The 57,543-nt window shown below is 64.5% G+C and carries 45 protein-coding genes and 8 tRNA genes (2 of these 53 running past the window's edge); 29 read left to right on the forward strand and 24 right to left on the reverse strand.

Annotation, left to right across the window (positions count from 1 at the left end):
• The 3 genes from Q5923_RS04370 to Q5923_RS04380 all read right to left on the reverse strand — a co-directional run.
• A protein-coding gene (locus Q5923_RS04370; RefSeq protein ID WP_009278273.1) for a hypothetical protein crosses the window boundary here: on the reverse strand, window positions 1-46 show its start. The gene continues 410 nt to the left of window position 1, outside the view; 46 of the gene's 456 nt are visible here — the first part of the coding sequence; its start codon is at window positions 44-46; the stop codon falls past the left edge of the window.
• Window positions 47-180: 134 nt separating this feature from the next.
• Window positions 181-256 (reverse strand) — tRNA-Ala (locus Q5923_RS04375).
• A gap of 84 nt (window positions 257-340) precedes the next feature.
• A tRNA-Ile gene (locus Q5923_RS04380) sits at window positions 341-417 on the reverse strand.
• Window positions 418-567: 150 nt separating this feature from the next.
• Between Q5923_RS04380 and Q5923_RS04385 the strand changes: the two genes are divergently transcribed.
• The gene (locus Q5923_RS04385) at window positions 568-1,065 is read left to right on the forward strand and encodes a bifunctional nuclease family protein (RefSeq protein WP_303132451.1); all 498 of its coding nucleotides are present in this window, start codon (window positions 568-570) and stop codon (window positions 1,063-1,065) included.
• A 106-nt stretch (window positions 1,066-1,171) separates the two neighbouring features.
• Here the strand turns inward: Q5923_RS04385 and gyrA are convergent, their stop codons facing one another.
• The 7 genes from gyrA to Q5923_RS04420 all read right to left on the reverse strand — a co-directional run bounded on the left by gyrA (window position 1,172) and on the right by Q5923_RS04420 (window position 11,700).
• Complete coding sequence (gyrA, locus tag Q5923_RS04390; RefSeq protein WP_303132390.1) at window positions 1,172-3,952, reverse strand: DNA gyrase subunit A; 2,781 nt, start codon at window positions 3,950-3,952, stop codon at window positions 1,172-1,174.
• A 15-nt stretch (window positions 3,953-3,967) separates the two neighbouring features.
• The gene (gyrB, locus tag Q5923_RS04395) at window positions 3,968-5,962 is read right to left on the reverse strand and encodes a DNA topoisomerase (ATP-hydrolyzing) subunit B (RefSeq protein ID WP_303132391.1); all 1,995 of its coding nucleotides are present in this window, start codon (window positions 5,960-5,962) and stop codon (window positions 3,968-3,970) included.
• 154 nt (window positions 5,963-6,116) lie between these two features.
• Complete coding sequence (locus Q5923_RS04400) at window positions 6,117-6,656, reverse strand: hypothetical protein (RefSeq protein ID WP_009278277.1); 540 nt, start codon at window positions 6,654-6,656, stop codon at window positions 6,117-6,119.
• A complete protein-coding gene (locus Q5923_RS04405; RefSeq protein ID WP_303132392.1) occupies window positions 6,646-7,740 on the reverse strand; it encodes a DNA replication/repair protein RecF in 1,095 nt (364 codons plus the stop codon). Before Q5923_RS04405 ends, Q5923_RS04400 begins: the two co-directional genes overlap by 11 nt.
• 3 nt (window positions 7,741-7,743) lie before the next feature.
• The gene (dnaN, locus tag Q5923_RS04410; protein WP_303132393.1) at window positions 7,744-8,847 is read right to left on the reverse strand and encodes a DNA polymerase III subunit beta; all 1,104 of its coding nucleotides are present in this window, start codon (window positions 8,845-8,847) and stop codon (window positions 7,744-7,746) included.
• Window positions 8,848-9,084: 237 nt separating this feature from the next.
• On the reverse strand, window positions 9,085-10,602 hold the full coding sequence (locus Q5923_RS04415) for a chromosomal replication initiator protein DnaA (RefSeq protein ID WP_303132394.1): 1,518 nt from the start codon (window positions 10,600-10,602) through the stop codon (window positions 9,085-9,087).
• Between the two features lie 84 nt (window positions 10,603-10,686).
• Complete coding sequence (locus Q5923_RS04420; RefSeq protein ID WP_009278281.1) at window positions 10,687-11,700, reverse strand: ATP-binding protein; 1,014 nt, start codon at window positions 11,698-11,700, stop codon at window positions 10,687-10,689.
• Window positions 11,701-12,079: 379 nt separating this feature from the next.
• Between Q5923_RS04420 and rpmH the strand changes: the two genes are divergently transcribed.
• From rpmH to Q5923_RS04460, 8 genes are all read left to right on the forward strand, one after another.
• Window positions 12,080-12,214: a 50S ribosomal protein L34 gene (rpmH, locus tag Q5923_RS04425; RefSeq protein ID WP_009278282.1), complete on the forward strand. Its 135-nt coding sequence runs from the start codon at window positions 12,080-12,082 to the stop codon at window positions 12,212-12,214.
• 7 nt (window positions 12,215-12,221) lie between these two features.
• Window positions 12,222-12,542 (forward strand): ribonuclease P protein component, encoded by a 321-nt coding sequence (gene rnpA / locus Q5923_RS04430; RefSeq protein WP_040656704.1) that lies wholly within the window; start codon window positions 12,222-12,224, stop codon window positions 12,540-12,542.
• Between the two features lies 1 nt (window position 12,543).
• Window positions 12,544-12,786, forward strand: coding sequence for a membrane protein insertion efficiency factor YidD (gene yidD, locus Q5923_RS04435; protein WP_050796709.1), 243 nt, complete (start codon window positions 12,544-12,546; stop codon window positions 12,784-12,786).
• Window positions 12,787-12,805: 19 nt separating this feature from the next.
• Complete coding sequence (locus Q5923_RS04440) at window positions 12,806-13,564, forward strand: YidC/Oxa1 family membrane protein insertase (RefSeq protein WP_009278284.1); 759 nt, start codon at window positions 12,806-12,808, stop codon at window positions 13,562-13,564.
• 54 nt (window positions 13,565-13,618) lie between these two features.
• Entirely contained in the window at window positions 13,619-14,206 is a 588-nt protein-coding gene (locus Q5923_RS04445) for a R3H domain-containing nucleic acid-binding protein (RefSeq protein WP_303132399.1), read from the forward strand.
• A 111-nt stretch (window positions 14,207-14,317) separates the two neighbouring features.
• Window positions 14,318-15,049, forward strand: coding sequence for a 16S rRNA (guanine(527)-N(7))-methyltransferase RsmG (gene rsmG, locus Q5923_RS04450; RefSeq protein WP_009278286.1), 732 nt, complete (start codon window positions 14,318-14,320; stop codon window positions 15,047-15,049).
• 131 nt (window positions 15,050-15,180) lie between these two features.
• Window positions 15,181-15,981, forward strand: a complete 801-nt coding sequence (locus Q5923_RS04455; protein WP_009278287.1) for a ParA family protein — start codon at window positions 15,181-15,183, stop codon at window positions 15,979-15,981.
• Window positions 15,974-16,843: a ParB/RepB/Spo0J family partition protein gene (locus tag Q5923_RS04460; protein WP_009278288.1), complete on the forward strand. Its 870-nt coding sequence runs from the start codon at window positions 15,974-15,976 to the stop codon at window positions 16,841-16,843. The genes Q5923_RS04455 and Q5923_RS04460 overlap by 8 nt, the downstream gene beginning before the upstream one ends.
• A 313-nt stretch (window positions 16,844-17,156) precedes the next feature.
• On the opposite strand, the gene rlmN is transcribed toward Q5923_RS04460, so the two are convergent.
• Window positions 17,157-18,224, reverse strand: coding sequence for a 23S rRNA (adenine(2503)-C(2))-methyltransferase RlmN (rlmN, locus tag Q5923_RS04465; protein ID WP_009278289.1), 1,068 nt, complete (start codon window positions 18,222-18,224; stop codon window positions 17,157-17,159).
• A gap of 113 nt (window positions 18,225-18,337) precedes the next feature.
• Here rlmN and Q5923_RS04470 point away from each other — a divergent pair, with 113 nt between their 5' ends.
• Together Q5923_RS04470 and Q5923_RS04475 are read left to right on the forward strand one after the other, a co-directional pair.
• On the forward strand, window positions 18,338-19,303 hold the full coding sequence (locus Q5923_RS04470) for a D-alanine--D-alanine ligase (protein ID WP_009278290.1): 966 nt from the start codon (window positions 18,338-18,340) through the stop codon (window positions 19,301-19,303).
• Window positions 19,304-19,320: 17 nt separating this feature from the next.
• Complete coding sequence (locus Q5923_RS04475; protein WP_303132404.1) at window positions 19,321-22,266, forward strand: helicase C-terminal domain-containing protein; 2,946 nt, start codon at window positions 19,321-19,323, stop codon at window positions 22,264-22,266.
• Window positions 22,267-22,271: 5 nt separating this feature from the next.
• On the opposite strand, the gene Q5923_RS04480 is transcribed toward Q5923_RS04475, so the two are convergent.
• Complete coding sequence (locus Q5923_RS04480) at window positions 22,272-23,225, reverse strand: YafY family protein (protein ID WP_303132405.1); 954 nt, start codon at window positions 23,223-23,225, stop codon at window positions 22,272-22,274.
• Window positions 23,218-24,195: a YafY family protein gene (locus Q5923_RS04485; RefSeq protein WP_009278293.1), complete on the reverse strand. Its 978-nt coding sequence runs from the start codon at window positions 24,193-24,195 to the stop codon at window positions 23,218-23,220. Before Q5923_RS04485 ends, Q5923_RS04480 begins: the two co-directional genes overlap by 8 nt.
• Window positions 24,196-24,363: 168 nt before the next feature.
• Here Q5923_RS04485 and Q5923_RS04490 point away from each other — a divergent pair, with 168 nt between their 5' ends.
• The 13 genes from Q5923_RS04490 to Q5923_RS04550 all read left to right on the forward strand — a co-directional run bounded on the left by Q5923_RS04490 (window position 24,364) and on the right by Q5923_RS04550 (window position 41,279).
• Entirely contained in the window at window positions 24,364-28,767 is a 4,404-nt protein-coding gene (locus Q5923_RS04490; RefSeq protein WP_303132407.1) for a M28 family peptidase, read from the forward strand.
• A 432-nt stretch (window positions 28,768-29,199) separates the two neighbouring features.
• Window positions 29,200-29,274 (forward strand) — tRNA-Gly (locus Q5923_RS04495).
• Between the two features lie 49 nt (window positions 29,275-29,323).
• Window positions 29,324-30,607: an aminopeptidase gene (locus Q5923_RS04500; RefSeq protein ID WP_303132409.1), complete on the forward strand. Its 1,284-nt coding sequence runs from the start codon at window positions 29,324-29,326 to the stop codon at window positions 30,605-30,607.
• A gap of 51 nt (window positions 30,608-30,658) precedes the next feature.
• Window positions 30,659-30,734: transfer RNA gene (locus tag Q5923_RS04505), tRNA-Lys, on the forward strand.
• A 558-nt stretch (window positions 30,735-31,292) separates the two neighbouring features.
• The gene (locus Q5923_RS04510; RefSeq protein WP_303132411.1) at window positions 31,293-32,606 is read left to right on the forward strand and encodes an argininosuccinate synthase; all 1,314 of its coding nucleotides are present in this window, start codon (window positions 31,293-31,295) and stop codon (window positions 32,604-32,606) included.
• A gap of 134 nt (window positions 32,607-32,740) precedes the next feature.
• Window positions 32,741-34,138: an argininosuccinate lyase gene (gene argH, locus Q5923_RS04515; protein WP_303132413.1), complete on the forward strand. Its 1,398-nt coding sequence runs from the start codon at window positions 32,741-32,743 to the stop codon at window positions 34,136-34,138.
• A gap of 127 nt (window positions 34,139-34,265) precedes the next feature.
• Window positions 34,266-35,612, forward strand: coding sequence for an adenylosuccinate lyase (gene purB / locus Q5923_RS04520; protein ID WP_303132415.1), 1,347 nt, complete (start codon window positions 34,266-34,268; stop codon window positions 35,610-35,612).
• Between the two features lie 64 nt (window positions 35,613-35,676).
• Window positions 35,677-36,882 carry a hypothetical protein gene (locus tag Q5923_RS04525; RefSeq protein ID WP_040656707.1) on the forward strand — a complete coding sequence of 402 codons (1,206 nt, stop codon included), beginning with the start codon at window positions 35,677-35,679 and terminating at the stop codon, window positions 36,880-36,882.
• 114 nt (window positions 36,883-36,996) lie between these two features.
• Complete coding sequence (locus tag Q5923_RS04530) at window positions 36,997-37,722, forward strand: response regulator transcription factor (protein WP_009278301.1); 726 nt, start codon at window positions 36,997-36,999, stop codon at window positions 37,720-37,722.
• 12 nt (window positions 37,723-37,734) lie between these two features.
• Window positions 37,735-39,273 (forward strand): HAMP domain-containing sensor histidine kinase, encoded by a 1,539-nt coding sequence (locus tag Q5923_RS04535; RefSeq protein WP_009278302.1) that lies wholly within the window; start codon window positions 37,735-37,737, stop codon window positions 39,271-39,273.
• Between the two features lie 137 nt (window positions 39,274-39,410).
• On the forward strand, window positions 39,411-40,307 hold the full coding sequence (locus tag Q5923_RS04540; RefSeq protein ID WP_303132419.1) for a phosphoribosylaminoimidazolesuccinocarboxamide synthase: 897 nt from the start codon (window positions 39,411-39,413) through the stop codon (window positions 40,305-40,307).
• Window positions 40,294-40,962, forward strand: a complete 669-nt coding sequence (locus Q5923_RS04545; RefSeq protein WP_303132421.1) for a hypothetical protein — start codon at window positions 40,294-40,296, stop codon at window positions 40,960-40,962. The genes Q5923_RS04540 and Q5923_RS04545 overlap by 14 nt, the downstream gene beginning before the upstream one ends.
• Window positions 40,963-41,203: 241 nt before the next feature.
• Window positions 41,204-41,279, forward strand: a tRNA-Arg gene (locus tag Q5923_RS04550).
• A 147-nt stretch (window positions 41,280-41,426) separates the two neighbouring features.
• Here the strand turns inward: Q5923_RS04550 and pknB are convergent.
• The 6 genes from pknB to Q5923_RS04580 form a co-directional block, all read right to left on the reverse strand.
• Window positions 41,427-43,406 (reverse strand): Stk1 family PASTA domain-containing Ser/Thr kinase, encoded by a 1,980-nt coding sequence (pknB, locus tag Q5923_RS04555; RefSeq protein ID WP_303132422.1) that lies wholly within the window; start codon window positions 43,404-43,406, stop codon window positions 41,427-41,429.
• A gap of 89 nt (window positions 43,407-43,495) precedes the next feature.
• Window positions 43,496-46,348 carry an FtsW/RodA/SpoVE family cell cycle protein gene (locus Q5923_RS04560; protein WP_303132424.1) on the reverse strand — a complete coding sequence of 951 codons (2,853 nt, stop codon included), beginning with the start codon at window positions 46,346-46,348 and terminating at the stop codon, window positions 43,496-43,498.
• A 1-nt stretch (window position 46,349) separates the two neighbouring features.
• Entirely contained in the window at window positions 46,350-47,666 is a 1,317-nt protein-coding gene (locus Q5923_RS04565) for a Stp1/IreP family PP2C-type Ser/Thr phosphatase (protein WP_303132426.1), read from the reverse strand.
• On the reverse strand, window positions 47,663-48,076 hold the full coding sequence (locus Q5923_RS04570; protein WP_009278308.1) for an FHA domain-containing protein: 414 nt from the start codon (window positions 48,074-48,076) through the stop codon (window positions 47,663-47,665). Before Q5923_RS04570 ends, Q5923_RS04565 begins: the two co-directional genes overlap by 4 nt.
• Window positions 48,073-49,155, reverse strand: a complete 1,083-nt coding sequence (locus Q5923_RS04575) for a DUF3662 and FHA domain-containing protein (protein ID WP_303132429.1) — start codon at window positions 49,153-49,155, stop codon at window positions 48,073-48,075. Before Q5923_RS04575 ends, Q5923_RS04570 begins: the two co-directional genes overlap by 4 nt.
• Window positions 49,142-50,935: a serine/threonine-protein kinase gene (locus tag Q5923_RS04580; protein ID WP_009278310.1), complete on the reverse strand. Its 1,794-nt coding sequence runs from the start codon at window positions 50,933-50,935 to the stop codon at window positions 49,142-49,144. The genes Q5923_RS04575 and Q5923_RS04580 overlap by 14 nt, the downstream gene beginning before the upstream one ends.
• Before the next feature lie 153 nt (window positions 50,936-51,088).
• On the opposite strand from Q5923_RS04580, the gene Q5923_RS04585 reads away from it, so the two are divergent.
• Window positions 51,089-51,175 (forward strand) — tRNA-Leu (locus Q5923_RS04585).
• A gap of 135 nt (window positions 51,176-51,310) precedes the next feature.
• Here the strand turns inward: Q5923_RS04585 and Q5923_RS04590 are convergent.
• A complete protein-coding gene (locus Q5923_RS04590) occupies window positions 51,311-51,529 on the reverse strand; it encodes a DUF6724 family protein (protein WP_009278311.1) in 219 nt (72 codons plus the stop codon).
• Window positions 51,530-51,682: 153 nt separating this feature from the next.
• On the opposite strand from Q5923_RS04590, the gene serS reads away from it, so the two are divergent.
• Together serS and Q5923_RS04600 are read left to right on the forward strand one after the other, a co-directional pair.
• A complete protein-coding gene (serS, locus tag Q5923_RS04595) occupies window positions 51,683-52,969 on the forward strand; it encodes a serine--tRNA ligase (RefSeq protein WP_303132431.1) in 1,287 nt (428 codons plus the stop codon).
• Between the two features lie 191 nt (window positions 52,970-53,160).
• A complete protein-coding gene (locus Q5923_RS04600; RefSeq protein ID WP_009278313.1) occupies window positions 53,161-53,487 on the forward strand; it encodes a hypothetical protein in 327 nt (108 codons plus the stop codon).
• 93 nt (window positions 53,488-53,580) lie between these two features.
• Here Q5923_RS04600 and Q5923_RS04605 read toward each other — a convergent pair.
• From Q5923_RS04605 to gluQRS, 3 genes are all read right to left on the reverse strand, one after another.
• Window positions 53,581-53,657 (reverse strand) — tRNA-Arg (locus Q5923_RS04605).
• A 181-nt stretch (window positions 53,658-53,838) separates the two neighbouring features.
• Window positions 53,839-53,930 (reverse strand) — tRNA-Ser (locus Q5923_RS04610).
• Between the two features lie 166 nt (window positions 53,931-54,096).
• Window positions 54,097-55,077 carry a tRNA glutamyl-Q(34) synthetase GluQRS gene (gene gluQRS / locus Q5923_RS04615; protein ID WP_303132433.1) on the reverse strand — a complete coding sequence of 327 codons (981 nt, stop codon included), beginning with the start codon at window positions 55,075-55,077 and terminating at the stop codon, window positions 54,097-54,099.
• Between the two features lie 438 nt (window positions 55,078-55,515).
• Here gluQRS and arcC point away from each other — a divergent pair, with 438 nt between their 5' ends.
• Entirely contained in the window at window positions 55,516-56,478 is a 963-nt protein-coding gene (gene arcC / locus Q5923_RS04620) for a carbamate kinase (protein WP_303132435.1), read from the forward strand.
• Between the two features lie 102 nt (window positions 56,479-56,580).
• Here the strand turns inward: arcC and Q5923_RS04625 are convergent, their stop codons facing one another.
• Window positions 56,581-57,216 (reverse strand): hypothetical protein, encoded by a 636-nt coding sequence (locus tag Q5923_RS04625; protein WP_303132437.1) that lies wholly within the window; start codon window positions 57,214-57,216, stop codon window positions 56,581-56,583.
• 102 nt (window positions 57,217-57,318) lie between these two features.
• Here Q5923_RS04625 and Q5923_RS04630 point away from each other — a divergent pair, with 102 nt between their 5' ends.
• Window positions 57,319-57,543 carry the start of a hypothetical protein gene (locus Q5923_RS04630; protein ID WP_009278317.1) on the forward strand. The gene runs 447 nt beyond the window's last position, so 225 of the gene's 672 nt are visible here — the first part of the coding sequence; the start codon lies at window positions 57,319-57,321; its stop codon lies off the right edge, out of view.

A 57,543-nucleotide genomic window follows, 5' to 3' on the forward strand; every position in this document is an offset into this window, starting at 1 on the left:
CGAGCTCCGACGAAACCCCGTCGTGCCTGCACTCGTCTGCTGCCATGGAGAAGGTCCTTCCGCTCGCGTCAGTGTCCCGTCGATGGTAGCGCAAGCCCGAGCTGTCCTGCCAAGGGGGCAGGGACCAGGCATTGTTCCGAGAATAAAAAAGCCAGGGACGAGTCCCTGGCCGGAGTTGCATGGTGGAGACGATGGGGTTCGAACCCACGACCTCAGGCTTGCAAAGCCCGCGCTCTCCCAGCTGAGCTACGTCCCCGTGTTGCGCGGCGGCCTGCCCCATCTAGAGTAATAAACGCCCCAGCGGCGACTCGGCTGCGCTGGGGCGTTTATTTTCAAGAAATGGTGGGCCCGACAAGGTTCGAACTTGTGACCTCCCGGTTATCAGCCGGACGCTCTGACCAACTGAGCTACGGGCCCAACGCAAGAAGAAATAATACCTGCTGCCCGATGGCCGGTCAACAAAAAAGTTTGGTCTTTGCGATTTCCCTCACATTTGGGGAGAGGCGCCGGCGTCTGGGTACCATAGCTACACAAACAGGTACGAGGAAGTGCGACGACGTGAAGAGAATGGACATACAGACGATCGTGGTGGGCGGCGGACCCGTCACCTCGCTCATAGTCCTCAAGACCAGGACCGCGGGCAGGGACGAGGAGCCCATACAACTTCCCATACAGGTCGGTCCCATAGAGGCGACCGCCATAAGCATGGGCATCGGTGACGAGCACCAGGGGCGCCCCCTCACCCACGACGTAATGGCGCGCACCATCCGCGAGCTTGGGGCCACGCTCGACGCGGTAGAGATCGTGGACGTCCATGGCACCACCTTCTACGCCAACCTGCTCCTCACCGCCCCCAACGGCAGCCATGTCGAGGTGGATGCCCGCCCCTCGGACGCCATCGCGCTCGCGGTGCGGATGGACGTGCCACTCTTCGCGGACGAGCACGTGCTCGAGGCTGCGGCGCTGCCCGACTTCCAGGGAGTCAGGCGAGAGGAGGAAGAGCAGGAGATGGAGCGCTTCCACGACTTCGTCGAGTCCATCTCGCCTGAGGACTTCGACTCGTAGGCCCAACGCTCTCCTGACTCGGAGCGTCGCGCCAGGAACTTGGCTCGAATAGGGAGGGACCCCGGGGCATTTGCCCGGGGTCCCCATTTACCTCATGTCGGAGGGCCTACTCGTCATCGTCCTCGATCAAGGACTCGTCGAGCTCCTCCTCGCCGCCGATGTCGATGGGATCCTCGTCGTCGGCGTCCCGGGCCCCTGCGGCGCCAAGGTCGAGCATACCCTGGTTGACGTTGGCCTTGGGCGCCTTCTTCTTGCGGGCGATCATGCGTGCCACGGCGCTCACGCGGTCGGACTCGCCGATGTTCATTATCTTCACGCCCTGGGTCGACCGGCCCAGCAGGCTGATGTCAGAGGTCTTCACGCGAATGACCACGCCTTCCTCGGACACCATCATGAGCTCGTGCTGCGGGCCGACCACGCGGCAGGCCACGAGGTTGCCCTTCTTGGAGGTCATGGCGATGGTGAAGACGCCCTGCCCGCCGCGCTTGTGCTCGGGGTACTCGGATACGGGCGTGCGCTTGCCGTAGCCCTTCTCGGTCACCACGAGCAGGTCGCCCTTGCCATTGGAAATCTCCATGCCCAGCATGCGGGCGTCATCCCTCAGGGTGATGCCCCTCACGCCCGAGGTGTCGCGGCCGGTCGGACGGACCTCCCCCTCGTCGAAGCGAATTGCCTTGCCGGCGTCGGTGCAGAGGATGACGTTCTCTCCCTGCTTCACGCGGCGCACGTTGACCAGCTCGTCATCCTTCTTAAGGTTGATGGCGATGATACCGTCACGGCGACTCTTGTCGTAGTCGCTCATGGCCGTCTTCTTGACCATGCCCTTGGAGGTGGCGAAGAGCAGGTACTCGTCCTCGGGGAACTCGCGCGTCGTGATGACGGCGGCGGCCCTTTCGCCCTCGGCAAGCGGTATCACGTTTATCAGCGCCGAGCCGCGCGCGTGACGCGAGCCGATGGGCAGCTCGTGGACCTTGACGCGGTAGACCTTGCCCTTGTTGGTGAAGAAGAGCACGTAGTCGTGGGTGGATGCCACAAAGAGGTCCTCGACGAAGTCGTTGTCCTTGAGTGAGAGACCCTGGATGCCCTTGCCGCCCCTCTTCTGGGAGCGATAGGTCGAGACGGGGAGGCGCTTGACGTAGCCGGAGTGGGTCACCGTGATGACCATGTCCTCCTCAGCAATGAGGTCCTCGACGTCGAGGGTGACGGGTGCGTCAGAGATGGTGGTGCGCCTCTTGTCGGCGTACTTCTCGCGGATCTCGCCCATCTCGGTCTTGATGACGCCAAGGATCTTCCGCTCGTCCGCCAGGAGCTCCTCGTAGTAGGCGATCGCCCGGCGCAGGCCGTCCAGCTCCTCCTGAATCTTGTCGCGCTCGAGGCCGGTGAGGCGCCGCAGGCGCATCTCGAGGATGGCGGTCGTCTGCTCCTTGGTGAAGCCGAAGCGCGCGATCATGCGCTCTGAGGCCTCGGTGTCGGTGCGGCTGGAGCGGATGATGCTGATGACCTCGTCGATGTTGTCGAGCGCGATGAGCAGGCCCTCGAGGATGTGGGCGCGGGCCTGCGCCTTGGCCAGGTCGAAGCGGGTCCTCCTCGTGACCACCTCCACCTGGTGGTCGATGTAGCACTGGAGCATCTCCTTGAGCGAGAGGAGCTTGGGCACGCCGTTGACGAGGGCGAGGTCGATGATGCCAAAGGAGGTCTGGAGCGAGGAGTACTTGTAGAGGTTATTGAGAACGACCTCGGGGATGACGCCCTGCTTGAGCTCGATGACGAGGCGCAGCCCCTTGCGGTTGGACTCGTCGCGCATGTCGGAGATGCCCTCGATGCGCTTGTCGTTCACCAGCTGGGCGATCTTCTCCTGAAGCGTGCCCTTGTTGACGCCGTAGGGGAACTCGGTGAACACCAGCTTGTTGCGGCCACCCTTGGTGGACTCTACGTGGGCCTTGGCGCGAACGGTGAGGATGCCCCTGCCCGTCTCGTACGCCTGCCTGATGCCCTCGGACCCCATGATCACCGCGCCGGTGGGGAAGTCGGGACCCGGCATGACCCTCATGAGGTCGTCCGTCGTGGCGTCGGGATTGTCGATGAGCAGGCAGGTCGCGTCGATGGCCTCGCCTAGGTTATGGGGCGGGATGTTGGTCGCCATGCCGACCGCAATGCCCTGCGAGCCATTGACCAGCAGGTTGGGGAAACGGGCGGGAAGCACACTTGGCTCCTGCAGGGACTCGTCGTAGTTGGGGTTCCAATCGACGGTGTCTTTGTTGAGGTCGCGCAGCAGCTCCATGGCGGGGCGGCCCAGGCGGGACTCGGTGTATCGCATGGCGGCCGCGGAGTCTCCGTCGATGTTGCCGAAGTTCCCGTGCCCGTCGACGAGGGTGACGCGCATGGAGAACCACTGGGCGAGGCGGACCATGGCATCGTAGACGGCGGAGTCGCCGTGCGGGTGGTACTTGCCGATGACTTCGCCGACGGTCCAGGCCGACTTCTTGTGGGGCTTGTTGGGGAAGATGCCTGCCTCGTTCATGGCGTAGAGGATGCGCCGGTGGACGGGCTTCAGGCCGTCCCTGACGTCAGGGAGGGCGCGGGCCGTGATGACCGACATGGAGTACTCGATGAAGGACTGCTCCATCTCGTGTCCGAACTCGTGCATCTGGAGTCTGCCGCCATGGATGTCCACGGAGTCGCCGTCGGGACGGTTGTCCGCCGCGAGCTCGAGCTCCTCGTCCGCGTCGTCCTCGGCGCCGTCGTCCATGCCCGCCTCGTCCTCGGCGTCGGGGTCATAGACGGGAACGTCGGACTCGTCGCGCTCCGCGCGACTCAGCAGCTCTCGGAGGTCGTCCGGCAGCATGCCGTCCTGGCCCTCCCGGGGGGTGTCGTTGTCTTCTGCCACTTGCTGTCCCTTCGCTTAGATGTCGAGGAAGCGCGCATCCTTGGCGTGGCGCTCGATGTAGTCCTTGCGGTACTCGACCTGCGAGCCCATCAGCCTGGACACGGCCAGTTCCGCCTTGGCCGCGTCCTCGATGGTGATGCGCTGCAGAATGCGGCTCTTGGGGTCCATGGTGGTGTCCGCGAGCTGCTGGGGATCCATCTCGCCCAGGCCCTTGTAGCGCTGGACGCTGTACTTGCGCTGCTTGCCCTCTCCGTCGCGCGGGACGTACTCCTCGATCGCCTGGGCGAGGAGGGTCTCCTCGGCGGTGCGGCCGTCGGGATAGACGTAGTGGATCCTCTTGCCCACCTTCACGCCGAAGATCGGGGGGCAGGCGCTGTAGACGTAGCCTGCGTCGATGAGGGGTCGCATGTACTTGTAGAAGAAGGTCATGAGCAGGATGCGGATGTGCGCGCCGTCGACGTCGGCATCCGTCATGATGATGATCTTGTGGTAGCGGGCCTTGGATATGTCGAAGTCCCCGCCGTCTCCCATGGAGGTCGTGACTCCCGTCCCGATGGCGGTGATCAGCGCCTGGATGGTCTCGGACGAGAAGGCCCTGTGGTCGCCCACGCGCTCCACGTTGAGGATCTTGCCGCGCAGGGGGAGGATGGCCTGGATGTCGCGGCGGCGACCATCCTTGGCCGACCCGCCTGCGGAGTCGCCCTCCACGATGAAGAGCTCAGTCATCGAGGCGTCGCGCACGGAGCAGTCCGCGAGCTTGCCAGGAAGCGCGGCGCTCTCGAGCAGGCCCTTGCGCCGCGTCGCCTGGCGGGCCTTCTGCGCCGCGAGGCGGCCCTTGGCCGCCTGGGACGCCTTCTTGAACATCTCCTTGGCCTGGTTGGGGTGCTCCTCGAGATACTCGGAGAGACCCTGCGAGACGATCTTGTTGGTCAGGCCGCGCATGTACGAACTGCCCAGCTTGGCCTTGGTCTGGCCCTCGAACTGCGGGTCGGGGAGCTTGACCGATATGACCGCCGTGAGGCCCTCGCGGATGTCGTCGCCCGTGAGGTTGCTGTCCTTCTCCTTGAGGAGGTTGTGGCTGCGGGCGTAGTCGTTCATCGTCTTGGTGAGCGCCGTGCGGAAGCCCTCGAGGTGCATGCCCCCCTCGTCGGTGTAGATGTCGTTGGCAAAGGTCATCACGGTCTCCGAGTAGCCCGCGTTCCACTGCATGGAGACCTCTACCTCGCCGCGCTTGTCGACGGGCACGCCCTCCTCGGAGCTGCCCTCGATGTAGATGGGCTTGGAGCAGCCGGGCAGGATCGTCTTGCCCTCGTTGAGGAACTTGACGAAGTCCACGATGCCGCCGGAGTAGCAGAACTCGTCCGTGCGGGGCGTGAGCTCGCGCTCGTCGACGAGGGCGATCTTGAGGTTCTTGTTGAGGAAGGCCGTCTCCTGCAGGCGGTTGCGCAGCACCTCGTAGTCGAAGACGGTCGTCTCGAAGATTTCCTCGTCGGGCCAGAAGGTGATGGTGGTGCCGGTCGCCTTGGAGCTGCCGACCCGCTTCATCTTGCTGGTCACCTTGCCGCGCGAGAACTCCATCTCCCAGATGCCGCCGTCGCGCTTCACCTGGGCCACGAGCCGCTTCGAGAGGGCATTGACGACGGAGATGCCCACGCCGTGGAGCCCGCCGGACACCTTGTAGGCGGAGTTGTCGAACTTTCCGCCTGCGTGGAGGATGGTGAGCACCACCTCGAGGGTGGGAATCTTCTTCTGCGGGTGCTTCTCGACGGGGATGCCGCGGCCGTTGTCCTCGACCGTCACCGACCCGTCGGCGTGGACGGTCACCTTGATCCTGCTGCAGTAGCCTGCCATGGCCTCGTCGACCGAGTTGTCGACGATCTCCCACACGAGGTGGTGGAGACCCGCAGAGCTCGTCGTGCCGATGTACATTCCAGGGCGCTTGCGGACGGGGTCGAGGCCCTCGAGGACCTTGATCTCGTTTCCGCCGTAGTTGTTCTCGTTCTTGGCCACGTGGTTCCTCTCTCACTCAGCGTGGTTGGTCCATGGTGCATGGGACCTTACGATTCTAGGCCACATATCCTCTCAAAATGGAGGAATTGTATTGGTACCAATGAAAAAACACCGGTCAGAATATCCATGAAACCGTCTCTGACGGCTTATGGACCTATTTTTTGGCGTCGGCACCAGATTCTCTTGCCTTGAGCGTATCACGCCTAAGGGAGAGTTCCATGGCCCGTGAGGCGTTCTGCCGAAGCCCGTCGGGGAGGTCTGAGGTAAGTCGCTCGACCCTGTCTCTCTCCGCCTCACCCAACGGCGGGAGGTCCATCGGGCGCCTCTTGCCGCTTGGCCGCGCTTCATGCGGGGCCGCCTCGATGCGCGGACGGCGGGTCAGGCGGAACTCTATGCCCGACAGCTCGAGCCCGGCGTTGGCGAGGCGCGCAAGATAGACGTCCCTGCTCGCGCTGAAGTCGGTGAGGCGGCTCGAGGAATCGACGTAGACCCCAAGGACGGGCGGGAGCGCCGGGGTGCGCCCCTTGCGGAGGAAGACTCCTGTCGTGTGGCGGCGCTCCGTGTCGCCGTTGGCTCGATACCAGATGGCCGCAGCCCTCTGGTTAGCGCTCAGTCGGCCTCCGAAGCCGCCCGAGAGGAAGCTCCCCAAAAAGCTTCCCAGGCTCTCCGGGCCCCCTCCCCCCCTATTCGCCAATGTGGACCACCTCCGCGTCCGCCAGCAGCTCCTCGGGAAAGTAGCCCAGGTTCGTCGTGGTGACCACGGTCTGCATCCCCTCCTCGACGAAGCGCGTCATGGCGCCCCTGCGGTCGGCGTCGAGCTCGCTCATGACGTCGTCCAGGAGGAGCAGGGGAAGCTGCCCCACGACCTCGCGGGCAAGGTCGACCTCCGCCATCTTCCAGGCGAGGACGATCGTGCGCTGCTGCCCCTGCGAGGCAAAGCTCCGCGCGTCGCGGCCCTCCACCCTGAAGGCTAGGTCGTCCCTCTGGGGCCCCACGAGCGTCTGCTGGCGCCTGAGCTCGTCTCCCCTGATCTTTGACAGACGGGCGAGAAAGGCGTCGCACACCTCCTCGCGGGAGAGTCCGGCGAGGTCTATGCCCAACGAGGACTCGTAGGAGCAGGACAGGCGCTCGCCGGCCGCTAGCTGTCCGTACACCTCGACGACGCGCGGGCGGAGCCTCTCGAACAGCCTCTCGCGGGCGACGAGGAGGGCCGAGCCGCCGAGCGCCAGCGAGCTGTCCCAGGCGTCGAGGAGCGAGAGGTCTGGATAGGGTTCCTTGAGGAGCCGGTTTCGCTGGTCGACCGCACGGCCGTAGGCCTGCAGGAGACGGGAGTAGCCAGGTGCGGCCTGCCGTCCGAAGTCGTCTATCTCATCTCTGCGATACGAGGCCCCCCTCTTCACGAACGAGAGGTCGTCCGGGCAGAAGAGCACCGACATGAGGGTCTGGGGCAGGTCCTGCGGGGCGCAGGCCTTCCCGTTGCGCCTCCAATGGCGCCGCGGCGGATCCGAGGTCGCCGTGCACTCGAGGTCGACGACGCGACCGTCCCCCTCGAGGCGCAGGCGCGCCCGGCCCTTGCTGGCACCTTCGCGGACCAGCTGTCCCGACCTGGGACGCCGGAAGGAGTAGCCTGCGGTCAACAGTTGCAGTGCCTCGACGGTGTTGGTCTTGCCCATGGCGTTGCGTCCCACGAGCACCGTGAGGCCCTGGCCGAGGCCCAGGTCCTGCTCGGGGAAGTTCCTCCAGTCCGTGAGGCTGAGGCTGCGGGCCAGGAGTCCCACCAGCTACATCCTCACGGGCATGAGGAGATACAGGTAGTTGATCTTCGAGTAGGACTTGAAGATGCCCGGCTGCATGGCGCTCTGGAGCTCGAGCGTGATGCTGTCCTGCCCCGTGGCGGCGTTGACGCAGTCGAAGACGTAGTGGTAGTTGAGGGCGATTGCCATGCCCTCTCCCTCGACCTCGACGGGAAGGAGCTCGGTGGACTCCCCTTGGTCGGGGGAGGAGGCGCTGAGCTTCAAGACCTTGCCGTCGGCGTCTATGTCAAAGCGCACGGAGGGGTTTGCCAGGGCGATGACGGACACGCGCTTGAGGGCGGCCGCGAACTGGGGGACGTCGATCCTCACGGAGGTCGTGCAGCTGGGGGGCAGGAGCTGGCGGTAGTTCGGGAAGGTCCCGTCTATCTTGCGCGAGACGTAGGTCGTGTTGCCAAACGAGAAGACCACCTGGCTGTCGGTGATGCCCACCATGACCTCCTCGGTCATCGAGGGCAGGGTCAGGACGTCGTGGAAGGTGTTGCCCGGGACTATGGCCACGAAGGCCTCGTCGACCGAAGAGGTCTCGGTGTTGGAGTCGCACACCGCGAGGCGGTAGGAGTCCGTCGCCACCAGCCTGATGGTGTTCTCCTCGACCGAGAGGAGGATGCCCGAGAGGATGGGCCGCGAGCTGTCCTTCGAGGTCACCTTGTAGACCTTGTCGACCATCTGGGAGAGGAGACCGCTCGGGAGCTCGATGGATCGGTCAGGGGAGAGGTCGGGGAACTCGGGGAAGTCCCCCGCCTCGAGGGTGTTGAGGCGGAACTTGCTCTTCTCGCATAAGATGAGCACGGTGTGTCCGGCGCCATCGAAACTCACGGCGCTGTCGGGGAGGGTCTTCACGATGTTTGAGAGGATCTTGCCCGAGAGCACCGTGGCACCGGCCTCCTCCACGTTCGCCTGTATCTTGTGACGGATGGAGATGGTGAGGTTGGTGGTCTGGAACTCGAGCACGCCCTCCTCGGCCTTGATGTAGACGCCCGAGAGGATGGGGAGCGTCGAGTTGGAGGCCATGCCCTTAGAGACGACCGCGAGGGCACCTGCCAGTGCCGACTGACTCACCGAGAACTTCATGAGCGACCCCTTCTATGGCTATTAGTACTTTTTTCTTATTAAGAGACAGTAGTAATAATAGAGCCTGTCGAAATGTTCAATACTTCTTAAACCTGCTGGTAGAGACTATCGTCTCAAATGTTCTGCCAGAGGCTGCCGCTCAACAATCCAAACAATCGGCCGACGTGTGGAAAACTCCTTCTACAGCTTTTGGGACTTATCCACATGAAACCGACGACCTTTCTTCCACTTTTTCCACTACCCTCCGTCGCAGATGCCGTCGTGGAGGGTCTGGATGCGGTCGAGGAAGAGGCGGTCCTCCTTCTTCGTGCGGTCGACCCACGCGATGCTGTGCTTGACCGTCGCATGGCTCCGCCCGCCGAAGCGCTTCCCTATGTCGGCGAGGGTGTTGTCCGTCAGCTCCCTGGTCATCCAGATGGCCACGTGTCGTGGCTCCATGAGTTCCTTGTTGCGCTTCGAGCCTATGAGGTCGCTGTGGGCCACGTCGTAGTAGCTCTCCACGGCCTTCTGGATCTGCTCGACGGTGACGACCCTCTGGCCCGTGGGCCACTTTGCCGCCGCGAGGCGCGCGATGTCCTCTCGCGTGAGCGCCTCCCCCTTCCTCTCCTTGCGGAAGGCATAGAGAAGACAGGTGTGGACGAAGCCCTCGATGATTCGGATGTTGGTCCCCGCGCGCTCGGCCATGTACTTGCGCATGTCCTCGGGGATGTTCCCTCCGAGGTCCGGCACGTGCTCGACGGCGGCGTCCTGCCGCATGCGCTCGTAGAAGGTGTTGATGAGGCTGAGCTTGAGCTCGTAGTCGGGCACCTGGACGCTTACAGTGACGCCGGAGTCCATGCGGCTCGTCTCGCGCTCGTCGAACTTGCTGTCGCCCATGCCAAGCTGGGAGGGCGAGCGGTCCGCGGCGCAGACTATCTGCTTGCCGCGGTCCATGAGCGCGTTGAAGGTCTCGAAGAAGAACTTGATGGTGCCCGCAGCGGTCATCATGTTCTGGACGTCGTCGATGATGAGCACGTCCACGCCCTGATAGCGCTCGGTGAGCGCGCTTCGCGCGTCGAGCTTGTCGTCGTTCCAGCCTATGCGGTACTCCTCTATGAATTCGCCTGCCGTGCGGTAGATGCAGAGGCGAGAGGGGTCGTTCCTCACTATGTAGTTCTGTATCGCCCTCAGGAGGTGAGTCTTTCCCAGGCCGCTCTTCCCGTAGACGAAGAGCGGGTTGTAGCTCTTGTTCTCGCCGTTCGCGACCTGCTTTGCGGCCTCGTAGGCGAGCATGTTCTCCTCGCCGGCGACGAAGCGGTCGAAGGTGAGCTTAGAGTCGAGGACGCTGGTGTCGTTCTGGAAGCTGTTGTTCCTCCGCCGCCCTTGCGACCTCTGGGCCTTCTGCCAACCTTCGTCCTGTCCCTGCGCGGCGACGGGCTCCCCCGAAGAGCCGGCAAGTCCGCTCAGCTCGTCGGGAGTCACGGTCGCGTTCGTCTGGATGGCGGCGGGCGCGCTCTCCTGCAGGAGTTCGACCACCAGGCTCACGTGCTGGAACGCCGCCTGCTCGAGGCATTCCTCAATGAGTGGGGTCTGCTGGACGATCTTCCTCTGTGCGAATCCCATGCTCGTCGCGATGTGCAGCTCGCTTCCGTCAAAGGCGGTCGCGTCACAGCTCCTGAGCATGGCGAGCGCCGCCGGTGCCACGCTCTTGGACGCCAGGAGCCCCAGCACGTCGTGCCAGAGTACCTTCGCGTCCGACTCTTGTACGGGATCCATGCCTCACCACTCGTCTTCGGGGATGAATGTTGAAAAGTGCACCCCATTATATGATGAAAACTCCCGAAGACGTCTGCCTCGGTCCTATATGCCCGCCGCTATCGCCCTTCCCGCCTCCGTGAGGCCCCTCTTCTGTCCGCCAACCCTCTTTGACACGAGGCCCGCCTCCTCAAGCGCCTTGAGCTCCCTCGTCCAGGTGGGTTGCGAGTTGCCAAAGCTGTTCTTGAGTTCGGTGGGCCCCACCAGTTCGTGGACCTGCAGGTACTGGAGGATGACGCGGCCCCTTTGGGAGATGTTGAGCCCTCCTACCAGCGTGCCTCCGCCCTGGGGAGGGACGACCGGCGTTCCCTGTGTCGCAATTCCCGTCTGTGCCGTGGGAGCCATGGGCTGCGCCATCGATTGCCATGCTGGTTGGACGTACCCCGGTACGGGCATGTAGCCCGCCTGTTGTTGTGCTGGTTGGTAGGCATAGGGGTATGCGAATGCCATGGGGGGCTGTGCCTGGGCGGCGACGGGAGACAACGGTTGGAGCGGCATCCCCTGACCCATCTCTTGCTCCTCCCCGCGCTCGAGCATGGAGATGGTGACCACGGTGCCGCCCTTGATGTTGTCCTCGATGCTCAGATAGCCGCCTCGGTCCTCCATATACTGCTGGGCGTAGGGCAGGCCCGACCCAACCCCCCTTATGTACCGCTTCATCTCCTCCGTGGCAGAGCTGGTGCCGTATTCCAGGGCACGTCCCTTCTCGGCTATGCCCGGCCCCTGGTCAGAGAAGCGAATCGTCTCTCCACCGTCGAGTATCGACACCGTGGGCTGCGCGAAGTAGGCGTGCACGTAGTTCTCGACGACCTCGCGTATGACCATGAAGGGGATGCCGCCACCCTGCTCCTTGCAGAGTCGTGCCACGGTGGCGGTTATCTCCTCGAGGTAGGTGCGCACGTCAGAGGGCTCCACCACCACGACCCTCGGCGCGGCCGCCGCGTCGTCGTAGACGGCGATTCGCGCCGGGAACCTCACGACGAGCTCGTCCGCTCCCCCTCTTTGGTCGTCCTGTTCGCTTCCCTCGTTCTGCACGAAGGGATAGAACGGGTGAGACATGCGCGCTTCCTCGCTTTTCGACATTCATTCATCCAAGGATGAAAACATTCACGAATGAATTTCAACAAATGAAAGTTTTCAACAGGAGATGAAATGTTGTAGATAACTGCGTATTAGTAAAATCATGTGCTGAAAAATAATAGCAGCTAGAGGTGAACTATTCGGCAATTTTTACTGTAGTCTGGATGATTTCATACGTCTCCTGGTGACTTGTGCGTCGAACGAGACGCATGCCCATCCAATTACTCGGTCGTAAAAGCGTAAAATGGGTGAATTGTTCGCCCCATAGAGCCAAAATTGACTTTTGTTGGGGCGGACCCCTACAATCTTATGGCTTGACGCTATAGGTTCGTTTATATGCTCCCAGGAGGATTCAGACATGAAGCGCACGTATCAGCCCAACAAGAGGAAGCGCGCCAAGACCCACGGCTTCCGCGCTCGTATGGCCACCAAGGGCGGCCGCGCGGTTCTCTCTCGCCGTCGCGCCAAGGGCCGCAAGCAGCTCACCGTCTAGAATTCCGATGAAGACCATCAAATCCAAGAGGGATTTTGAGAGGGTCTTCTCTGGCGGGAAGCGGGTCAACCATAGACTCGTTCGCATGGCAGTGCTCGAGGATGGCGAAGGCGGCTTGGGAAGAGTCGCCTTCGTTGCACCTAAGCGCTTGGGCTGTGCGGTCTATAGGAACAGATGCAAGAGGGTCTTGAGGGAGGGTGCACGCAGAGGTGGTCTCCCCTTGGCTGGTTACGACGTCATTCTCTTTGCCACGGGTCGTACCCACCAGAGCAGCCCGGCGGAGGTGGGAGAGGCCATTGCCTCGCTTCTCGTCCGCGTTGGTGACTAGGATGCCTGCCGTGCGCACAGGGGCGAGGGGTCTCGTCGCGGACATGCTCCTTGCCATCGTGAGGGGCTACCGGCACTACGTCTCTCCCCTCTTCTCCCCCCATTGCATCTACTCCCCCACCTGCTCGGAATATGCCATCCAGGCGATCGAGCGCTATGGCGCGGCACGGGGCGGCCTCCTTGCCGTCCGTCGCATCCTGCGTTGCCATCCCTTTCACAAGGGCGGGTTCGATCCCGTTCCCTAGTCACTAGCCCGGAGGAACCATGTGGGATTGGTTTATTAGCTTTCTGACGAACGTCCTTGCCAGCCTCGCTCGTCTCACGGGCGACTGGGGCGTGGCCGTCATCATCCTCACCTTCATCATGCGCCTCATCGTCATGCCCCTCATGACCCGCTCAACTGCCTCGAGCGCGCGCATGCAGGCCCTTCAGCCCAAGATGAAGGAGATTCAGGACCGTTATGCGAACGATCCCGAACGCCAGGCCCAGGAGATGCAGCGCTTCTACTCCGAGAACAAGTTCAATCCCCTTGGTGGCTGCCTTCCGGTGCTGATTCAGATGCCGGTCTTCTTTGCGCTCTTCACCGTCGCCCGCAACGTGCCCGCCGAGGCGCACTTCCTCAACATCATGCCCTCGCTCTCCCAGTCCGCCTCCGGCGCCCTTGCGGCAGGGGGTCTGGCAGGGGCGCTCATCTACATCATCCTCGACATCGCCTTCGGCATCCTGACCTTCGTTCCCCTGGTCATGAACCTCAAGAACACCGGTGAGGACCAGCGCCAGCAGACCCTGATCATGGGGGTCATGATGGCCATCATGATGCTCTGGTTTGGCTGGTCCGTGCCCGGTGCGGTACTGCTCTACTACGACACGTCCGCAATCTGGCAGGTAGTCCAGCAGAAGGTCGTCACCCAGCGCGTCATGGACCGCGTGAAGGCCGAGACCGAGGCCAAAATGGCCAACCAGCCCGTCCAGGTCGACGTAGTCCGCAAGGAGCGCAAGCCCCGTCCCCACAAGAAGGGCTAGCCTCCCTTGTCTCATTGATTACTTTTTTCTGCCCTAGGAAGATGGAGGTTTGACATGGAGGAAGAGGAGAAGCTCACCCTTGAGCCCAGGCCTTCCGATTCCGCGGATGTCGAAGCCGCGAATGACCGCTTCTCTGCCGTGAGGGAGCGCTTTGAGTCTGGTGTCGAGCTAGAGGACGCGGATGTGGACCTCATCGCAGACACCGCCGTCGGCTACCTCAAGAGCCTGCTCGCCTTCTTTGGCGAGACCTCGCCCGTCATTGACGAGTACGACGGCGACGAGGGGGAGCTCATTCTTGACGTGAGCGGTGGTGACCTTGCGGTTCTTATCGGTCGTCACGGCCGCACCCTTGATGCGCTTCAGATGGTACTTTCTTCTTTTATGAGTAATGAACTTAAGTTCCACTACCCGGTAGTAGTGGACATCGAGGGATACAAGACTCGCCGTCGAGAGAAGATAATGTCCCTCGCCCGTTCCGCTGCAGCACGTGCCAAGCGCCAGCACGGACAGGTGAGCCTTGCTCCCATGAATGCCTATGAACGGCGTCTCGTCCACCTCGCCCTTGTCGATGACGTCGAGGTCAGCACTCATTCTGAGGGCGAAGACCCTGATCGAAGGGTTGTCATCACTTTCGTGCGCTGATTGCTTAAGGCTGTCCATGTCGGATAATTTGGGGGAGAGGTTGAAGCCTCTCCCCCATTGTTTTGACCAAAGTTCTTGTCTGAGAAACTTTTGTCAGAAAGGCCAAACTACATGAGTCCCATTGCGGATCCGACCCAAGATCTCATCACTCTTGCCCTTTCCTATGGCATTCAGCTCAACGAGCAGCAGGCAAGTCTATTGTTGCAGCACTTGCATCTGCTGCAGGAGAAGAACAAACAAATCAACCTCACGAGAATTGTTAGCACCAAGGACGGACTATTGCGTCATATCTTGGACTCGCTTCTATTTCTGCTGCCTCTTGATTCACATGGTATTGCTAAGAATGACCTCTACGTTGATTTGGGTACAGGTGGAGGCTACCCTGGCATCCCTCTTTCCATCATGCTCCCCTGCCGCAGCATCCTTGTGGACTCGGTCGTCAAGAAGTCGAAGGCGGTCGATGAATTTCTTCTTGAGCTTGGGTTGTCAGATCGCGTGCATACGAGTTCACTTCGTGCTGAAGAGCTTGCTAAGGAGATTCCAGCTGCTGCGAGTCTGGTCTCAGCCCGGGCGCTTGCCCAGCTCTCCGTTTTGATTGAGTACTCTTCTCCCCTACTGAAGGTAGGTGGCCTTCTCATATCTTCAAAGGGCCGAATTGAGTCAGATGAAGTCAATCATGCACTTCATGTCGCACCACTTTGCGGAATGAAGCTTGTTTCACGTGAAACATGCGAACTACCCCTCGATCAGGGTCATAGGGAGATTTTTACGTTCGAAAAAATTGGGAAGGCAAAGTTGAACCTGCCAAGACATATTGGTATGGCTAAGAATAAGCCGTTGTAATGAGAGGAACGTTTCACGTGAAACAAAAGAACTGAATGATAGGGGACTTGTTTCACGTGAAACAAGTCCCCTATCATGAATGAAGCCTTTGAGACACGAAGCAAAAACAGACGGGCTATGAGGGAGGATTTGTGGGATTCAAGGATATAAAGAGGGCCTTTCCAGATAGAGAAGCAAAGGTACTAGCAATAATCAACCAAAAAGGTGGGGTTGGTAAGTCGACCACTGCCGTGAATCTTGCCGCAGCCCTAGGTGAACAAAAAAAGAAAGTCCTGATAGTAGACTTTGATCCTCAAGGGAATACCTCATCTGGCTTCGGGATTGAGAAAGAAGAGCTGGAACACGACATTTACGATGCACTGTTGCATGACTATCCCATCGAGGAACTTATAGAAGACACAATAGAGCCTCATGTCTTCGTAATACCAGCCACGATACAGCTTGCAGGTGCAGAGATAGAATTAGTCTCGGTTATGTCGCGAGAAACGATATTGAAGAGCGTACTCGAGGGAATCAAAGACGAGTTCGACTACGTCTTCATTGACTGTCCCCCGTCGTTGGGGCTTCTTACGATCAATGCGCTGGTTGCGGCAAATGCACTGCTCATCCCCATACAATGCGAGTTCTATGCCTTGGAGGGCGTGACTAAGCTCCTTGAATCGATGAAGATGGTCAAAGCGCGCTTGAATCCTGGATTGGATGTCTTTGGCGTAGTAATGACAATGTACGATGCTAGGACAACTCTTTCAAAACAGGTTGTAGAGGAAGTTCGTAAGTACTTCGGGAACAAGGTATTCAAAAGCATCATCCCTAGAAGCGTGAAGCTTTCGGAAGCGCCGTCACATGGCCTTCCGATAAATATGTATGCGCGCGTAAGCAAGGGTTCTCTCGCCTACATGAAGCTTGCAAGGGAGGTCGTGCGTCGTGGCTAGAAAAGGTGGGCTCGGAAAGGGCCTCGAGTCACTCATGGGTGGTGCCGATGCGGAAGTGAGCGCAATCACACTGTCATCAACACTGCCGCTTAGTCAAATAAAGCCTAACAAGGGCCAGCCGAGAAAGAAGTTCGATCAGCAGTCACTTGAGGATCTCTCTGATTCAATCAAGAAAAACGGGGTCCTACAACCCATCCTTGTGAGGAAAAAGGGTGCAAACTACGAGATAGTGGCAGGGGAGAGGCGCTACCAAGCTGCGAAGCTCGCTGGTCTCGAAGAGATTCCAGTAAGCATTCGAGAGATTAGTGACGATGAGGTCTTCCAACTGGCACTCATCGAAAACTTACAGCGTTCCGATCTTGATCCCATTGAGGAGGCCCTGGGATACAGGAAGCTCATCAAAGACAACGGCTTTACGCAGGAACAGCTCGGAAAGATACTTTCCAAGTCTCGCTCGGCCATCGCCAACTCGCTTCGCCTGCTTGACCTACCCCAGGAAGTCCAGGACATGATGGCGGACGGAAAGCTCACCGCTGGGCATGCAAGGGCGATTCTTGCCGTGGCAGGCGAAGAGGGGAAGCTCAAGCTGGCGCAGAAGGTGTTAGAGCAAGGACTGAGCGTCAGACAGACAGAAAACCTTGCCCCATTGTTTTCTGGCAACAATGAGACGGGGGAGAAGCCTAGGAGAGAGCCGGTGCCCCAGTCGTTCAAGCGGGCCCAACGACAGCTTCGTCTTGCATTGGATACCAACGTCAAGGTGAAGAGGGTTAGGAACAAGAACAAGGTAGAGATAGAGTTTGCGGATGAAGAGGAACTTGCGCAGCTCGTCGATAGGCTGAGCGGCGGAATGGAAGCATTGTAATGACCCATCTGAGAAGAACCATTGCAGCAGTGGTAGTCCTATCTGGCACGAGTCTCCTCTCATTTCACCTCCTGCTCAACGAGGAGGCACGGAGGTCGGTCAGGGACATGACCGAAACAGTGATGAACTCAGCTCGTCAAGTATCTGGGCTTATGGAGCGAGTCACGGGAATGGTCATGGAGGAGGAAGCACCGACCCAAGACGTAGAACAAGAATGGATACGTCTGGGCCTATAGGTCTCTTTTGACATAAGCCGATGCCCCGTACTAGAACATTTGTTCTAGTACGGGGCATCGCGTCTTGGAAGGACGAATCAAGCCATGCGGTCGATGCTTTGCTTGAGCTGCCCGCAGGCGGCATCGATGTCTGCGCCGCGCGAGTTCCTAATGGTTGCCTCTACGCCCACGGAGTTGAGCCTACGGACGAACTCCTGCGCGCGAGCGTCGGATGTCGGGCGGAACTTGCTGCCCTTCACCTCGTTGAGTTTGATCAGGTTCACGTGGGTCAGGTTGTCCCGACAGAAGTCACAGAGGGAGGCAAGCTCCTCCTCGCTGTCGTTGACACCCTTGATGAGTGCATATTCGTAGGTGGGCCTGCGCCCCGTCTTGTCCACGTATTCGCCCATGATGTCATAGAGGTGGAGCAGGGAGTACTTGCGCACGCCTGGCATGAGCATGTCTCGTGTGCGCTGCACGGCGGAGTGGAGGGATACGGCAAGGGTGAACTGCTCGGGTTCGTTTGCGAAGCGCTTGATCATGGGAATGACGCCACAGGTGGAAACGGTGAGGTGTCGAGCGCCGATTCCCGCACCCTCGGGTGAGTTGAGCCTGCGCAGCGCGGCGAGCGTCGCGTCATAGTTCATAAGAGGTTCGCCCTGTCCCATGAGGACGACGTTCGTCACGCGCGTTCCGAAGTCGTCACGTACGTGCATGACCTGTTCATATATTTCTCCTGCCGTGAGAGAGCGCGTGAGGCCGGCAGCCCCTGTCGCACAGAAGGCGCATCCCATGGCACAGCCCGCCTGCGAGGAGGCACAGACCGCGAGGCGATCCCTGTTGGGCATGCCCACGCACTCGACCGAAACCCTATCAGGAAAGCGCAGGAGGTACTTCCGACTGCCGTCAGCGGAGACCTGGCGCGCGACCTCCTCGACCCCGCCAAGGCTACAGCGCTCGGCAAGTTGTGCCCTAAGGGACTTTGGGAGGTTCGACATCTGCTCGAAGGAGCTGACGTTCTTCTCCCATATCCACTCCTCGATCTGCTTGGCGCGGAACTTTGGCTGCCCGAGCTCTTCCAGAAGGGAGAGGAGCTGTCCGTGGGACAGGCTGTGGAGGTCGACTCCGGGCCTTGTCCCACCAGCCGCGTTGTTGTCGTCTTGCATGTTTTGGACCCCTCAAACTGTCTGGATGCGAGGCTGGAGTATCCTCGTCATCTAGGTGTTTTTCCTGCAAGAAGAGTCTAGCGCACGGCGCTCGCGCCCTAAGGAGTCCAGGAATGTCGAAGACCGACGTTACACAAAGCAAGCTCGTGGTCCTTGCGGGCGGATGGTCCGACGAGAGGGAGGTCTCTCTCGAATCGGGCAAGGCTTGTGCGAAGGCGCTTGCCGAGGCGGGCTTCTCTGACGTCACCCTCTTGGACGTCGCCGCGCCAGATTTCGTTGGGGCGCTCGTCTCGGGGGGATACGACGTGGCCTTCGTTGCCATGCACGGACGTTACGGCGAGGACGGCTGCATTCAGGGGATGCTTGAGGTCCTGCACCTGCCTTACACCTTCTCTGGCGTGCTCGCATCAGCCATGGGAACGGAGAAGGAGGTTGCCAAGGCAATCTATCGCCAGGCGCAGATACCCGTTCCCGAGGGGGTGGACCTCCCTGGCGACGTCGCCCTCACAGACAAGCAGGCAGAGGAGCTCGTAGCCAATCTCGGGCTTCCCGTCTTCGTGAAGCCCGCCGCCAACGGGTCGAGCTACGGCATCACCAAGGTCACCTCCGCGCGCCAGCTCGCCCGCGCCGTGGCCCGGGCAGGGGAGGGAGGATGCCGCGTCCTCGTCGAATCCTGCGTAGAGGGGACGGAGATCACGGTTCCCGTCGTGGGAAACGAGGAGCCCGAGGCCCTGCCTGTGGTGGAGATTGTGACCAACGCGGAGTTCTATGACCTCAAGGTAAAGTACGAGCCATCCGAGCTCCACCACGTCATTCCCGCCCGCATCCCAGAGGAAAGCTACGCGAGGGCCCAGGAGCTGGCCATCCGCGCGCACCGGGCCCTGGGCTGCAGGGGCGCCTCGAGGAGCGACTTCATCGTCCGCGCCGACGGCATCCCCGTCATCCTCGAGACCAACACCATCCCCGGCATGACGGAGATGAGCCTGCTTCCCGATTCCGCGCGTCACGCGGGAATAAGCTTCCCGGATCTTTGCAAGCGCTTCGTGGAGCTTGCCCTCGAGGGCAACGACCAGGACTAGGGAGTGACGGGAGCAGCATGAGCGGGATGGGACCCCTGGCGTCGCCCGTCGACGAGATTCTCCTGCCGGGCACTCCGGAAGAGGTTGCCGAGCGCTATCGCAGTCTTGAGCGCCGTGCCACAAAGACCTCGTTCGACCTCCTCGAGGAGGACATAGTCGTCCTTGACACCGAGACGACGGGCCTCTCGTTCAAGGGCTGCGAGCTCATCGAGGTGGCCGCCGCCCGCCTGAGCGGACGCGAGGTGGTGGAACGCTTCCACAGCTTCGTGCATCCCCATCGACCCATCCCATCCGAGATATCGGCGCTCACGGGGATATCGAACGCCGACGTGGCCCTCGCGCCCGAGGCGCCCGATGTCATTGGCAGGCTCGCGGACTTCGTCGGTGGAGTCCCCGTGCTTGCGCACAACGCGACATTCGACAGGACCTTCGTGGAGTCCGTGCCCGGCGGTAAGGACGTGAGTGATAGTTGGATAGATACGCTAGCGCTCTCACGCATCGCGCTGCCGCGCCTCTCGACCCATCGCCTCGCCGACATGGCGCACGCCTTTGGCTGTGATGCGGTCACGCATCGCGCCATGGCGGACGTTGACGCGCTGTGTGGAATGTGGCGCGTCATACTCCTGGGACTCAGTGACTTGGGGCCCGGCCTTCTGGGTCGTCTCGCTGACATGCACCCCGAGGTGGACTGGCCCTTCCGACCCGTCATCGGCCACCTCTCCCAGGAGCAGGGCCAGGCGACCTTCTCGCTGAGGCAGGCCAGGAGGGACCTGCTTGCCGGCGAGCGTCCAGCCATGAGGGCGGAAGCGCCGGATGGGGGAGAGGAGCCCGTCTCCCCCTCGCCGGAGGAGGTGACGGCGCAGTTCAGGCGCGACGGCCTGGTCGAGCGCATGTACCCGTCCTTCGAGTGGCGACAGGAGCAGGAGCAGATGGCCCTGGAGGTCAGGGATGCCCTCGCAAGCTCCTCGCACCGCTCTATCGAGGCGGGCACCGGGGTGGGGAAGTCCATGGCCTACCTGCTTCCCGAGCTCATGTTCGCACAGAGGAACGGGCTGACCGTGGGGGTCGCCACGAAGTCCAACGCCCTCACTGACCAGCTCATATCCCAGGAGCTTCCCGCCCTCGCGCGGGTTCTCCCAGATGGGCTCAGTTTTACGAGCCTCAAGGGCTACGACCACTATCCCTGTCTCCACAGGCTCGAGACCTCGACCTACGCCGAGCTGCCCCTCTCGCTCGTGGACGGCATGGGAAAGTCGCCACGGACGACGCAATCCGAGATGCTCACGGCAATCGCGGTGAGCTACGCGTTCTGCCTGCAGTCCCCCCAGGGCGACCTCGACGCGTTGGGCATCCGCTGGCGCTACGTTCCACGGCAGATGCTCTCCACCACGGCCAACGAGTGCCTGAGGAACCGCTGTCCCTTCTATCCCAACGAGTGCCTGGTCCACGGCGCCCGCAAGAGGGCGAGCCAAAGCGACGTCGTGGTCACGAACCACTCCCTCCTGCTCCGGGATATCGACCTCGATGGACAGATTCTGCCCCCCATCAGCCATTGGGTGGTGGACGAGGCACACGGCTTCGAGGGCGAGGCCCGCCGCCAATGGGCGCGTGAGTTCTCGGGCGACCTGGTGAGGCGCGGCTTCGAGCAGCTGGGGAGCAGAAAGACCGGCACCCTCCACAACCTCATGGTCCAGGTTTCGGGTCTTGCCGAGGCTACCCTCTACCAGCGTCTTCTCACCAAGCTGTCCGCGTCGTCCGCCCGCGCCTCCGTGTCCTGCGTGGACTTCCTCCTGGCCTTGCATGGGCTTGCCGGTCAGGCAGAGGGGTCGGGCGACTATGACCGCGTGAACGTCTGGATTGACGCGAGGCTGCGGGAGAGCGACGAGTGGGGGTCGCTGAAGCAGGTGGGCGACGTCTGCCTGAGACGCCTCGAGGAGGCGGAGAAGGACGCGCGAGAGGCGGTTGAGACCCTCTCCGAGGTCGACGCTCCTCTGGCAGGCGACCTCAGGGCATCGACGAGCTTCCTGGGGCAGCTGGGGGAGTCCCTCTCGCTCGTCTTGGACGGGAGCGACCAGAGCTACTTCTACTCAGCAGAGCTCGCCCGCCGCAAGCGGGACATGCCATCAGAGCGCCTCGTGGCGGAGAAGCTCGAGGTCGGACCCGACCTGGCCGAGAGATGGCTGTCGCAGATGCAAAGCGTCGTGTTCACGTCGGCCACCATGGCCGTCGGAAAGAGCTTTGAGCACTTCGACCATTCCGTGGGGCTCGATGCCCTAGGGCCTGACGCCCATCGTGACCTCCGCCTCGACTCGAGCTTTGACTACGAGGACAACATGTCGGTCGTGGTGTGCAAGGACATGCCCCAGCCCAACGACCCACGCTATCGCGAGGCCTTGTCCCAGCTCCTCGTGGACGTCCACACGGCCATGGGCGGCTCGGTGCTCACCCTCTTCACCAACAGGCGTGACATGGAGCTCGTCTACCAGCAGGTGCTTCCCCGCATGCATGAGCGGGGACTTGAGCTGATCATGCAGGAGCGTGGCGCGTCACCGCGCAGGCTTCGCGACCAGTTCCTCGCCGACCGCTCCCGCTCCCTCTTCGCCCTGAGGTCCTTCTGGGAGGGATTCGACGCGGCAGGGGACACCCTCCGTTGCGTCGTCATACCCAAGCTGCCCTTCGCCAGTCCCAAGGACCCTTTGGTGAGGGAGAGGGAGCTTCGCGAGGACCGCTCCTGGTGGCGCCATTCCCTCCCCGAGGCGGTCATCTCGGTCAAGCAGGCGGCAGGGCGACTCATCAGAAGCTCGAGCGACACCGGCGTCCTCGTGCTCGCCGACTCACGCCTGGTCAGCAAGCGCTATGGGCGCCAGTTCACGAACTCCCTGCCCAAGCAGCCACCCTGCGAGCTCGAGTGCGGGAACGTGGGGAAGTACATCAGGATGTGGCGGGCGGGCCACGAGTCGTAGGGAGCTCACGCCCGGCCCGTTTTTGTCGCGGCGGCGTGTAGAGCCCGCGCGGCCTCCCTCACCCTGGCCCTGAGGTCCTCGTCGCGTATCACCACGGAGCTTCCGCAGGCTGCGAGCCTGAGGGGCAGCCAGTCTCCTGCGTAGAGGGGGAGGGTCACGGAGGTCCTGCCCTCCGACTCTCCCGTCACTCGCATGCCATGCCAGGAGAAGAGCTCAAGGAGGCCCTGGTCGAGGAAGTCCACGGCAACCTCGTGCACGACCTCATGGCCCTGCTGCCCCATGGTCACCGCCCCTTTGTGCTCCCCCGTCGCGAACGGCCTGGGGTCGGCCATTCGGTCCAGGCGGAAGGTCCTCTGGGCCTGTATCTCGAGGTCCAGCGCCTCGAGATACCATGCCCCCTCCTCGGTCCTGAGCGTCTGGGGGATGACGCGCCTTTTCCTTGGTTCGGCATCGGCGGCGCCGCGATACCAAAAGCCCAGGCCATGACCATCGGCTATGGCTTGGGCGCAGAGGTCGAGGACGCTCGGCCTGCCGCTGACGTCCGGCCCCTGTGGCCGCCCTTCCGCGCCCGTTTCGCCGGTGGGAGAGAGGTAGGGAAGGACTCCCTGGTAGATTGGGTCATCCTGCGACATCCCCAGTCGTTCGAGCGCCGCCCGCATCGCCTCGGACTCGGAAGGGGTGAGCTTGAGCGGGTGCCCCTTGCGCTCGCTGTCGAATGCCAGGACGAGCTGGTCGTCGTCACCGAGGCCAATGGGGAGACCCATGCCCTCCTCGTCGTGGGCGGTGAGGGCGAGCTCCAGGAGCAGGCGCGCGTGCCGGGTGCTGCAGCCGAGTCGCGCGGCGACCGTGGATAGCGAGAGTGACCTACCCTGGGCCGAGAGGCTGCCCAGGAGCGCGGCCAGCTCGCGTGCCTCCTCGAGCCCGCCCCTCCTGCCTCGCCTGGAAGCCCCGCTAGGCATCGCACGCCTCCTCCACGACCCTGTCCCAGTGGTCGGTGACCTCCCGCGGCCCGACGGGCATCAGGCGATGCGCCACGCACCAGCGGGCGCACGCCTCGGGGTCGGAGTATCCGACCTCCCAGCATCGCCCCCCGCGCCCATCGACGTGCCTGCCGCGTCGGTCGAGCTCCGCGGCCACCTCCCCCTCTGTGCAACCCAGGTCTTGAATCGTGACCGTGCCGACCTCGGGCCCGATCTGGAAGGGGAGGCGCAGGTAGTCACCCACGCAGAAATCCGGGGGTATGCGGTAGGAACTGCCCGACACGACCCTCGCGGAGAGGAAGCGGTCCAGGCGGTAGACTCGGGGCTCCCTCCAGCTTCCGTCATCGCGGAGCTCCGAGGCGACGAAATAGCTCTGCCTCCTCAGGCCGAAGCTCCCATAGAGGCGCAGCCTCCTCTCCCTTGGCTCTTGGCCCCTTGCTTGGTAGGTGACCACCGCCTCCCGTCTCCCAGACAGGGCGGCGAGTAGGGGAGGTAGGAGCCCGTCGTCGATCCCGCTGCCAGAGAACAGCCGCTCGAGGCTACCGCTGGGACCAAATGATCCGTCGACCTTGGCCAGGGCGAGCCTCAGCTCGCTCCTATGCGGAAAGCTCGGGTCGTGAGTCAGGGGAGCGCAGGCGACGTCCAGCACTAGCGCATCCTTAGAGGAGAGGGACCCCCCTCCGGGGAAGGACGCGGCCTCGTCGACCTTCCAGAGACCGGGCTGTCCCTCACTCGCGACGTTGACGAGGCTGAGGCCGCAGGCGGACATGGCCGTGCGGTCGCGCCTGAAGGCCTTTCGGAACGCCTCGTCGCTTGCCTGCGGGTAATAGGTGTTCCGGAGCTCCTCGTTGGAGAGGGCGTGCTTGGCGTTTGAGAAGGCGAGGATCAGTCCCGCCACGCGCCTGGCTTGTTCGTCGTCCCTGCTCACCGTGACGAAATCGTCCTCCATGCGTCCTCCCACATCCGATGCCGTGCAGCGAGGCCTTGCCCCTGTGCGGGCAGTTGCCGCCTCCGACCCCCGAGCTGTGCTGGTAGAACAAATATGCATCATAAGACGTATACTCGGACGATAGGAAAGTGGACGATTCTCTCCCTGCTTCGGCAAAGGACGTATAGCATGGCAACGACGCGCAGCTACCTCGACTATCTCAACGACAAGGTGGACATCTCTCCGGCGAACAGCCAGGAGGAGCTAGACGCCTCCCAGCTGATCGAGTCGATCATGCAGGAGCACGGCCTCGACACGAGCCTGCAGGAGTTCGCCGCGCCTGCGGCGCCTGAGCTTCCGCGGGCGATACTGCTCGTAATCATGGTCATCGGCATGGTCCTCTCGGGCATCCTGGGCTCCGTCGTGGGCCTGGTCGGTCTCGCCCTGGTGCTTGTGCCGTCCATCCTCCTGGGCCTGCGCTTCGGCGGCCGGGACCTCGTATCGGGCATCGGGACCCGTGCCCGCAGCCAGAACGTCATCGGCGTCCATCGAGCCAGCGGCCCCCTGGTGGTCAAGGGCAACCGCCCCATCGTGATCGTCGCCCACTACGACAGTCCCAACGAGGGGCTCCTCTTCCAGCCCCAGCTGGCCAGGTGGCAGCCGCTCCTCATGCGGTCGAGCCTCTGGTGTGGCATCGCCGTGGCCTTTTGCTCCCTGATTCAGGTCATCGCCATCATCCCCGCCTCAATCCGTCACGTCTTCTGGGTGTTGGGAATGCTGGCTGCCCTCCCCCTCCTCCTCGTCGGCATCGCGGGAATCTATGGTCGATTCGCCTCTTGTACCACCGGCGCCAACGACAACAAGGCCTCCGTCGCGGCCATGCTGGGCGTGCTGGACAAGCTGCGTCCCGCGGATGACGAGGCGAAGGCCTGGGCCGCCGCCCATTCCCATGCCGAGGGGATTGGCGAAGGGCCTTCCACCCCGCTTGAGGAGGAGCTCGAGGTAGAGAGTGACGAGGAGGCCTCCGAGCGGGCCTTTGCCTCTCTGGACGAGCTTCCCTCTGACAAGGGGGAAGAGGACGCCGCCACCGTCCCGTTGCCTGCCGCTTCGACCGCAGCGGAAAACCCCCACCCGGCTACCGCCGCCTTCACCCCCCAGGTGATTCCCGCGCCCGAACCAGAAGGCCCCAAGTCGGTCCGTCGCGGTGCAAAGCTCATCGAGGAGCTCCAGATTCTTCCCGAGGGTTGCCAGATTGTCTACCAGAAGCCTCCCGTGCCCCAGGTCGTTCTTCCCGACCTGCCCGAAATCGACGTCGACGGCGCGCTCCCCGGAGCCGCCCCGTCCGCGAGCGGACTCGCCGGCGAGGCGGGGGAGACTTCGTCTGGGGCGGGGGCACGGCCAGAGCCCGGGGCCACCATGCCCGAGTTCATGGCACGTGCCAACGCCCGCATCTCCGAGTCGTTCCCCGAGGAGGAATCATCCGATGCCGCCGAGGCCGCCAAGAGTGGTTCCGCGCCGGACTCGTTGGCTGACGACGCCCTTCTCGCTGACTTCGAGGTCATCGACCCCGACGCTCCTTCCCGCCCTGCCGAGCTCCTCGCCTCCGTCAAGTCGGCGCTCTCCCATGTGAGGGAGCTTATCCCTCGAGGCGAGCGCCAGGCTCCCAAGATCGAGCGTGGGGAGGAGCTGGCTTCCGGCCAGCCTGGGGAGCAGCCTGTCGTGCAGGTCGCGGATGGTCAGGGGACGGAGGCTGACGAGAAGGGCGAGTCCCTGCAGCCAGAGGATCCCAGCCAGACCGTCGCCATGCCCGCCGTGACCTATGAGGACGAGGAGGCACTGCTGGCGGAAGTCCACGCGCGCGCCGCAGGGGACACCGTTCCAAGCGTGTCGCTCGACGCCGCCGGACCAAAGGACGCACCTGGCATCACGGACGGACCCTCTTCCGATCCGCAGGGCGCCGCAGACGAGGAAGAGAGGGTCCTCGTGGCCGTGGATGCCGAGGGCGAGGAGGCTGACTCCGAGTCCGAGCTTGCAGACGCCCGTGACGAAGAGCCCCTGCCCTACGACGGGCCCATGGCGTCACAGTTCGAGACCCCGAGCGTCCATGACGTCGAACCCCGCAAGGTCGATCCTGCGAGCGTTCCCTCGATCAACGACGCCTACCTAGACAACGCAGCCATCTTCACGCGTCTGAAGGCGGTCCCAAACCCAGCCATCGCGCCCGTTCCAGAGCTAAACTTCGCCCACGAGCAAGATTCGCAGCTCGAGCTCCAGGTTGGCGGCCAGTCCTTGCGGCGGGAGGATGCCTCGGCAGACCTGCAGCCCGGATTCTCGGCGGACGGCGCGGACGGGAGCGAGGCGGTTCAGGAAGGGACAGCGCTAGAGGGCGCTCCGCGGAGTCAGGACGAGCAAGCGGAGGAACTCGTCCCCGAAGAGGGGGCTCAGCCCGATTCTGAGGCCGTCCCCGTTCCCGTCACAGACGGCGGCCCGGCAACCGAGGAAGCCTGGGAGGACGGACCTCGGGCTGAGTCTGCGACAGCCGAGGTCACCGAGGGCGACGTCGAGGGAGGGGACGAACCACCCTGCGACTCCCAGCAATTCGACGGCGAGGACCTGCGTGAGGGATCTGCGGGAGCAGGGGAGCCTGACCAGCAGGCGGAGGTCTCCGAAGCCGGTGCCTCACGTGGCGAAGCGGATGCCCTTGACGACGGAGCTGCCTTCGAGGACGAGGCGGAGCCCTTGGTCCAGGATGTCGCGGAGCCAGGGCAAGCCACCTTGCCGGACGGTACTCGGCCGGCAGGCGCGGGAGCAGAGACCTTGGAGCAAGAGCCAGCGAAGGACGAGGCACCTCTCCCACGATTCAGCCTGTTCGCGCCCCTGCGCGACGACTACATCATGGATGCCGAGTTCGAGCGGCTTCCGGAGGACGGTCCGACCCCAGGGGCGGACGAGCTTGGCCAGACCATGGCCCAACCCGTGGTTGCCGACGGTAGCGACGAGCCGACCCTCGTGACCATGCCCGTCGCCGAGGACGACGTGGAGGAGAGGCCGATCGAGCGCGAGGAGCCGGAAGCGTCGACCGAGGTGGCACCCGATTCAGACGAGGAGATGCCGGTAGAGGGAGGGGAGCCGTCAGCTGCGGAACCCCTCGACGAAGCCGAGCCGGAGGACGACCGACCCGAGAGGGCCGTCGGTTACGTCCTGGGCGAGGAGCCGGCAGAGGTCGACCAGAGCGAGCTGACCCTCGACGCACGGCCCTTCGTGTCCGCAGAAGACGTCAGGGTCACGGAGTCGTCTGCTACCGGCGACCCCGCCCAGGAACTGGATCCCAACGCAACCGTCATCGCCCCCAACCTGAGTTTCATGGAGGACGAGGAGCCTAGCGAGGAGGAACTGGCCTCCAAGGACGTGTCGGGGTTGGACACCTATGCCATGGACGGCACCGAACCCCGTCCGGTAGAGCCTCGGCGTCCGGAGCCGACGGCGGTCGATGATCCCAACTGGGGCAAGAGCGAGTTCACGCCTCAGCCGGGAAACATCGCGCGCCGGGCGGTGCTCTTCGACCTTCCTGATCCGTCAGAGGCCACGCCCGACCCGCTTGCCCCCGAGGAGCCCAGCCCCACTCCCGCCCCGCGCGGCATCGACGAGGGACGCGCGCGCCCGTCGGCCGCGGACCTCTCCTATACGAGGGGCGAGCGCGAGCCGTTGGGCGTGGTGGGCGAGGGTGCCCTGAGGTCTGAGTCTCCGCGGCCACGGGGTGGGTCCCACCAGGCAAGGCCCATGGGCAAGAAGCGCTTCAACATCTTCGGTCGCCACAAGGACCAGACGGAAGACTCAGATTCCTTGAGCTCTTGGCTTGGCGTTGACGAGGACTTCGACGCCAAGAAGAGCGGCCGCGAGATTGGCAGCTGGGACAACTTCTCGGACGCGAAGCAGGGGAGGCCTCGCGACGGATGGAAGGGAGGCGCGACGAGCCGCTTTGACCTCAGGCTCGTCGAGGATGAGCCTGCCGGCTCCGAGGAAGGCGCGAGCCAGGCTTCTGCGGAGGGCTACACCCTGGGTGGAGAGGAGCCCCAGGCCATGGAGCCCCGGGAGGGGATTGGCATGGAAGAGCTGCGCGAGGCCATCACGAGCATGGGTGACGACGAGCTGCTTGCCCACGACGTCTGGTTCGTGGCCCTGGGTGCCTCGGGACTCGACCACGCCGGCGCAAAGCGCTTCATGGCCGAGCACCGCAAGGACATCCGTGGCGCCTTCGTCGTCAACCTCGACTCCATCGGCGCCGGTCGCCTCAGCGTGCTCACGAGCGAGGGTGCCACCAGTCCGCGCAGGGCAGACCGCAGGATGGTCCGCCTGCTGTCAAAGATCGCAGACGACCTGCACGTCGGGCTGGAGAAGGTTCGCTTCGACTGGGCTGACACGGACGCGACACCCGCCATGCAGTCGTCCATGCGTGCGGCAACGATCATGGGCGTCTCTGAGGACGGCGTTCCCGCGCTCTCTCACACCGCGGACGACGTGCCGGAGAACCTCGATGCGGCGCAGGTGGTCGACGTCGCCGAGCTCATCGCCGAGCTCATTCGACGGGCATAGGAGAGTCCGTCCAAGAACCAAGCCCGACCCAATGAACCTATTGCATGCCGGCGGTCCCCCTGTGGTGGCTGCCGGCATGTCCCGTTCCGAGGGGGTTGCCCCCGCGCACGGGGTCGCCTCCGCGCAGCTGGGCCCGCGGCGGACGCCGCCTCTTGCCCGTCGCCCCAGAAGCCAGGCCGACCTCGCTCGGTCCAAGCGCCTCCGCCCGTCGTACCTCCTGCCTTGCAAGCAACGTCTCTTCCACCAGACCTCCCCGGTCGCCTCCGTTGGGGAGTAGAGGCTACTCATGCGAGCTGGCAGCAAACCCATCGGCAGCTTGCGCCAGTCTGGCGTCAGCTAGGGACGCGAGCCCTCCGAGCATGGGATTCGCGACAGTTTCGACAAAAGCCTTGGGCACGTCGCAATGGGAGCTGTGATAGAATCCACAAACATGCGGGCATCGCCAAGTGGTAAGGCAATGGCTTCCCAAGCCATCATCCGCGGGTTCGAATCCCGTTGCCCGCTCCATAGACTGTCATCGGGCCCTTCGGGGCCCGATTTCGTGAAAGGGCAATCCATGAGCGTTCCCATGACCGCCGAAGAGTGCCGTGTCGCCATCGGGCATCTTTCTCCCAAGATTGACAACTATGCCGAGCTGCTGGTTCGCAAGGGTGCGGCATTGAGGCGGGGACAGGAGCTCGTGCTGCAGGCGCCCGTGGAGCGGGCGGACTTCGCCCGCCGCGTCGTGAGGAAGGCCTACGAGGCGGGCGCGGGACACGTGACGGTCATCTGGTCTGACGACGTGGTGGGACGCCTGACCTACGAGCACTTGGACAAGGCCTACTTCGAGCACGTCCCCTCGTGGCAGCGTGAGCAGCTCAACTCTCTCGCCGAGGCTGGTGCTGCGTTCCTCTTCCTCGAGGGAAGCGACCCCTCCGCGCTCGACGGGATTGACCCCGCCAAGCCGGCGGCCGCACGAAAGGCGCGCAACACCGAGTGTCTCGCGTTCAGGGAGGGTATGGACTTCGGCCGCAACGTCTGGTGCATCGCGGGGGTTCCCGTCGAGGCCTGGGCCCGCGAGGTCTTCCCCGAGCTCTCGGGTAGCGAGGCGGTCTACAGGCTCTGGCTCGCCATCCTGAGCGTGGCGCGCTCGGACGGCCGCGACCCCCAGAGTGCCTGGGAGACCCACAACGCCACCTTCGAAAAGAACAAGCGCCTGCTCAACGCTGCCTCCTATGACAGCCTGAGGTATCGGTCGTCGAATGGTACGGACCTCGTCGTTGGCATGAACGCCGGCCACCTCTGGGAGGGAGGGGCCGCCCGGACGGTGGATGGGACCGTCTTCTTCCCCAACATCCCCACCGAGGAGGTCTTCACCACCCCCAACCGCAACCGTACGGAGGGAATCGTCCACTCCGCCATGCCGCTCGTGCATGCGGGTCAGGTCATCGACGACTTCTGGATCAGGTTCCGAGACGGCGCGGCGGTCGAGTGGGACGCCCGTCGGGGCAAGGCCGCGCTCGACCAGATCATGGCGGCAGACGAGGGTGCCCATCACCTGGGAGAGGTCGCCCTCATCTCAAAGAACACCCCCATCAGGCAGAGTGGGATCCTCTTCTACGACACGCTCTACGACGAGAACGCGAGCTGCCACCTCGCCCTTGGCATGGGATTCCCGGAGTGTCTTGATGGCGGGCTCGATATGGGCAAGGACGAGCTCCTGGCCCATGGGGTGAACCAGTCCTCCATCCACGTCGACTTCATGGTGGGCGCCGACGACTTGGACGTCTGGGGAGTCGACACTAACGGAGAGGAGACCCCCATCTTCGTGGGCGGGCAGTGGGCCTGGGAGGCCGAGTAGCGACCCAGGCACGTGGTAGAATCGCACGGACGTCTCATCGCGTGACACATCGGGCCGTTAGCTCAGTTGGCAGAGCAGGGGACTTTTAATCCCAAGGTCGTGGGTTCGACCCCCACACGGCCCACCACGTACGCTTGCAGGCCAACGGTGACGCTTCCCGTTGGCCTGCTTCTCGTATGCCCATGATGCAACTATTTCCCTATGTAACAGGCTGCTAGCTGCTGATATTCAAATCGTTGACGCAAGCAATTGACGACATCGAGATCCTTGTCCATCTTCACCTGCCCAATTGTTTCGAGCAGGAAACCAAAGGGCCCTCTCGCCTTACGCGCATTTGCATAGAGGCGTAATATCCCTCAACAACAAGTGGAGCAGGAGTCCAGGCGCAGGGAAGGGGGAGAGGTTCGATGGACAACAACACAGGCATCAAGCTCTCTCTCCGACGCCAGGGCCGACGAATCACGCTGCGACGCCAGCGCGAGCTGCTCCCGGTCCGCTGAGGCAAAACTAGAGGCCTCGCACACATAGGACTGTGACACCGCCTGGCAATGCCAGGCTTTTTTGTACGAAAAATACCTGGCACGCAGCGTATTCACCTTTTTGGGAGGGGACGCCCTCCCATCGCGTGCCCACGACCATAGCCAACACCACCAAGCAACGAACGACAAAACAGGGGAGAGCAACCATGCCTGCAACCAAGATCCAAAACGCCACCACCAACGCCACCACGAAGGAGAAGGTCGTCCTCGCCTATTCCGGCGGTCTGGACACCTCCGTCATGGTCAAGTGGCTCCAGCTCGAGAAGGGGCTTGACGTCGTCGCCATCTGCGGCAACGTGGGCCAGGACGCAGAGGACCTGGCCTGGGTGGAGAAGAAGGCCCTGCGGATGGGAGCCGTCCACTCGGAGGCCCTGGACATGCGCGAGGAGTACGCGAAGGAGGTTCTCACCAAGGCGATCAAGGCAAACGGCCTCTACGAGGACACCTACCCCCTGCTCTCCGCGCTCTCGCGCCCCCTCATCGTGAAGCACCTCGTGGAGATCGCCCACAAGACGGGTGCCTCGTACATCGCCCACGGCTGCACGGGCAAGGGCAACGACCAGGTGCGCTTCGAGACCTGCATCCACGCTCTCGACCCCAGCATCAAGGTCCTGGCACCCGTGCGCGAATGGGACCTCCTCACCCGCGAGCAGGAGATGGAGTGGGCCCAGGAGCATGGCGTGCCCGTGCCCACCACTGCCGCCAAGCCCTACTCCATCGATGACAACCTCTGGGGTCGCGCCATCGAGTGCGGCGTCCTCGAGAACCCCTGGAACGAGCCCCCCGCGGACATCTGGACCATGACGGTGGACCCCATTTCCGCCCCCGACCAGCCGGAAGAGATCGTGGTCGGCTTCGAGAAGGGTGTGCCCTGCTCGCTCAACGGCAAGAAGATGGAGCTCCTGCCCCTGATCGTCCAGCTCAACAAGGTCTGTGGCGCACACGGGTACGGACGCATCGACATGATCGAGGACCGCGTGGTGGGCATCAAGAGCCACGAGTGCTACGAGTGCCCCGCCTCCCTCGCCCTCATCAACATGCACCACGCCCTCGAGACCCTCTGCCTCGATCACGACACCCTGCAGTACAAGCACATGATCGACCAGCAGTGGTCCAAGGTGGTCTACGACGGCCTCTGGTACAGCCAGCTCAAGGAGGCGCTTGACTCCTTCTGCGCCAGCACCCAGGCCTTCGTCACCGGTGAGGTCAAGGCAAAGCTCTACAAGGGCAGCCTCACCGTGACCGGCCGCAAGAGCGCCTACTCCCTCTATGACCTCAGCCTTGCGACCTACGGTGACGGCGACAGCTTCGACCGCAGTGCCTCCAAGGGCTTCATCGATCTGCACAGCCTGCCCAGCAAGACCTGGTCGGGCAAGCAGGGTCCCGCCCACAAGCAGGCGGTTCCCGCGCTTGCGGGCAAGAAGCAGGCGAAGCTGGGCTACGCGGCCCTCTCCGCGTAGGGGAAGTTGTCCGGCAGGAGCTGGGGTTGCGCGCACGCGGGAAGACTCGGCCCGCGTGCGCGCCCTTGCGTCCTCAGGCCCATATAGTGGCGAACGACTGAGCGAACACGAGATGAGAAAGGCGGGTCAGGAGGATGGCCCTTTGGTCTGGAAGGTTCGAACAGGGAGTCGACGAGCTCACCCAGCGCTTCGGCGCCTCGCTCGAGGTCGACAAGAGCATGTGCCGTCAAGACATCGCCGGGTCCATGGCACATGCCCGGATGCTGGCTGACCAGGGCATCATCGGCGTGGATGACGCCGAGAGGATTCAGGAGGGCCTTTCTCGGATTCTCACGCAGATAGACGACGGCGACTTCGAGTGGGACGTGAACGACGAGGACGTCCACATGGCGGTCGAGTCGAAGCTCACACAGATGGTCGGTCCAGCCGGCGCCCGCCTTCACACCGGACGCTCGCGCAACGATCAGGTGGCGCTTGACCTGCGACTCCTTGCCAAGGACCTCCTTGCTCAGCTCATGAGGGGAAACCTTGCCCTCAGGAGGACCCTGCTCGAAGAGGCGGTGGCGCGGCGGGGCGTGGTGATGCCGGGTTACACCCACCTGCAACATGCGCAACCCGTGTTCCTCTCGCATCACCTGCTTGCCTACTTCTGGATGCTGGGGCGTGACTTCAAGCGCCTCTCCTTCGCCTTCGACGAGGCGGATGCCAACCCCCTGGGAGCCGCCGCCCTGGCGGGGACCACCTATCCCATAGACCGCTTCCAGACGACGGAGTCCCTGGGCCTCGACCATCCCATCCCCAACTCCATGGACGCCGTGAGCGATCGTGACTACCTCCTCGACCTGCTCTATGCCTGCTCCGTCTCGATGATGCACCTCTCGCGTCTCTGCGAGGAGATCGTGCTCTGGTCCACCACGGAGTTCGGCTTCGTCACGCTCTCTGACTCCTACTCGACCGGCTCGTCGATCATGCCCCAGAAGAAGAACCCAGACTTCGCCGAACTCACCCGTGGCAAGACCGGTCGGGTGTACGGTGACCTGGTGGCCCTCCTCACGACCATGAAGTCGCTTCCCCTGGCCTACAACAAGGACCTCCAGGAGTGCAAGGAGGGTCCCCTCGACGCGGCGCATACGCTGCTCGACTGCATGGCGTGCGTGAGGGGGATGGTCTCCACCTGGCGCCTCGACGAGGGCCGCATGGAGGAGGAGTCGGGGAAGGGCTTCACCGCCGCGACCGACGTGGCAGACTACCTCGCCAAGCGAGGGGTGCCCTTCCGCAAGGCCCATGAGGTGGTGGGGGAGCTCGTCCTGTATTGCGAGAGGCACCACAAGGGCCTGGAGGACCTGACGTCCGAGGAGTTCCGCCAGGCCTCCGAGCTCTTCGACTCCGACGTGACGGAGGACCTCGACCCAAGGGGGATAGCCTCGGCCCGTAACAGCTATGGCGGCACAGGTACACAGGCGCTCGCTCGCCAGCTCGAAGAGGCGCGCGCCGCGCTCGAGGCCGACGAGGGCTCGCTGGCGGGGGAGTAGGTCGCAGGCGGCGGGAGACGCCGACGGCGGCCTTCCGGCCAGGGTCCCCTCCTCTGCACGCTTAGTGGACCCCGCCGCGGCGCGCTAGAATTGGGGGACGTCCGCAGCCCAGGAAAGGACACCCCGCATGATCGACCGCTACACCCGCCCCCAGATGGGTCACATCTTCTCGCTCCAGAACAAGTACGCCATCTGGCAGGAGATCGAGGTCCTGGCCTGTGAGGCCCATGCCGAGCTGGGACAGGGCGGCATCACCAAGGAGGAGGCGCGCTGGATTCGCGACCACGCCGCCTTCGACAAGGACGAGGTCGACCAGATCGAGGCCGTGACCAACCACGACGTCATCGCCTTCCTGACCAACATGGGCTCGTACATCGACGCGGAGGTCCCCGAGGGCCAGCCCAAGCCCAGCCGTCACGTGCACTACGGCATGACCAGCTCAGACCTGGGTGACACGGCCCTCTGCTACCAGCTCACCCAGGCCGTCGACATCCTCCTGGACGATTGCGCCAGGTTGGGGGAGATCTGCAAGAGGCGTGCCTTCGAGGAGCGGGACACCCTCTGCGTGGGCCGCACCCATGGCATCCATGCCGAGCCCATGACCTTCGGCATGAAGTTTGGCAGCTGGGCTTGGGAGCTCAAGCGCGACCACGACCGCCTGAAGGACGCCCGCAAGAACGTGGCCTTCGGGGCCATCAGCGGCGCGGTGGGCACCTACTCGTCCATCGACCCACGCGTCGAGGAGTACGTCTGCGAGCACCTGGGCCTCGCGCATGACCCGCTCTCGACCCAGGTCATCAGCAGAGACCACCACGCATACCTCGCCGGCGTCCTTGCCACCTGCGCCGCCACCTGCGAGCGCATAGCGACAGAGATCCGCAACCTCCAGAAGACCGACACCCTCGAGGCCGAGGAGCCCTTCCGCCGTGGCCAGAAGGGCTCGAGCGCCATGCCCCACAAGCGCAATCCCATCACGGTGGAGAAGGTCTGCGGCCTGTCTCGCGTGGTCAAGGCAAACGCGCAGGTGGCCTTTGACAACGTCGCGCTCTGGCACGAGCGCGACATTAGCCACAGCTCCGCGGAGCGCGTCGCCCAGGCGGACAGCTTCATCGCGCTCGACCACATGTTTGGCTGCCTCATCCGCATCGTGGACGGCCTGGTGCTGTACCCGGCGCAGATGATGGCGAACCTCAACCGCACCCGTGGGATGCTCTTCTCGTCCAAGGTCCTGCTCGCCCTGGTGGACACGGGCATGAGCCGCGAGGACGCCTACAAGGTGGTGCAGTCGAACGCCATGGCCACCTGGGGAGAGATCCAGCGCTGCGAGCAGGGCACGAGCTTCCGCGAGAAGCTCGAGGCAGACCCGGCCTGTGCTCTCACGGGCGAGCAGCTCGACGCCATCTTCGACCCATGTAGCTTCCTGACCAGGTCCGACGTGCTCTTTGACCGCTTGGAAGGACTGAGCTTCGAGTAGGCGGGATGGCATGGGATGCGCCCAGCCGACGGTCGACCGATTCCGGAAAGGGGTTCCTTCTCGCATGACGAAGCACAGCATCACCAGGAGGGGCCTCTTTCGCGCCACCGCCGCCGCGACCGTCGCCGCGGCGGGCGTGAGCGTGCTCGCAGGCTGCAAGCACAAGTCCGAGGAGGGGTCGAGCCCGGTGGTGGTGGGCGAGGAGTCTGCCACCAACATCCTCGAGAGCTACCAGGAGGCAGAGCAGCTTCCCATCGCGCAGCAGGGTGGCTGGAGCATCTCCCTGGGCAACGTGCTCCATCCGGGCGAGGGGAGCTGGATCCCCTGCACCACGGCCGGCTCGAGCTCGAACCCCATGGTCAAGGGGGGTGCCTTCTCCATTTCGACGGGACAGGTCAGCGAGGTGGTCCCGAAGCCCCTGGCCGGCGATGCTAGCAACGTGGCCATCTATGACGTGCGCTGCTCCGACTCCGCATATGCCTGGGTCGAGCTCAACCTGCTCACCCACGACTGGACCCTCTATGCTGCCGCCTTTGCGGACGGAGCCCTCTCCGACACACCCTCGACGCTCTGGTCGGCAGGCTCGGACTACGACCCGCCGCGCTTCGCGGTCACGGACTCCAAGGTGCTCTGGCAGGTCATGCCCACCGCGTCGGGCGACAAGAGGTCCGAGCACTCCTTCTGCTACCTCTGGCAGACCGGCGACACGAGCGCACAGGCCGTCGTGGAGTCGCCGGGTCGCTTCGCCACCGAGCCGGCCGTCTCGGACGGGACGGTCACGCTCGTGCCCCGGGTGAACGCTGACCAGGGAACCTTCTATGGCATCACGGCGTACTCGCTCTCCGACAAGCTCTCAACCAAGATTGACCAACTCGTGCTTCCCGCGTCGGTGAGGCCCCTCAATGCCGTCCGCATCGGCGACCGCTTCGCCTTCTCCATCGAGGCGAGCTACTCGTCCGGTGGCCTCCTGGGCAAGATGGGCACTTACATCGGCAGTGGCGAGGGGCCCTTCGTCATGCTCTCGCGCGAGCCGACTGCGGCCGTGACGGGCAAGGGTGACACGTTCGTCATCAAAAGCACCTCCTCCTACTTCGTCGTGGACACCAACGCAAAGACCTACTCGGTGCTTTCGGCATCCAACCGCTGCATCGACTACGGGGAGTATCCTGCCACCCTTGGCACGAGCGACCACTTCGTCACCTTCGCCACGGTCAAGGACGAGAAGACCGGATATCCGTCGGCCGTCGCCGTGAGGTCCTTCGCGCTCTAGCCTCTGGGGCACGGACGCCAGGTGCGCTAAAATAACTCTCGTGTAGGCAAATTGTGCACCCATGCCTGATGACGTGGGGAGCTGGGACATCGGCGGGACGTGAGGGGGGCCGGAATGGCTTCGGAAGAGAAGAAGATTCTGCTCGTTGAGGACGAGAAGACCATTCGTGACGCCGTGGCAGCGTACCTCGAGCGCGAGGGCTACATCGTCCGCGGCGTGGGCGACGGGAAGAGCGCCCTCGAGGAGTTCGAGAAGCACAGCTTCGACCTCATCGTGCTCGACCTCATGCTTCCCCAGCTCTCGGGCGAGCGCGTCTGTCGCGCCGTTCGCGAGACGTCGAGCGTCCCCATCATCATGCTCACCGCGAAGGGCGAGGTGGAAGACCGCATCATCGGGCTGGAGCTCGGCGCCGACGACTACCTGATCAAGCCCTTCTCGCCCAGGGAGCTCGTCGCCCGCGTGCGCGCCCTCCTCAGGCGCGCCCACACCGAGGCTGAGCCCCCGCTGGAGGTGCTGGACTTCGGAGACCTGGTCATCGACATCTCGGGCCACAAGGTCATGGTCGAGGGCAACGAGGTCGACCTCACCGCCTCCGAGTTCAAGCTGCTCACCACCCTCGCCCGCTACCCGGGACGCGTCTACACCCGCATGGAGCTTGTCGAGAAGGTGTTGGGCTACGACTTCGAGGGCTACGAGCGCACCATCGACTCGCACGTGAAGAACCTCCGCGCCAAGCTGGGCGACGACCCGCGCAACCCGCGCTGGCTGTACACCGTCCACGGCGTGGGGTACCGCTTCGAGTCAGCCCAGAAGGCGGACGCCGGCGAGGCGAAGAGGTAGGGGACGCAGACCTTGCCTGACATACTCGACAACGAGGAGGCCCGCCGCGAGTACGGCGAGGCCTCCTCACTTGGGTCGGACTCACCCAAGTCCTCCTTCAACACCATGGCGCGGACGTCCGGCTCGCGACCGACCAAGACCTTCACCGCTCGCATGGCCTTCTACTTCGCCCTGACGGCGATCATGACGGCTGCGGTGCTCTCGGTGGTGCTTGCGGTGGTCTGGGAGGGGCAGTTTCGTCGCTACACCCAGCAGAACCTTCAGACCCTCGCCGACCAGCTCGCCGACGGCATAGCCGTACAGTACGACAGCGCGGGCTCATGGACCGACGAGGTGCTGGGCTACGCCCACTTCGCCTCCGTCTCGTCCGCCGGCGTGGCGGTACAGCTCGAGGACTCCGACGGCACCATGCTCTACGACGACTCCTGGACGGTCTCGCATCGCATGTCAGCGACGAGCGGACGGGCGCCCTCGAGCCGGCCCGAGTCCATAGTCTCGGCCGAGGTGCTCAGCTCGTCGGGCAACGTGGTGGGGACGGTCAGGCTCCTTGCCTATGGGTCCACCGCCCTCACGAGCAGCGCCGACTCGACCTTCCGCACCAACTCCTACGGTGCCGTCGCGGCGGCAGCGGCGGTCGCGGTCATCCTTGCCTGCGTCATCGGGTACCTGGCCTCGCGTGCCCTCACCAAGCCCATCAAGGCCATCACCTCGACGGCGGCGCAGATAAGGAGCGGCGACCTCACGGCCCGCACCAACCTGCGCGGTGACGACGAGATAGGACGCCTGGGAGAGACCTTCGACTCCATGGCAACGGAGCTCGAGCACGACATCAAGTTCGAGCACCGCCTGACGAGCGACGTCGCCCACGAGCTCAGGACGCCGCTCATGGCCATGCTCGCCACGGTCGAGGCCATGCAGGACGGCGTCCTGCCCTCAGACGACGAGCACTTCGAGACGGTGGCCGAGGAGGTGCGCCGCCTCTCCCGGCTCGTGGACGCCATGCTCCACCTCTCGCGCATCGAGAACGGCACGCGCGCGCTCAAGCTCGAGCGGACCGACATGGTCTACCTGGTCAAGAGCATGGTCTCGATGCAGCATCAGCTCTTCCATGAGAAGGGCCTCCACCTGCGCTTCGACGACAAGACGGACGCGCACGAGTGCTACGCCCAGGTGGATGCGGACCTCATCCGCGAGGCCGTGACCAACCTCATGTCCAACGCCATGCGCTACACGGGCGAGGGCGGATGGGTCGTCGTGGGCGTCAGGCGCGACCGCGTCAAGGGAGAGGTGCAGGTCTCGGTCCAGGACACGGGAATCGGGATCTCGAAGGAGGACATCCCCAGGGTCTTCTCGCGCTTCTGGCGCTCCGATGCAAGCCGCGAGCGCGTCTCGGGCGGCCTGGGGGTGGGCCTCGCCCTCACCAAGGAGATAGTCGAGAAGCACAACGGCGTCATTGGCGTGGAGTCCGAGCTGGGCAAGGGCACCACCTTCACCCTCCGCCTCCCCCTCGAGCAGCGCAAGACACCCGCTCGCCCGCAACAGGAGAGGTAGGGGAGGGCGCTTCCCCGCCAGTCCGGTTGCCATCGGGTGACTTGTTCCGTTGTTTGCCGAGCTCGGTCAGGCTTCATCTAGAATGGGGAACGTCGTGCCCGGCACGACCACGGTCGTCAACATCGATGGGAGAGACAATGGAAGCCATGGAGCTTCGCCCCGATTCGCACGGCAAGGTCCGCGACATCTACGATTGCGGCGACAGCCTGCTCATGGTCGCCAGCGACCGTGTGAGCGCGTTCGACTACGTCCTTCCGGACGAGATTCCCTTCAAGGGGGAGGTCCTCACCCGCATCTCCGCATTCTGGTTCGAGAGGTTCCAGGACCTCATGCCCAACCACATGCTGAGCATGGACGTCTCGGACTATCCAGAGGAGTTTGCCCCCTATGCAGACTACCTGAGCGGCCGCTCAATGCTGGTGAGGAAGGCCCAGACCATTCCCATCGAGTGCATCGTCCGCGGCTACCTCACGGGTTCCGGCAAGAAGACCTACGACCAGGACGGCACCGTCTGCGGAATCAAGCTTCCCGGCGGCCTGGAGGAGGCATCCAAACTGCCTGAGCCCATCTTCACCCCCTCGACCAAGGCCGAGCTCGGCGACCACGACGAGAACATCTCGTTCGAGCGCTGCGCCCAGATCGTGGGGGAAGAGGTGGCCGCGCAGCTGCGCGACGCCTCGCTTGGGATATATGAGGCCGCCGCGGACTATGCGGCCACCAGGGGCATCGTCATCGCCGACACCAAGTTCGAGTTTGGCATGGTCGATGGCAGGCTCACCCTGATCGACGAGTGCCTGACCCCCGACTCGAGCCGGTTCTGGCCTGCCGACGGCTACGAACCCGGTCATGTCCAGCCAAGCTATGACAAGCAGTTCGTGCGTGACTGGCTCAAGGCGAACTGGGACATGACCGGGGAACCGCCCCACATCCCCTCCGACGTCATCGAGGGCAGCTCGAGGCGCTATGCCGAGGCATTCAAGATAATCACCGCAAGCGAGTTCAAGCCCATGAAGGAGTCCCATGTCTCTGCGTGACACCATCGAAGCGGCCCGCAAGGAGGCCGAGGAGGCGGGAAGCGTTCCCGCGGCAAGCCCCAAGGCATCCAAGGCCGGTGAGGCAGCCGACGGGGGAGACAAGCCCCGCGCCGGATTTACCAGGCGCTCGGTCGCGCGCGCTCGTCCCGCCCGCGAGGCGGCGTCGGGCGTGAGGGTCGTCTCGAGCGAGAAGGTGCGCCGCGGCAGCCAATCTGCCTCGGGCAAGGCCGAGAGCGAGATGACGAAGGAGGAGCGCAAGGCGGCACGCAACGCGCGGCGCGACGAGGAGGACCGCAGGGCCACGTTGTCCCGCGTTCTTCTCAACCAGCGTTCGGAGTTCAGGAAGAGCCAACGCGTCTGGTGGGCGCTCATCGGCTCCGGTCTTGTCATCACCCTGGTCACCTGGGCCATCACCTACTTCTACCCCGAGACGGCGACCAACCCGTCATCGCCTGCCGGCATAGTCATGCTGGTCGCCATCGTGTTCGCGTACGTGGCGATCATCGCGGCCTTCGTGTACGACTGGCGCAAGGTGAGGCCCCTGCGTCGCGCTGCTGACGCGGAGGTGGCATCCATGAGCAGCAAGAAGGTCATGGCCCTTCTTGAGGCGGACGCCAAGCAGCTCGAGCAGGAGGGGAAGGCCAAGAAGAAGTAGGCCTTTCCGACCGTCGGGACATCCCGCCCGCTTGTCGGCACCGCATGCTCTGCAAAGTGCCGACAAGCGGGATATTCTTGTCTCGTATTCCCTCTCGCCCTACGTCTGTCGGCATTCAACCACCGGCAATGCAGGATGATCGGAGTTCGCGGCTCACGAGACTCCGACACACCGCAATTACTGCGAGACGTGAAGCTTTGTGCTGCGCCTGCGGCTAGGTGATGGTAGAATGCCTTTGCACGGCCCCGTAGCTCAGGGGATAGAGCACAGGTTTCCTAAACCTGGTGTCGTTGGTTCGAATCCAATCGGGGTCACCAGAGAACAAGGTCTCGTATCGCACGCACTGCGGTACGAGGCCTCTTCTTGTCTCGTCCGCCTCGTGCCCTTGGTGGTCGGACGGACAAGGGAACCCCCGCACCCAGATGGATGGATGCGGGGGTATTCGCACCGTCCGTTGGCGACGCCTACCTCGTCTCGGTCGAGCTGGAGGTGCCGCTGCTCTTGCCAGAGCTACCACCATCCGCCCCGCCCGCTCCATTCGTGCCAGAGCCGGACCCGGTGGAGACCACGATGGTCACGGTGCTTCCTGCCTTCGCGCTGCCGGTGGGGGACTGGCTGATCACGTTGCCCTGAGGGACGCTCGGGCTCGTGGCGTAGGTCGTGTTGACGAGGAAGCCCGCGTTGTCCAGGGCGCTCTGCGCCCCGTCCTCGCTGTAGCCCACCACGCTGGGGATGTTCTTGTCGGCGGGTCCCGTTGAGACCGTTATGGTGATGGTGCCGCCCTTCTCTGCGGTGCCGGTGGGAGACTGGCTGATGACCTCGCCCTCTTCGACGCTGTTGCTCGAGCTGCGCTGGACGCTCACGCCGAAGCCGCTGTTCTGGAGCGTGTTCCTCGCACTCTCTTCGCTGTAGCCCGTGACGTCGGGCACCTCGGCGGTCTCGACGCCCTTCGAGAGCTGGTAGGTTACGGTGTCACCTGCCTTGGCCGTGCTGTTGGCCGCGATGCTCTGCTGCGCGACTTTGCCCACCTCCACCTCGCTGCTATAGACGGAGTCGCCGGCCTGGCCCACGAGGTTCGCCTTGGCAAGGGCCTGCTCCGCCTCCGAGGGCGAGAGGTTCTTGAGATCGGGGACCACGACGTCCGCCGCGGGCTCGGGGCCCTTCGAGATGACGATACTGATCTGGGTGCCACGCGCCTTCTCGAGACCTGCGTCGGGGCTCTGGTCCATCACCAGTCCAGATGCGACGGTGGAGCTGTAGGACTCCTTGACCGTGCCCCGTTCGAAAACCGAGGCGTCGATGGTTGCAAGAGCCTGCTCCTCGGTCAGGTTGGACAGGTTGGGAACGCTTGCGGTGGCGTTGCGGTTGGTGAGGAGGCTGGCTATCGCGACGATGGCGGCGATGAGCGCCAGGGTGACGAAGACGGTTCCCAAGACGAGCTTGCGCCTGCGGCCGTGTGCCTCGCGTTGTGCCTTCTCTCGCGCCTGCTCTGTCGCGCTTCGGGGCCGGCCGTGCCCGTTGGCCTGGATGCGGGGGATGGACTGGGTGCTGTTGACGGGTTGGAGGGGTGCCATGACTGGTGTGGTCGGAATCGCCGTCGTGGCCGTGGCGCTGCTCACCGCCTGCATCCTGCCAGCGAGGTAGTCGCGCAGGACGTGGTAGAGCTCGTCCGCCGTCTGGAAGCGTGCCTCAGGGTCCTTCTGCATGCACTTGAGGATGATTCCCTCGAGCGCGCTGTCCACGCTGGGGTTGAGCTGGCTGGGCGGCTTGGGCTGCTCGTTGACCTGCTTGAGGGCGACCGATATGGCATCGTCCCCGTCGAAGGGCACCTTGCCCGTGGCCGCCTCGTACATGACGATGCCCAGCGAGTAGATGTCCGTCGTGGGGCCGAGCTCCTTGCCCTGGGTCTGCTCGGGAGAGACGTAGTGGGCTGTGCCCAGCACTGAGTTGTCGGTGGTCAGATGACTGTTCTTGGCACGCGCGATGCCAAAGTCCATCACCTTGATGTTGCCGTCAGGCTGCACCATGATGTTCTGCGGCTTGATGTCGCGGTGGATGATGTCGTGGCGGTGCGCGACGGAGAGCGCCTGCGCAATCTGCGAGCCCACCTGGGCGACCTTCTTGCCGTCCAGGGCGCCATGCCTGCGGATGCCGCTCTTGAGGTCGGTCCCGCGGAGGTATTCCATGACGATGTAGTAGGTGTCGCCGTCGCGCCCCCAGTCATAGACGGAGACGATGTAGGGGCTCTGCAGCGCCGCGGCCGCCTGGGCCTCCTGCTTGAAGCGCGCGGCGAACGACGCGTCACCCGCGTACTGAGGCAGCATGGTCTTGATGGCGACGGTCCTGCCCAGCACCTCGTCCAACCCGCGGTAGACCACGGCCATGCCGCCGGCACCAATCTTGTCCTGGACCGTGTAGCGTCCGCCTAGCACCCTGTCTGACATCATCTCTCCCATCGCATGCGCGGCAGCACCCGCGCCGTCTTACCACGTTCGAGGCAGGCAACGCCCTCGCCTGCCGCACCCCCAGGCCCCTAGAGGTTCGCCCCCGCCGCTTGGACGCTCAGGCAGGAGGCGAGGACCTTGCCCGCCACCCTCGCAGCCCTGCCCTGCACGTCGTTGTCCTCGGACCCCTCGATGCAGACCGATATGGCCAGGGTTGGCTGGTCATAGGGGGCAAATCCGACGAAGAGCGAGTTGGCCACCGAGGAGCTGACCTCCGCGGTGCCCGTCTTGCCTGCCACCTTGACGCCGCTCACGCGCGCCGCGGTGCCGGTTCCGCCCTCGACCACCTGGAGCATCGCCTCCTTGACCGAGGCCGCCGTCTGGGCGGACACCGCCTGGCCCAGGGCCTTGGGCAGCGTCGTCGAGGAGGTGGTTCCCTCGGGGCTCAGGATGTGGTCCACGAGGTAGGGGTTCATGGCTATGCCGCCGTTGGCGATGGCCGCGGCCATCACGGCGTTCTGCATGACGGTGGTTTGGGGGCCAGCCGGGCTGTCGTGCATGCCCACGGGCTGTCCCACGGCGGCCCAGGCAGTCTCCCACTCGCTCATCTCGGCGGGGTCGGGCATGAGCGAGGCAATGGTTGAGAAGTCCTGGCCGATCTTGCTGCCGTAGCCGAAGGCCTTGGCATAGCTCACGAGGAGCTTCCCGCCGAGCTCCTGGCCCAGCTGGCCGAAGACCGTGTTGGCGGAGAAGGCCAGGGCCTCCTTGAGCGTGAGGGAGTCCCACTCCTCCTGGTCGACGTTGGTGATGTCAGCCCCGCCGATTGAGATGCTCGCGGGAGCCGGGAAGCTCGTGTCGAGCGTCACCTTCTGGGAGTCAAGCGCGGCGGCGAGCGAGAGCACCTTGAAGGTGGACCCGGGGGTGTAGAGGGTCTGCGTCGAGCGGTCCATGAGGGAGCCCCCGCTGCCGTCCGACGTCATGACCTCCTCGATGCTGTCGTAGTCGTAGGAGGGCGCGGAGGCCTTCGCCAGCACGGCCCCCGTCGAGGGGTCGAGGACGACGATGGCGCCCCTCTCGCCCTCGAGCGCCGACTCGGCGGCGCGCTGCATCTGCGAGTTGATGGTGAGGACCACCGACGACCCGGGGTTGGCGATTCCGGCCATGGAGAAGAGCGCGGACTTCCAGCTCGAGTAGTCGGCCCTTCCGGTGAGTGCCTCGTTCATCGACGCCTCGACGCCCGTCGCGCCATAGCGGGTGGAGAGGTAGCCCACGGTGTGCGCGGCGAGCGCGCCAAGGGGATGGCGGCGCACGTAGCTGCCGTCCTCCTGGGGGGCAGATTCGGCGAGGGTCTGTCCGTCGGAGGTGATGATGGCCCCGCGCTGCACCTTGGCGCTCTTGGCGATGGTGTGATTGTTGTTGGGCAGCGACTGGTAGTAGTCGGCCTTCGCGACCTGCACATAGCTCAGGTTCACCACCAGGGCGACGAACATGAGCGAGAAGGCGGCGAGGAGCCTGACGAGGCGGTTGCCTAGGGCGACGCGGCCCAGCACGCCCGACTCGGGGGTGAGGATGCCGAAGCGTCCGTGCGCATGGGAGCCGTGCACGACCTCAGACGGGGCTTCGACGGACGCGACCTTGCCGGTTCCCGAGGCCTGGACCATGGCCTCGCGACCCGTGCCCTCGTCCCCGGTCTTGAGGAGCAGTGCGACGATCACGAAGCTTGCGAGGAGAGAGCTGCCCCCCTGGCTCATGAAGGGCAGGGTCACGCCCGTGAGGGGGAGCAGCCTGGTCACGCCTCCCACGATGAGGAAGGCCTGGAACACCAGGGCGGCCGTGAGACCCACGGCCGTGAAGGCGGCGACGTCCGACTTGGCGCGGGCCGCGGTGGCGAATCCCCGCACGGCGAGGAGCAGATAGCAGATGAGGACGGCCGAACCGCCCAGGAGACCCATCTCCTCTCCGATGGCGGAGAAGATGAAGTCGGACTCGACCACCGGGATTAGCTTGGGCAGGCCTTTGCCTATGCCGGCGCCGGTGAGCCCTCCGTCGGCGAGGGAGTAAAGGGACTGGACGATCTGCAGGCCCGAGTTGCTGGGGTCCTTGAATGGGTCGAGCCAGATCTGCACGCGCGTCTGGACGTGGCTGAAGAGCGCGTAGCAGAGCGCCCCGCCCACGGCCAGGAGGACGAGGAAGGCGAGCACGTAGCTCACGCGTCCCGTGCATACGTAGAGCATGATCACGAAGAAGGTGAAGAAGAGCAGTGCGCTGCCCAGGTCGCGCTCGAAGATGACGATGAGCAAGGAGACGCCCCACATGACGAACATGGGTGCGAGCATACGGGGGTGGGGAAGCGAGAGCGGTCCCACCTTGCGGGTCGACGCGGAGAGGAGCTCGCGGTTCTCGGCCAGGTAGGCGGCCAGGAAGAGGACGACGAGCACCTTGGCGATCTCTCCGGGCTGGAAGGAGAGGCCACCCAGCTGGAGCCAGAGCTTGGAGCCGCCCTTTTCGGTGCCCACGAGCATGGGCAGCAGGAGGAGGGCCACGCCCGCGACCCCCATCGTGTACTTGTACTCCGCGAGCGCGTCCACGCTGGGCACGGCGACGAGGACCGCCACCATGACGGCGACGGAGACGAAGAGCCACATGACCTGTCCGCCCGCGAGGTCGGGGGCGAGCCTTGACACGAAGGTGATGCCCACGCCCGAGAGCAGGAACACTATGGGAAGGATCGCCGGGTCGGCGCCGGGGGCATAGATCCTGATGGCGACATGCGCCACTGCGAAGGCGGCGAAGAGCCCGATGGGCAGCGCGAGGGAACCCAGGGTCACGGCGGCCTGTGCGTTTGCTATGTACATGGCATAGAGGAGCACGACGGGGACGGCCCCGAGGACGAGGAGCAGGAGCTCCGTGTTGCGCCTTGTGTTCGCATGGCGTTCTGCCACGTCACTCACCACCCTTGCCCGACGACCCCGAGTCGCCGCCCTCTTCTGGTGCGGCCTGTATCTCCTGCGGGCTCGAGACCTCGGTGCCGGCCGTGCTGCGGTCGGCGGTGACGGCGGCGGAGCTCTTGTCAGAGTCGATCTGGTCGCGGTAGCCCTCTATGGCCTCGCGGGCCTCCTCCTCGCTGTTGACCAGGATGCCGCCCCTGAGGCGGTCCTGGATCGCGAGGGGGAGGTCGCTGGTCTTGACCGAGGAGGTCTCGGCCAGGCTCGAGAGCGGGATTCCCAGGAAGCTGCCCTCCATGCCGTGGTAGATGCCCACGGTCCCATCGTTGTCGCCCAGGTACCAGGAGCTGCCTACGAGCTCCGCCCCCAGCGCGGCGAGGACCACGACGAGGGCGAGAAGTACGCCGACGATTCCCATGGCGACCCTACGGCGGCGGTGGAAGTGCGCCTCGACCATGCCGTCGTCCGTCACGTCCACGACCACGATGGTCACGTTGTCGTGCCCGCCCGCGGCGAGCGCGGCAGACATCAGGTTGTCGGCCGCCATCTGTGGCAGGGGGGACGAGACCGCGATCGCCTCGATCTCCGAGTCCTCGACCATGGACGAGAGGCCGTCGGAGCAGAGGATGACGCGGTCTCCGGCAGTGACGTCCAGGGTGAAGTGGTCTGCGTACATGTCTGGGTCGGAGCCCAGGGCGCGCGTGATCACGGACCTGGAGGGATGCACCCGTGCCTCGTCGGCGGTTATCTCCCCCGCGTCGACGAGCTCCTCGACGTAGGAATGGTCGTGCGTGAGCCTGACGAGGGTTCCGTGGTGCAGGAGGTAGATGCGCGAGTCGCCCACGTGGGCTATGGCCATCTTTCCGTTCTCCACGAGGACGCAGGATGCCGTGCAGCCCATGCCGGGCTTGCCCAGCCCCTCGGCCGCTCCTTGGATGACGGCGAGGTTGGCCGCCTCCACGGCCGCGCCGAGGAGCACGTCGTCCGCATGGATGGGCAGCTTGGAGCCGATGGTCTCTACGGCTATGGAGCTCGCCACCTCGCCGGCGGCGTGTCCGCCCATGCCGTCGCACACGGCGAAGGCGGGGGGCTGCACCAGGAAGGAGTCCTCATTGTGGGCGCGCACCAGGCCGATGTCCGTGCGCGAACCCCACGAGAGCTTGGTCGTGGACCCGCTCTTGGACTCGCTGCCCTCGCGCGACCCCACCGCGACGGTGTCGTGACCGGGGCTGTTGACGGGCTGGGCCGTCCCGCCCCGGCCATCGCCGCGGAGGATTCGCTCGAGCTCGTCCCTATGTAGGGGAAACGGGCTCATCGGCGGCTCACGCGCATGACGGCGTTGCCAACCTGGATCTCGTCGCCGTCGCGCAGGGTCACGGGCTGGGCTATGGGGTGGCCGTTCACCAGGGTTCCGTTGGTCGAGTTGAGGTCCTCGAGCACGAGAGCCGGCCCCTGTAGGGTGAAGCGGGCATGGGAGGACGAGACGAAGGGCTCGTCGATCACGATGTCGGACGAGGGGGAGCGCCCCACGATGACGGGCCCGAGCATGTCCACGTGAAGGCCGCGCAGGGACCTCTCGCCCTTCTCGACGTCGACCGACCAGATGGCCGAGTCGCGCCTCTGGCCGCGGACGAGGCCTATGCCCGTTTTCATCACGGCGAAGAGGAAGAGGTAGAGGAGGATGACGAGCGCGATGCGCCCGCCAAAGAGGACGAGGTCTATCATGCGCGGCTCTCCCTGAACTCAAGGTTCATGAGGCCCAGGGTGATGAGGTCGCCGTCCCTCAGGATGCAGCTGTCGACGTCGATGTCGTTGACCCTGGTCCCGTTGGTGGACCCAAGGTCGGCGATGCGCCAGTCGTGGCCGTCGTAGCTTAGCTCGGCGTGCCTGCGCGAGACGTTGGGGTCGCGCAGCACGATGCCGCCCTGGGTGCGCTCCCTGCCGATGATGGTGACCGGCGAGCCGCCGGTGTAGGTGCGTCCGCTCTGGTGGTCGATGAGCAGGCAGCTGGGACCCTCCTCCGGAAGCTCGCGGGACGTCTGGGCACGCTGGGGGTTGACGAGGGGGACGCTGCGACGGACGGTCGGGGGGATGTCCATGGCGGGCGATGCGGGTGCCACGTCCTCGGCCGCGACTCCCGCCTCCTGCACGGAGTCGTCCACGAAGTCGGTGGGGAGGACGTTGAGGCCGGCCGAGGCGTCGCCCGCGAGTGGTGCGACGAGGGGGGCGAACTCCTCGGCTGCGGGTGCCTGGATCTCCTCCCAGGAGGGCACCTGGGCCTCGAGCCGCTCGGCGGGCTCGGCATGCGCCGCCTTCCTGGGCTCGGCGGGCCTTGCCTTGCGTGGCGCGGGCTGGGCCGGACGCGCCGCCGCGCCGCCGATGCCGGAGGACCCCTTGACGAAGGCCTCCTCCTCTTCCCTCAGGCGGCCCAGGGTGTGGGAGTCGACGTTCTCTGCGAACACGGCGAAGCGCCCTGCCCTGAGGGAGGGGTCGACCATGAAGCGCGCGAGGGGCCTGCCCACGAAGGCGTAGCCCTTGGCGTCCGCCTGCGCCTCGACGAAGCCGCAGACCTCGTCGGTGAGCTCGCGGTACAGTGGCCTCATGACCGCGTCGTCCGCGGGGGCGACGAGGATGGTGTACAGGGCGGGTGCGGTGTCCACTCCGTCGATCCGGAAGGTCTCCGCCTCCATGGCCCGCGCGGCGCGCTTTGCGAGCTTCTTGAACGAGAACGGGGCGGGCTTTCCCGACGCGCCGGCGCCGAAGGCGTCGCTCACGCGGCTCTCGAAGGTCCTAAGCAGATTCATGGAACTCACCAGCCCCCTTGGGTGCGGGAATAGGGCCATTCAGCCTGACGGCAAGACACAAAATCACACAACAGACTACCGCAACGGCGGTGGCCGACCAGCTCGGGGCCACCCAGGTGCCCCCATTTTCCATCCGCGCGGCGACTGCCCTGACACCGACGGAGCCGCCAAGGGCAAGCAGTTGCGCCAGGTACTGGGCGGTGGGGGCCTCCCTCCAGTGGGCGAGCAGCGAGGCCAGCCCGGCGACCGCGGCGCCGCCGGCCAGGACCAGCCAGGAGCTGGGCCGGAGAGCCAGGTCGAAGAGGGAGCGCGCCACCGCGGGCGCGTCGAAGCCGAGTCGCCACGAGCTCATGAGACAGTGGGCGAAGACCCAGCCCGCAGCCGTGGCGAGTGCGGCGCGGGGTGGTCCGAGGACGGCCGCCGCAAGGGGGAGTCCCGCCAGCGGGCTCTGGGCCAGGGAGGGGAGGAGGAGGGTCAGGCTGCCGAGAGGGTCCCTTCTCCCCTGACGGGCCCACCAGACGAGGAAGGCGAGCGCCAGCGCCATGGGGAGGGCAAGGCCCGTGACCGTGGACTGGTCGAAGAGGCTGGCGCAGAGGCAGAGCGTCGAGAGGAGGCCGCCTAGAGGGGTCCAGGCCGCCGTCAGTCCGGCGCAGGCAAGCGCCAGCCACAGCCTCCACGACGCCTGCGCGAACTCGACCCCGCCCAGGGCCACCCAGGTCGCGGCGAGGGCTGCCAAGGAGCAGCCCGTGCGCGTGACGAGCTGCGGGAGCCAGGGGTAGCGGTACGAGAGGGGCAGCTCCTCGTAGGGCCGCTCTAGGGAGCCCGCCCCGCCCTCGTCCGCATCCTGCTCCATGAGGGCGCGCAGCGACTCGGCGCCCGCCTCGGCGTCTCCCAGCGCGAAGGAGAGCTCGTCCCTGAAGGCCTCGACGGTAGGGACCCTGCCGGCGGCACTGGGGCTCAGCGCCTGGCGCATCACCTCGTCGGCCATTCCGGCGAGGCTGGGGTCGAGCTTGGCGAGGGTGGTCTTGGGGCCCTTCTCGATCTTCTTGAGCGAGAGCTCCGCGCTTGGCGCCGCGAAGGGGCTCTCGCCCGTGAGGGACTGCCAGACCACCACCGCGAGCGAGAAGATGTCGCTGCGCTCGTCGACGAGCCCTCCCTCGATCTGCTCGGGGGGCATGTAGCCCACGGTGCCGCCGCGCGCGTCGCCGAATCCGGTCGCCGAGGCGAGCGTCGCCATGCCAAAGTCGCAGAGCTTTATGGTCCCCGAGCGCTCGATCATTATGTTGGTGGGCTTGATGTCCAGGTGGAGGACGCCGTTCTCGTGCGCGAAGGCCAGGGCGTCCCCGACGGACCTCACCAGGTGGGCACACTCGTCGTTGGTGAGGGTCCCTCCCTCCACCCGCGCGAGGAGCTCGGACAGGGTGAGGCCGTCCACGTACTCCATGACCAGGTAGGCCCAGTGGCGGTCGGCCTCGAAGTCGAACATCGTGACGATGTTGGGGTGGGCCAGCATGCTGGAGGTGCGTGCCTCCGCAAGGGCCTCCATCACCGTGGACGTGCCCGCGGCGCCCGTCCCCTGGGCTACGAGCGGCATGCGCTTGATGGCGACGCGGCGCTGGAGGCGGGTGTCCCAGCAGGTGAGGACCGTGCCAAAGCCACCGACGGTGCCCGGGTGCATGACGCGGTAACGCCCCAGCAGGAGCTGGTCGCGCGTCTGTTGCTCGTATGTCTGGCCGTATGGTGCCGAAGAGGCACCCCTGGCTCCCAGCGTGTCTGCCATGGCTCGGGTCTCGTTTCGATTTAGCTGCTGTGCTCAAGAGCCATCCGTGTCTACCCATTCTAGCGCCCAACGCGCCGCGGCGGCGGTTTTTGCGAAACGAGGGCAGATTTCTGTTGCACGCCATCGGAAGGTGGTAGTAGAATCCATGCCTACGCGGGCGTGGCGGAATTGGCAGACGCGTACGGTTCAGGTCCGTATGAGAGCAATCTCATGAAGGTTCAAGTCCTTTCGCCCGCACCATGATCGCTTGGCCCCGGTTTCGTCCGGGGCTTTTTTGTGCCCGGAGTCGCCGCTCGAATCTCCACCAAAGGACAAGGAGTCGGGGGAGAGGGGCATGCCCATCTCCCCCGTGGGTCTGCGTCAGGTCGGGCGTGCCTACTTGTTGTCGTCCTCGAAGTCGCTCCAGCCGCTCTCCGAGTCATCCTCGTCGAAGTCGAAGAGGTCCCAGTCGCCCTCGGACTTCTTGTGGTTCTTGTACAGGGCACGAGTGCGTCGCTCGAGCACGAGGGAGATGATCAGGAAGAGGACGATTCCGCCCAGGATGAGGGCCAACACGCCCGGGCGCGTCCCGAAGAGCCAGCTGAAGAAGTCCATGACGTGCCCTTTCCATAGCATGCGCGGCCCTGCGTGCCGCGCGCTCGTCCAAAAGCAGCACAAGTATATACTTGCGATACGTGCGCGACCTCGCGCCAGGGGTTGGGGCGCCGCACCCGAACCCAAAAGAATCCAGACCATGAGGGGAACGACATGCTCGACATCAAGTTCGTCAGGGAGAATCCCGACGCCATCGATAGGTCCTGCGAGTCCAGGCAGAACGCCCACTGGGACCGCAGGCGCTTCTTCGAGCTGGACGAAGAGCGCCGCCAGACCATCGTGGAGGTGGAGGCGCTCCAGGCGGAGCGCAACGCCGCCTCCAAGCAGATTGGCCAGCTCATGCGCGAGGGCCGGCACGAGGAGGCCGAGGCGGCCAAGGCCAAGGTCGCCGCGGGCAAGAGCCGCATCGCCGAGCTTGACGAGCGCAGGGGGGCGCTGGACAAGGAGCTCTTCGACCTCGTGGCCGCCATACCCAACATCCCCGACCCCAGCGTCCCCTATGGCAAGGACGACTCCGACAACCCGGAGGTCCGTCGCCGGGGCACCCCGCGCGAGTTCGACTTCGAGCCCAAGGCCCACTGGGACCTCGGCCCGTCGACGGGCATGATTGACTTCGATCGCGGCGTGAAGCTCGCCGGCGCCCGCTTCTACCTCCTGGGCGGCATGGGGGCCCGCATGGAGAGGGCCCTGATCAACTTCTTCATCGACATGCACGACAGGGCGGGGTTCAAGGAGTGGTGGCCCCCCGTCATCACCAACCATGACTCCCTCTTTGGTACGGGCCAGCTGCCCAAGTTCGACGAGGACCTCTATCACGTGCGCCCCGACCTCTACCTCATCCCCACGGCCGAGGTACAGCTCACCAACATCCACCGCGACGAGGTGCTCGACGCGAGCCAGCTCCCCCTGCTCTACACGGCCTTCACCCCCTGCTTCCGCGAGGAGGCGGGCTCTGCAGGCCGCGACACCCGCGGAATCATCCGCGTGCACGAGTTCGACAAGGTGGAGATGGTCAAGTTCGCCAAGCCCGAGGACTCCATGAACCAGCTCGAGAGCATGGTCGCCGAGGCGGAGCTCTGCCTCCAGACCCTGGGCCTTCCCTACCATGTGGTCACCCTCTGCACCGGCGACATCGGCTTCAGCGCCCGCAAGTGCTACGACATCGAAGTCTGGCTCCCCAGCTACGACAACTACAAGGAGATCTCCTCCTGCTCCAACTGCTGGGACTTCCAGGCTCGTCGCGCCAACATCCGCTACCGTGACCCCTCCGAGTTCAAGGGCACCCGCTACGTGCACACGCTCAACGGCTCGGGGCTTGCCGTCGGGCGCACCATGGCAGCCATCATGGAGAACTACCAGAACGCCGACGGTAGCATCACCATCCCCGAGGCGCTCGTGCCCTATATGGGCGGCGTGGAGGTCATCAAGCCCGAGGCGTAGCATCGGAAGGACATGCATGAGGTCGAGAGGCGTCCTTCGGGGCGTCTCTTCCTCCCCCGCCCGACCCGCTCGATAAAACAGAACATATGTTCTGTTACAATGGGGGCAGGGCGAGAGAAGGGGAGAGAATGCGCAGGCCGAGAAGAGAATTGCTCCACAGCCGTCAGGAGGGCCAGGAGGAGCGCCATCACTTGTACGAGGAGTCCGCAGGGCAGATTTCCATAGCGGAACGCAGCATGGGGCCCGTGACGAGTGCGGTCTTCGGCATGCCCCTCCACAGGCACAGGATTCTGGTGGAGAAGGGGCTCGTCGGGCGGCTCGTGGAGCTGCTGGGCGGAACGGAGGGCGAAGGCACCACGGTCTCTCTGGCCCGCTACTTCGAGGAGGGCCACTGCCTTCTCGACCTGGAGGACGCGATGGATAGGGCGGGCCTTCCCTATGCCTACGAGGCCCAACGTTCGGGCTACGTGATCTTCAGGCCCAGTGGGGAGGAGCTCCGCCTCGCCCTCGATGCATAGGCAAGCGGGCAACTTGTCATGGGGTAGCTTGCGGGTGGCATGTGGAAGGGCATGAAAAAAGCCACCTGCCCGAGCAGGTGGCTTTACATTCGCTGGTGCGGCGTACAGGATTCGAACCTGTGACGTTCTGATTCGTAGTCAGACCCTCTATCCAGCTGAGGTAACGCCGCGTTGCAGGAATTAGAATGCCATCCCCACCACCATGAGTCAAGCGAGAATCTTGAAATATTTAGGAGAACACAAGAAATGCCTGGTAGAAGCTAGAAAACTTTTTGTGTAGATGCACCTCTAAGTCTATGCCCGGAAATAAAGAAAAAGCCTGGGACGCGTCGCGTCCCAGGCAGCAGAATCTGGCGGAGAGCTGGGGATTCGAACCCCAGATAGGATTTGCATCCTATACTCGCTTAGCAGGCGAGCACCTTCGGCCTCTCGGTCAGCTCTCCGTTCGAGGTGCTAGAGCATGATACCCCACAACGGGCTCGCGTCACAACGGGGACGGGATATTTGTCTGGCCTGTGGAAACGTTGTCATGGGCGGTGGTTGGCGAGCCCGCTCTCCTCGCGGCGACCAAGGGTTGGCCCCCCAGCGGATGGGTGGCCCGTTCGCCGCCTACGCAAGCGCGTCTGCCACCAGGTCGTCCCGGTGGCTTCGTATCGCGTCCCAGGAAAAGCGCCGCGCGAGCTCGTCCGCCGCAAGCTCCTCCCCAGGCTCGGCAAGCCCGACGCCCTGGCAGAGAGCGCCGATTACCCTCTGGGGCTTGACGCCGGAGGCTCGGAGGGCGCCGAGGTCGAGGTCCCGATCGCGCTTGGAGAGCCTGCGCCCCGAGGGGGCGACGACGAGGGGGACATGTCCGAAGGTCGGTGCCTCATGCCCCAGGACATGCGCGAGGTAGGTCTGCCGCGCCACGGACCCCAGCAGGTCTCGGCCGCGCACCACCTGGTTGATGCCCATCAGGGCGTCGTCCACCACGACGGCCAGCTGGTAGGCCACGACCCCGTCGCTCCTGCGCACGAGGAAGTCCCCGCATTCGCTTTCCAGGCTCTCCTCGCGCCGTCCGAAGCCAAGGTCCTCGAAGGCGATGCTGGCATCGGGCTCCCCACGACGGGGGACGCGCAGCCGCGTCGCGGAGGGCCTCTCCCTTGACCTCCGTGCGACCTCCTCGGCGGACAGGTCCCTGCATGTTCCCGAATAGACGTAGGTGCCGTCCGAGGCATGGGGCGCGGTGGCGGCGTGCAGCTCTGACCTGCTGCAGAAGCAGGGGTAGGTGAGCCCCCTCTGGCACAGCTCCTCCAACGCCCCGAGGTAGACCTCGGTCCTTTGGCTTTGGAAGTGCGGGCCTTCGTCCCAGTCGAGGCCGAGCCAGCGGAGGTCGTCCATGAGCAGCTCGCTGCGACGACTGTCCTGCGCCCGAGGGTCGAGATCCTCGATGCGCAGCACCATGCGGCCCCCCGCGGAGCGGGCGGAGGCCCAAGCCATGAGGGCCGAGAAGGCGTTGCCCAGGTGCATGCGCCCCGAGGGGGTCGGGGCGAAGCGGCCCACCACGCCATGGGCGGCGCTGCCGTGGGGTGCTGTGCGGACGTCTGTGCTCATGGCGAGAATCGTAGCGCAGGGGGGCGGGCCCGTGTCCCGTCCCCCTGCGGCGGTCGGCCCATTTGCACATATAGAAAAGAAAGAAAGAAAAAGAGAATATATCCAATACTTTGAATCCATCGGACAAGGCTGGGTGCCAAGGAGGCGAAGCGGGGGTCGGCCCTTGTGGGCAGCATCTTGTCCGCATCCAGATAGTCGCAGCTAGGACGAGCAAGGCTGGCACCATAGCTGCGGTAGAGATATGTGGGAAAACGTCTCCTGCCCCGCCAACGGTCCCCCTCTGGTAGAGAAAAACCTACCGTTTGGGGAGTGCATATATTTTCTAAATAAAGTAGATTCGATACGGACTACCATTCGATACGTTACGAGCCACGAGCCCGTTCCTGACGCATCTGGAACCACGCCAGGCAGAACTCAGCACACAAGGAGGAAAGAAGTATGTCCAAGGCCCCCGGAAAGCCCAACCGCGTCGTCATCGCACTCGGCGGCAACGCACTCGGCGACACCCCCGAGGAGCAGATCCGTCGCGTCCGCGAGGCTGCCCCCACGCTGCTCAAGGTCATCGAGCAGGGCAACGAGATCATCATCACCCACGGCAACGGCCCGCAGGTCGGCATGATCCAGAACGCCTTCGCCGCCGCCCACGACGCCATCGGCACCCCCGAGATGCCGCTGCCCGAGTGCGGCGCCATGTCCCAGGGCTACATCGGCTACCACCTGCAGCAGGCCATCGGTGCCTCCATGCACAAGGCCTACAAGCGCTGGCACGTCGCCTCCGTGGTCACCCAGATCGAGGTCGACCCCGACGACCCCGCGTTCCGCAACCCCACCAAGCCCATCGGCGCCTTCCTGACCAAGGAGCAGGCTGACGCCGAGAAGGCGGCCCATCCCGAGATGACCTTCGTCGAGGACTCTGGCCGCGGCTACCGTCGCGTCGTCGCCTCTCCCGAGCCCAAGAAAATCGTCGAGTACGAGAGCATCCTCAACCTGCTCGACAACCAGTTCATCGTCATCGCCTGCGGTGGCGGCGGCATTCCCGTGGTCCGCGACTATCGCGACAAGGGCGCCTACAAGGGTGTTGCCGCGGTCATCGACAAGGACATGGGCGGCGAGCTCCTCGGCGAGGACTGCGACGCCGACGTCCTGGTCCTGCTGACCGCCGTCGACCACGTCGCCATCAACTTCGGCAAGCCCGACCAGAAGGATCTCGAGGAGATCAACGTCGAGGAGGCCAAGAAGTACGTCGAGGAGGGCCAGTTTGGCAAGGGCTCCATGGAGCCCAAGGTCAAGGCTGGCATCAAGTTCGCCGAGAGCCGCCCCGGCCGCGTCTGCATCATCGGCTCCCTGGACAAGGCCGCCGAGGCCATGGCTGGCCTCTCGGGCACCCGCATTACCGCCTAGGACACGGCGCCGGCATCATCGCCCGAACGCAAGGAGGGGTCGCGATTCGTCGCGGTCCCTCCTCCTGTGCGGGTCCCCGCGCGTCAGCGGGACGCATGAGGCCTACGTCAGGTCACATCCGTAGAGATAGACCCGAATCACATTGCCGTCGGCGTCCGCGACCACCTCGTGTGACGATATCCTGCTCAGCCCCCGGTGCTCGTAGTAGCCCCAGTCACACTCGTCGTCGGTCGTGAGGAAGAAGCCCGGGGCACCGGCGCGCGCGATCAAGGATGACATGCGGTCGAAGAGGCCGCTGCCCATCCCCAGACCGTGCGCTTCGGGGCTCACGGCAAGGAGCGTCATCTGCGCCTGGGAGAAGCGCCCTCCCCTGCGGGAGTAGTCCGCCGCAAGCGAGAACTCGCTGCGGTCGATGGTGAGCGCGGACCCCAACTCACGGGCCAGGCCGAGCCCCTCGGCCTCTGCCAAGAGCTCCTTGCGACGGCCCTCCCAGCGCGGCGCCCTGCGCCCGAAGCCATCGCGCGCCAGCACGACGCCCAGGACGTCCTCCCCCACGCAGCCGACGAGGCCAAGGGACGAGGCGGAGAGGTACGTCGCCGCGGCAAGCTGTCCGGCCCTGGCCGCGACGCGCTCGTCGAGCCCGGCGCACCAGAGCGTCTGGTAGAGACCTGCCACCGCGTCGAAGTCCCTCTCCTCAAACGGACGATAGGCGACGTTCTCCCGTGCGAGCCGCGACATTCTGCGTTCTCCTCCCCTGGGCCTTGAGATGTGGCGTCCCAGGACCATATCATTTCGAGTTGCTGGCCCGCGTCAGGAGCGGCCACCCGAGAAGGGACGAACATGCCCGAAACCAAGCCTTACGACAGCGACTTCATGCTCGGCGAGCCCGCGCTCGTCTGCCGTTGGCGCCTCGCGGGGGCGACCCTCCCCCTCGAGAACCGCCACCTCCGTGCCCTGAGCCGTCGCCACCTGGGGGACGCTCCCCTGGACGACAAGCTCGTGGCCTGGGCAAAGCAGCACATAGAGTGGACCCTCGCGTCCGGGGCGGCAGAGCATCCCAATGGC

Source organism: uncultured Olsenella sp. (genome assembly GCF_959602185.1).
GTDB lineage: Bacteria > Actinomycetota > Coriobacteriia > Coriobacteriales > Atopobiaceae > Olsenella_I > Olsenella_I phocaeensis.

Excerpts from the sequence above, each read along its gene's own strand:
- Q5923_RS04420 (WP_009278281.1), bottom strand. The coding sequence starts at position 11,700 with ATGTCTCACCCGTTCTATCCCTTCGTGCAGAACGAGGGAAGCGAACAG.
- dnaN (WP_303132393.1), bottom strand. The coding sequence starts at position 8,847 with ATGAAGTTCTCGGTGAGTCAGTCGGCACTGGCAGGTGCCCTCGCGGTC.
- purB (WP_303132415.1), top strand. The coding sequence starts at position 34,266 with ATGATCGACCGCTACACCCGCCCCCAGATGGGTCACATCTTCTCGCTC.
- serS (WP_303132431.1), top strand. The coding sequence starts at position 51,683 with ATGCTCGACATCAAGTTCGTCAGGGAGAATCCCGACGCCATCGATAGG.
- Q5923_RS04500 (WP_303132409.1), top strand. The coding sequence starts at position 29,324 with ATGAGCGTTCCCATGACCGCCGAAGAGTGCCGTGTCGCCATCGGGCAT.
- Q5923_RS04530 (WP_009278301.1), top strand. The coding sequence starts at position 36,997 with ATGGCTTCGGAAGAGAAGAAGATTCTGCTCGTTGAGGACGAGAAGACC.
- Q5923_RS04625 (WP_303132437.1), bottom strand. The coding sequence starts at position 57,216 with ATGTCGCGGCTCGCACGGGAGAACGTCGCCTATCGTCCGTTTGAGGAG.
- pknB (WP_303132422.1), bottom strand. The coding sequence starts at position 43,406 with ATGTCAGACAGGGTGCTAGGCGGACGCTACACGGTCCAGGACAAGATT.
- Q5923_RS04570 (WP_009278308.1), bottom strand. The coding sequence starts at position 48,076 with ATGATAGACCTCGTCCTCTTTGGCGGGCGCATCGCGCTCGTCATCCTC.
- Q5923_RS04485 (WP_009278293.1), bottom strand. The coding sequence starts at position 24,195 with ATGGAGGACGATTTCGTCACGGTGAGCAGGGACGACGAACAAGCCAGG.
- Q5923_RS04575 (WP_303132429.1), bottom strand. The coding sequence starts at position 49,155 with ATGAATCTGCTTAGGACCTTCGAGAGCCGCGTGAGCGACGCCTTCGGC.
- Q5923_RS04580 (WP_009278310.1), bottom strand. The coding sequence starts at position 50,935 with ATGGCAGACACGCTGGGAGCCAGGGGTGCCTCTTCGGCACCATACGGC.
- argH (WP_303132413.1), top strand. The coding sequence starts at position 32,741 with ATGGCCCTTTGGTCTGGAAGGTTCGAACAGGGAGTCGACGAGCTCACC.
- Q5923_RS04540 (WP_303132419.1), top strand. The coding sequence starts at position 39,411 with ATGGAAGCCATGGAGCTTCGCCCCGATTCGCACGGCAAGGTCCGCGAC.
- Q5923_RS04480 (WP_303132405.1), bottom strand. The coding sequence starts at position 23,225 with ATGCCTAGCGGGGCTTCCAGGCGAGGCAGGAGGGGCGGGCTCGAGGAG.
- Q5923_RS04440 (WP_009278284.1), top strand. The coding sequence starts at position 12,806 with ATGTGGGATTGGTTTATTAGCTTTCTGACGAACGTCCTTGCCAGCCTC.
- Q5923_RS04510 (WP_303132411.1), top strand. The coding sequence starts at position 31,293 with ATGCCTGCAACCAAGATCCAAAACGCCACCACCAACGCCACCACGAAG.
- Q5923_RS04545 (WP_303132421.1), top strand. The coding sequence starts at position 40,294 with ATGTCTCTGCGTGACACCATCGAAGCGGCCCGCAAGGAGGCCGAGGAG.
- Q5923_RS04490 (WP_303132407.1), top strand. The coding sequence starts at position 24,364 with ATGGCAACGACGCGCAGCTACCTCGACTATCTCAACGACAAGGTGGAC.
- gluQRS (WP_303132433.1), bottom strand. The coding sequence starts at position 55,077 with ATGAGCACAGACGTCCGCACAGCACCCCACGGCAGCGCCGCCCATGGC.
- rnpA (WP_040656704.1), top strand. The coding sequence starts at position 12,222 with ATGAAGACCATCAAATCCAAGAGGGATTTTGAGAGGGTCTTCTCTGGC.
- Q5923_RS04475 (WP_303132404.1), top strand. The coding sequence starts at position 19,321 with ATGAGCGGGATGGGACCCCTGGCGTCGCCCGTCGACGAGATTCTCCTG.
- Q5923_RS04590 (WP_009278311.1), bottom strand. The coding sequence starts at position 51,529 with ATGGACTTCTTCAGCTGGCTCTTCGGGACGCGCCCGGGCGTGTTGGCC.
- rlmN (WP_009278289.1), bottom strand. The coding sequence starts at position 18,224 with ATGCAAGACGACAACAACGCGGCTGGTGGGACAAGGCCCGGAGTCGAC.
- arcC (WP_303132435.1), top strand. The coding sequence starts at position 55,516 with ATGTCCAAGGCCCCCGGAAAGCCCAACCGCGTCGTCATCGCACTCGGC.
- rpmH (WP_009278282.1), top strand. The coding sequence starts at position 12,080 with ATGAAGCGCACGTATCAGCCCAACAAGAGGAAGCGCGCCAAGACCCAC.
- yidD (WP_050796709.1), top strand. The coding sequence starts at position 12,544 with ATGCCTGCCGTGCGCACAGGGGCGAGGGGTCTCGTCGCGGACATGCTC.
- Q5923_RS04525 (WP_040656707.1), top strand. The coding sequence starts at position 35,677 with ATGACGAAGCACAGCATCACCAGGAGGGGCCTCTTTCGCGCCACCGCC.
- Q5923_RS04565 (WP_303132426.1), bottom strand. The coding sequence starts at position 47,666 with ATGAGCCCGTTTCCCCTACATAGGGACGAGCTCGAGCGAATCCTCCGC.
- Q5923_RS04445 (WP_303132399.1), top strand. The coding sequence starts at position 13,619 with ATGGAGGAAGAGGAGAAGCTCACCCTTGAGCCCAGGCCTTCCGATTCC.
- Q5923_RS04470 (WP_009278290.1), top strand. The coding sequence starts at position 18,338 with ATGTCGAAGACCGACGTTACACAAAGCAAGCTCGTGGTCCTTGCGGGC.
- Q5923_RS04415 (WP_303132394.1), bottom strand. The coding sequence starts at position 10,602 with ATGGATCCCGTACAAGAGTCGGACGCGAAGGTACTCTGGCACGACGTG.
- Q5923_RS04385 (WP_303132451.1), top strand. The coding sequence starts at position 568 with ATGGACATACAGACGATCGTGGTGGGCGGCGGACCCGTCACCTCGCTC.
- rsmG (WP_009278286.1), top strand. The coding sequence starts at position 14,318 with ATGAGTCCCATTGCGGATCCGACCCAAGATCTCATCACTCTTGCCCTT.